The sequence below is a fragment of the Klebsiella sp. X1-16S-Nf21 genome (assembly GCF_002837615.1).
GTDB classification, from domain to species: Bacteria; Pseudomonadota; Gammaproteobacteria; order Enterobacterales; family Enterobacteriaceae; genus Klebsiella; species Klebsiella variicola.
The window spans coordinates 1-57344 of the sequence record NZ_PJDK01000006.1 but is presented as its reverse complement, the minus strand read 5'-3'; the positions used below and the strand labels follow the sequence as shown (position 1 = coordinate 57344).

Below are 57344 nucleotides of genomic sequence, written 5' to 3'. Positions count from 1 at the left end.
GCCGTCGCTCAGCAGCATCTGGTACTGCTTACGCACGCTGTTCAGGGCGATCCCCTCATCGCGTTTTTTGCCGTTCAGCCACGCATCCCGCAGCGAGAGAAAATAGATCAGCACGCCAAAGGCGACGATCAGCACACTGATAATCCCCTCCGCTAACAGGAAGATAGAGTTATCCCGCGGTACCTCTTCACCCAGGGTATATAACCCCCACAACCCCTCACGCAGGAAATCATAAAAAATCCCCAGAAAGCTGCTCAGCAGCACCAGGAAGACCAGCCCTTTCAGCCACTGGCGATGATAAAACTGACCGAAACCCGGCACGATTGCCAGCAGCAGGCCGCACCATGCATGGCGCCCGGGCCCGCGTGCGTCGCTAAAATTTTCGCTGGAATGGATGCTCACACTCGACTCCTTCTACAAACGGGAGGTCCCCCTCCCGCTCGGTGACTTCACGTGACGGTGAATTACTGATTGCTGGCCTGCATTGCTTCGATCTGCATCGTGATCTGTTTCACCGCGTTATCGAGCGCGGCCTGCGGCGCCTGCTTACCGGTGAGGCTCAGTTCAAGCGCGGCGTTGGCCGGCCCCCACACTTCCCCCATCTCCGGAATGCCCGGCATCGCCACCGCTCGCGCCGACTGGATGGCGACGGCACTGGCCTTTTGGTCGTTTTTAATCACCGGATCGTCAATCATCGCCTTCAGCGGCGGAATTTCGCCGGTGGCGACATAGCGGGCTTTCACATACTGCGGCTGGTTGATGAACTCGATAAACTGTTGCGCCAGCGCTTTGTCTTTACTCCAGGTCGATACCACATAGCCTTTGACGCCGAGGAAGGAGCTCATCGGCTTGCCGTCCGGCAGGGTCGGCAGGGGCGCCACGCCATAGTTAATGCCAGCGGCTTCATACGGCTGGAAGGCCCAGGGGCCGTTGATCACCGCCGCCGCTTTTTTCTCGGTAAACAGGGAATCGATGGCATTCAGCCCGTTATCGCCGAGGATCCCCGCTGGAAAGACCTTCTCGGCATAGAATTTTTTCAGGAAGGTGACGGCTTCGACGGCGCCGGGGGTATTGAGGCCCACTTGCTGCGGGTTAAAGCCACCGCTGTCGTTTTTAGCAAAGATATAGCCGCCCATCGGGCCAATCGCCCCCCAGCTGTAATAGATCTGGTCAAACTTGGCGAGCAGGCCGTATTTGTTCTGCTCGCGCTGGGTTTTCGAGTAGTCCAGCCAGGCCTGCAGGCTGTCCAGCGGCTTGTCGATCAGGTCCTTGTTATAGATAAGCACTAGGGTTTCCACTGCTTTCGGGATCCCGTACAGCGCGTTGTCCATGCGGAAGGCATTGATGGAGGCTGGCGTAAAGGCATCCTGTTTCGCCTGATCGACACTGAGCGGCGAGAGTAGTCCCTGAACCACGGCGCCGCCGAGCTGGTCATTCGGGATCACCAGCACGTCCGGCCCAATGCCCGCCGGGCCGTCGAGGCGCAGTTTTTCCAGCTGCTGGGCATAAGGCATCTCCTGGAGATTAACCTTCACGTTGTACTGCTTTTCAAAATCGCTAACCGCGGTTTTGATGCCGGCGGATTTTTTAATGTCTTCCCAGACGTTGAGCTGCCCGGCGGCGTGCGCCTGCAGGCTGGTGAGTTGCCCCGCCGCCAGGGTGGTAAGGATCAGTGCAGCAAGCGTGTTCTTTTTCATTATCAACCTCATGTGAAGGTATAACAATTTAATGGTTTTTATTGGGCTTATCTCTGCCAGTCAGAAAAATAAATCACTTCAACCTGGCGAGTTATATGAGAAAAAGGCTCCAGCTCTCTTTTGTTATACGCTACCCGTAGATCGCTGACAAAACTACCATAAGCTGCCAGTTGTGTGATCATCATTACAGAAATGAAACGCCGCTGTATGGCGCTAAAACTGCGGAAGTTATAGTCAGGGCATGATTTTACTGCTGTTGAACATCGCCACGCTGATTTGTTACACGTAATACAATTCATGCTACACACAGCGACAAAGCAACGGCAAACAACAGCTACTCACTTCGGGGAATGTGGATGTCCAATATACGACTGAGGAATGTCACCAAAAGGTTCGGCAGCACGGTGACGCTGCACCAGGTCAATCTCGATATTGAAGATGGCGAGTTTGCCGTTTTCGTCGGTCCTTCCGGCTGTGGAAAATCGACGCTGCTGCGCATGATTGCCGGTCTGGAAGAGGTCAGCGAGGGTGAAGTGCTGATCGGCGATGAGGTGATGAATGATGTCGTGCCCGCCCGCCGCGGCGTGGCGATGGTCTTCCAGTCCTATGCGCTCTACCCGCACATGACGGTGGCAGAGAACATGGGCTACGGGTTGAAGGTGAATAAAGTGCCGAAAACGGAGATCCGTCGCCAGGTGGAAATGGTGGCTAAAACGCTGCAGCTCTCGCACCTGCTGGATCGTAAACCGAAGCAGCTCTCTGGCGGCCAGCGGCAGCGCGTGGCCATTGGCCGGGCGATCGTGCGTAATCCCCGGGTGTTTATGTTCGATGAGCCGCTCTCTAACCTCGATGCGGAGCTGCGCGTCGATATGCGCCTGCATATTGCCCGTCTGCACCAGGAGCTGAAGACCACCATGGTGTATGTCACCCACGATCAGGTAGAGGCGATGACGCTGGCCGATAAAATCGTGGTCATGAACTACGGGAAAGTCGAACAAATGGGTTCGCCGATGGCGCTGTATTACAATCCGGTCAACAAATTCGTCGCCGGCTTTATCGGCTCGCCGAAGATGAATTTTTTGCCGGCCATCGTCAGCGACTGGCAGCCGGAACGCTTAACGGTCACCCTCGCGCAGGACCATCAGTTGGTCCTCAATATCGCTACCCAGCCGCTGAAGCCCGGCGCCGCGGTGACGCTGGGGATCCGGCCAGAGCATCTCACGCCCGACGTCACTACCGGTACCGTGGTGGAGTTTCAATGTGAAGTAGTGGAGCGTCTGGGTAACAATACCTATCTGTTCGGCCAGTGCTACGGCCACGATAACGTCAAGGTCCTGCTGCCCGGCGACGTCCATTTCCGCCCGTGGCAGAAAATAAATCTGGCCTTCGATGAGCGCTTCTGCATGGTATTTGATGAGAATGACCTGCGTATCAGCGCTGATATCCCGGCGCCGGATGCGCACTAGCTAACATATTGCTGTCATCTGCGCCGTGTATGCTGCGACTGAATGCCGGAATACACCCTGCCCGGCATTCACACCCTCATTTTTATTCTGCTGCATCGGAATCATCCTTCTCTCCCGGCATCGCAGCCTCTCGCGATGCCGGTTTTTTCGCGACCTCAGCTCACTTCTCTCGCTGCGCCTGATTTATCTTTCGCATATACTGATGACACCCGGCGAACGATAAGGACACAGGTATGAGGACCCGGCATCTGGTGGCGCTGTTTACAGGGGTGCTGATACTGGCCATCATCCTGCCCATCTCACTCAGCATCTGGCAGGCAGCGCGGCAGGCCAAGCTGCAGTTCTATCGTGAACTGGATGACTATTCCAACCGTATCGTCGTCCGCACGCTGCAGGTTGCCGATCAGGCCAGGGAAGCGCTACGTGAGGCCGACTCACACACCGCCGCCTCCTGTAGCCCTGAGCACCTGCTCACGCTCCGCCGCATCGCCTACACCCATCGCTACATTCAGGAAGTGCTCTGGCTGCGTGATTCCGTGCCGCAATGTTCCTCCCTGGAAGACCATAGCGTCGCGGTCACCTTTCCCCCGCCGGATCACATTGCCCCTGACGGCTATCGCACCTGGCTGACCTCAATAAACGATCTCGGCCTTAATCACCAGATGACGGCCATGGGCAGTCAACAGCATATGGTGATGATCGATCCCATCTCTTTTATCGATGTGGTTCCTGCCAGCGAGGAGAAGATCCATACCATGCTGTTTGGTTTGGATCACCTGAAAATGGTGATCAGCAGCCAACCGCTGCCGGATACGGTCTGGCAGCGTATTAAAGATCCACATGTTAATATGCTGACGCTGGATAACACGGTCTATCGGATCCAGCGCATTCCCGAGCTGGGCTCCGGCATCGTGACCTGGTCGTCGACGCTGCCGCTGCAGCAGCGTATTCGCCAGCAGCTAATCTTCTGGCTCCCTGTCGGCATCTTCACCAGCCTGCTTGCTACCTGGCTGCTGCTGCGCCTGCTGAGACACCTGCGATCACCACGCAACAGTATGCTGGACGCCCTCAACTCCGAAGCGATTCAGGTTTACTATCAGCCGATAATCTCGTTGCAGGATGGGAAAATCGCCGGGGCCGAGGCCCTGGCCCGCTGGCAGCAACCCGACGGCACCTTTTTATCGCCGGATATTTTTATTCCTCTGGCCGAGCAGACCGGGCTGATTACGCAGTTGACGGAAGATATCGTCAGGAAAATTTTTACCGATCTCGGTCCCTGGCTGCGGCAGCGGCCGGAAGTGCACATCTCCATCAACCTGTCGGTAGATGATTTACGCTCGCCCACCCTACCGACGTTGTTACACGATCAGCTGCAGCACTGGGGGATCGCCGCCGAACAGATCATCCTTGAAATCACCGAGCGCGGGTTTGTCGACCCGGAGACCACCATGCCGGTGATCGCTCACTACCGTCAGGACGGGCATCGTATCTCGATTGATGACTTTGGCACCGGCTACTCCAGCCTGAGCTATCTGCAGAAACTGGACGTCGATACGCTGAAAATCGATAAATCTTTTGTCGATACCCTCGAGTACCGGCCGCTGACGCCGCACATTATTGAAATGGCCAAGGCGCTCAATCTGGCCACCGTCGCCGAAGGGGTGGAAACCGAAAGCCAGCGCGACTGGCTACGACAGCATGGCGTCCAGTACGCCCAGGGATGGCTGTACAGCAAAGCGCTGCCAAAAGAGCAGTTTATTCTGTGGGCGGAAAATAACCTCCATGTGCATTAAGCAACAGGAGCAATAAGCAGAATGCCAGCGGGTGTGGCCACTTCGCCGCCCGCGCCTGGGCGCTACTTCAGATAAGATTTGATCACCTGCATCACCGTCTCCAGATCCGCTTCACGCTGTGTCTCTTCAGGCTCTTTCACCACATGGTCGGTCAGATGCCCCTGAATAACCTGCAGCATCATACCGTTGACCGCGCCGCGAATCGCCGCCAGCTGCTGTAGCACCTCAGCGCACTCATGCTCGCGATTGAGCATTTTCTCTAACGCGGAACTCTGCCCCTGAATTTTTTTCAGTCGGGTCAGTAACATTTTTTTGTGTCGAACTGTATGTGACATTGCACGATCCACCGTTTCATTCTGTCCGTGATTACCGACCTTCATCATCAGTAACGCCTGCCAGCATAGCATGATCCCTTTTGTCAGCCGCTTTTTCTACTGGGGGGTAGTATTTTACTACTGGGGGGGAGTAGGATAAACGCACTTTTGGCAAGGATCCCGATATGAACGATTTCACTTCCCTTCTGCAGCAAGGTAATGCCTGGCTGTTTATTCCCAGCGCGATACTGCTCGGTGCCCTGCACGGCCTTGAACCGGGCCATTCAAAAACCATGATGGCCGCCTTTATCGTAGCGGTACGGGGAACGTTAAAACAGGCGGTGCTGCTGGGGCTGGCGGCGACGGTTTCCCATACGGCAGTGGTCTGGCTGATCGCCATGGCCGGCCTGTGGTTTGGCCGCGGCTGGAACGCGCAGACCTCTGAACCCTGGTTTCAGCTGATCTCGGGGATAGCGATTGTACTGATTGCCTGCTGGATGCTCTGGCGCACCTGGCGCGAATCGCAGCCCCACACGCACCATGATCACCACCATGAACATGAGCACCATCACGAACATGATCATCACCACGAACATGATCACCACCATGAACATGATCACCACCATGACCATCACCATGCGTCCTCATCCGCCGTGCCGCTGGTGGCGGAGGAGTGGCAGGACGCGCATCAGCGGGCTCATGCTCAGGAGATCAACCGGCGCTTTGATGGCCGCCAGGTGACGACCGGGCAGATCGTACTGTTTGGCCTGACCGGCGGGCTGATCCCCTGTCCGGCGTCCATTACTGTGCTGCTTATCTGTTTACAGCTGAAGAAATTTTCGCTTGGCGCCACGCTGGTACTGGGCTTTAGCGTTGGTCTGGCGCTGACGCTGGTGGCTTCCGGGGCTATCGCCGCGCTGAGTCTTAAACAGGCCACCCGCCGCTGGCCCTGGCTTAATGATGTCTCGCGCAAGGCGCCCTGGTTCTCAGGTTTACTGATTATCGTGGTGGGGATCTACATGATGGTTCACGGCCTGAGCGGCCTGTAAGCGTCGGCTCGCCCTCTTGCGGATAGAGAGGGCGAGTCGTTAATTCAGGAGACTATCTCCTGCGGAGTGCTGACCGCTTTGCGGCTGACGGGCTGGCGAAACCACGGCAGGCACAGCTGGATCAGCGGCCCAATCGACAGCGCGTAAATCACGGTGCCGACGCCAAACTTACCGCCCAGCAGCCAGCCAATCACCAGCACGGTAAGCTCAATAGCCGTACGGATACCGCGTAATGACCAGCCGGTACGAGCGTGCAGACCAGTCATCAGGCCATCACGCGGCCCGGGGCCAAAGCCCGCGCCGATATACATCCCGGTGGCGATAGCATTCAGCACAATCGCCCCCACCAGCAGCACACTGCGAGCCACCAGCGACTCCAGCGGCGGCAGGACGGCCAGCGTGGCATCCGCCGCCAGCCCCAGCACGATGACGTTGCTCACCGTGCCGAGTCCCGGCATTTGCCGGATCGGGATCCACAGCAGCAGCACCGCCGCGCCGGTCAGGATAATCACCGTACCGAAACTGATACCCAGTTGTTTAGCCACCCCGAGATGGAAAACATCCCACGGATCGGCGCCAAGATTGGCATGCACGAAGAGCGCCGTGGACACGCCATAAAGTACCAGGCCGATATATAACTGCAGCAGGCGACGAAGCATATTTTTTCCTCTACATCATTGCGAATGCCCTTATCATCAGCAAAAATGGACTGATAATTAATGGCCAGTTTTGGAAAAGTGGATCGCTATGTCAACCCGACGCTTTGGAACACAATCGCTGGTACGCCTGCTCGGCAACTGGCAGGAGTCCACTTCACGCACGCCGCTATGGCGTCAGCTAGCGGAAGCGCTCCGCCTGCTGATCCTCGACGGTCGCCTGACGCTGCAAACGCGCCTGCCCGGCGAGCGTGAGCTGGCGGCGGCGCTGAACGTCAGCCGGACCACCATCGCCAGCGCGCTCGGCCAGTTGCGGGAGGAGGGCTTTCTCTACAGCCGCCAGGGAAGCGGTTCGCGCATTGTTTTACCAGAACGCCCCGCCGACCTGCCGCCCCCCTCAGACATCCCCTCCACGCTGAATCTCTCTACCGCCGCCCTCAGCGCCGGGCCGGAAGTCCATCAGGCCTTCCAGCATGCCATGACGCTGCTGCCGCCCTACCTGGGCCAGACCGGCTACGATCAACAAGGGCTGCCGGTACTGCGGGAGGCGATTGCCCGTCGCTACAGCGAACGCGGTCTGCCGACGCGGCCCGATGAAGTGATGGTGGTCAACGGCGCCCTCAGCGCCTTCGCATTGATCCTCCGCCTGTTTACCGGCCCGGGTGACCGGGTGGTCATCGACGCCCCCACCTATCCGATGGCGATTAGCGCCATTCAGGGCGCCTCCTGCCGCCCGGTCGGCGTCGCGCTTCCACAGCAGGGATGGGACTGTGATGGACTCGCGGCGACTATTGCGCAGACCGCGCCGCGTCTGGCGTGGCTGATGCCGGATTTTCACAATCCCACCGGGCGCTGTATGGATGCTCCCACCCGCCAGCGGGTCGCGGATATCGCCGCCAGAACGCGGACGACGCTGGTGATCGACGAGACCATGGTTGATCTGTGGTATAACGCGCCACCTCCTCTACCGCTGGCCTGCTTTAATCCCGATGCTGCGGTGATCACCATTGGCTCAGCCGGGAAAAGTTTCTGGGGGGGACTGCGCATCGGCTGGATCCGCGCCAGTGCGCGAACCATCGCCTCCCTTATTCAGGCCCGCGATTCCCTGGATTTGGGTACGCCGCTGCTGGAGCAACTGGCCTGCAGCTGGCTGCTGGCCAATGCCGCCACGCTGCTACCGCCGCGGCGGGAAATGCTGAAGGCGCGCCGGGACATGTGCGAAACGTTAATGGCGGAGTATTTTCCCCGCTGGCGATTTTCACCGCCGGAAGGTGGGCTCTCTTTTTGGGTGGAACTCCCTGACATGCTGGCCACGCTGTTCTCTGCGCGCGCGGAAAGTCAGGGGATCCATATCGGCACCGGCACGCGCTTTGGTCTTGAGGGAGCCTTTGATCGCTATTTGCGTCTGCCATTTACACTGCCAGACGAAGCATTGCGCCAGGCCTTCTCCACGCTACAACCGCTGTGGCAAAGCCTTGCAGAACAGAAGGAAAATACGCGTTTGCGGAAAATAATATAAGAAAATATCGACGGGCTGGCATCAGCCCGTCAAATGACCATCATCCATGAGGTATATGAGATGTTTTTATAAAATTGCCTGAGTATCCTGCCCTCTGGTTATGGCATCCCGGTGACAGAAATAAGGCAATTTCATTAATGCTGGCGCGGAATAGGAAACCCTTTCAGGGAAATAATAAAGCCATCTTCATCTTTTTTAATTTTAGCGCCGGTGTCACACCAGTCGGAGGCAATGCGAAAGAACTCATCACTACCGATATTCCAGTTCAGGCGCACGTGTTTTACGTATCCTGAGCGCAACATATCGCAGGCTTCGCTATAGTTGCTGGCTGTAGAGAATTGTTGTTTCATTTTTTCTTCTTCAGAAGTTTTCTTAATGCTTTGATTTCTTTAGGGGTTAATGGGGTTGCTTCCTCTTCGGTATGCTGGCTGTCAATGTCCTCTTCCGTCACCCCCGCCTCACCTGCTGACTCCTCCAGCTGAAAAGCCAGCTGCAGCAGCTTTTCCGTTGCCGTTCCCAGGTTCTCGTTATTCACTTCCGCATAATGACGCAGCTTCTCTTTTAACTCGGCGTCAATTTTTACATTCAAAACCACTGTGGTCATAGCTACGCTTCCCGTGCAATAAAATCATCATAATTAATACACGAAGTTAACATGCTGATCCAGAGATATATTTTATAGCATGGCTCTGGCAACAAATTCCCATCAATAAGATGCCTTTTATTTATGACATGCAAATGACATTAATATTTCAGTAGCATTTCAGATTTATGACAAGTAAATATTATGGAATAAAAACGGGTTATTTTAGCAACAAAAAATAATATGTGATCCGTATCAGATATTAATTATAGCAGGGATAAAGACCGGACAAATACAAGGGAGATATCAGGAGGGCGAAATGGGTGGGGGCCCTGCCAGCTACATCCCGGCACACACGTCGTCTGCTCTGGCTGCTTCCTTCCGGACCTGACCTGGTAAACAGAGTAGCGTTGCGGGAGAACCAACAGAGCCCCCATTGAGAGCGTTAGTTACCCAACGCGCTGGCGCATTATCCCTGCTGACCTGGTGAATTGCAAGCTCACCCCGATCGCCTGCTGGTTTATTGCACAATACGCCAATAAAACCAACAACTCACGGCCAGGCTGTGAGATTGGGAGCACGCGCTCAGCACATTGCCGGGTTATCCACCATACTTAGCCCTCTTGCGTCACCTTTAATCATCAGCACCTTGTCTCGACGGTAATCGAATGACTGACTCATCACCACAGACCATCACTCTGCCTTTACCCGCTATTGAAGGGATGACCATCGCCTTTCATGGCGTGAACTATCTGCGCCCGGAAAAAATGCTCGACTTCGCGACCATCAGCCAGACCCCCGTGCGGGCGGTCACGCCGCTGGCGCTGCTCTATTCCACCGTCGGCGTGCTGCGCCAGGTGGAACTGCGCAAACTGCCCGTCTACATCAGCGGCCGGGTGGTGTACCCCATTTCGTCGCTGACCATGCCGGGCCTGCGCGCGAAACTGATCATTAACGCCACTTCGCAGCGGTTGAAATTTCTCGAGAGCCTCATCGCCAGTTCACCGTCTGACAATGTCCATGGCATGCAGATCCTCGGCCTGGCCCTGACCTTCACTGTCGAACAACCCGCCTGAACCGAGGCAGGCTGTACAGCCTGCGCCTCAGCGCTTATGCTGGCGTTTTCCGGTTAACAGGGCTGAACATGGATCCGCACGACACATTCCCCCAACGCGTCTGGCATATCGTGGCGTCGATACCGGAAGGCTATGTCGCCACCTACGGCGATGTCGCCTGCCTGGCCGGTTCACCGCGCGCCGCGCGCCAGGTAGGTGGCGTACTGAAGCGCCTGCCGGAAGGGTCAACCCTGCCCTGGCATCGGGTGGTCAATCGCCATGGCGATATCTCCCTCACCGGGCCCGATCTTCAGCGACAGCGCCAGGCGTTGCTGGCCGAAGGGGTTCAGGTCTCCGGCAGCGGCCATATCGATCTCCAGCATTATCGCTGGGTTTACTGAAGACAAAAAAAAGCCCCCGTCAGGGGGCTCGGCGAGCTTATTGCGCAACGGGGACGGCGGTCTGCGTGACCGGAACCAGCGTCAGGTCGGCATGCGTCCCACCCTGGTTTATCACCGTCTGCACGGTATCGGTAATGAACATTAGCTGGCCGTTCACCGCGATCGCGGCACTCAGCAGAATACGGGCGTTCGGCTGAATGTCTGCCGGATTGTAAGGCAGGGCAAAGTTAAATGGCGCCTGTTTGCCTTCGGTACGCACCGCTTTTTGCGACAACACGCGGGCTGGCGCATCTGCCAGAGAAGCATCCGACAGGGTCACCGTCAGTACCGCATCCGGCGGTAAAGCGATTCTCTGGCGGATATTAATCGTCCCCGTAACGCTCGGCTGCTGCTGTGCCACGCTCAGCGTCGCGATGCCATAAGGGTCGGGCGCGGCTGCCTGAGTCGAAGAACTGGTAGAGTGGTGATTAGCACAGGCGGTTAGCGTCGCGGCGACGGCTAAGGCACTAAACATATAGGCAAATTTCATGATGTTCTCCTTATCATCCCTTAATACCCAGGAGGATGTTCCGCCGCTTCGCCGGCAGGAACTTTCGTGTCGTCAATAAGTGTGGCACAGATCTCAGATTTGTTCCTGTTGCCCCCTCGTTATTCAGATTATTACACCCATCGGACCACTTGCGATTCCAGGTTATACTTTGCCACATCACGCGCACCGCGCTGCGCCGCTATCATTAATTGAGGATAAGTATGAGTCAGGCACTCTCTAACCTGCTGGCATTATTAGATCTGGAAAAAATTGAGGAAGGGTTATTCCGCGGACAGAGCGAAGACCTGGGATTACGCCAGGTTTTTGGCGGCCAGGTGGTGGGCCAGGCGCTGTATGCGGCAAAAGAGACCGTGCCCGTTGAACGTCTGGTACATTCGTTTCACAGCTACTTTCTGCGCCCGGGCGACAGCCAGAAACCGATCGTCTACGATGTGGAAGTACTGCGCGACGGCAACAGCTTTAGCGCCCGGCGAGTGGCCGCCATTCAGAACGGGAAGCCGATCTTCTATATGACCGCCTCATTCCAGGCGCCAGAGCACGGCTATGAGCATCAGAAAGCGATGCCGCCGGCCCCCTCTCCTGACGGCCTGCACTCGGAAACCGATATCGCCCGCAAGCTGGCACACCTTCTGCCGCCGCAGGTAAAAGATAAATTCCTCTGTGATAAACCGCTGGAGATCCGCCCGGTCGAATTTCATAACCCGATGAAAGGCCATATTGCTGAACCGGTGCGCCAGGTGTGGCTGCGCGCCAATGGCGCCGTTCCCGACGATCTGCGCATTCATCAATATCTGCTGGGCTATGCCTCGGACTTTAATTTCCTGCCGGTGGCGCTGCAGCCGCACGGCGTCGGCTTCCTTGAGCCTGGCATGCAGGTCGCCACTATCGACCACTCAATGTGGTTCCATCGGCCGTTTAATATCAATGAATGGCTATTATACAGCGTTGAAAGCACCTCGGCCTCCAGCGCCCGTGGCTTCGTCCGCGGCGAGTTCTACACTCAGGATGGAACGCTGGTGGCTTCAACGGTCCAGGAAGGGGTGATGCGTAACCGCAACGCATAAAAAAAGCCTCCCGAACGGGAGGCTTTTTGCTACAGGGAGAAGGGTTTTCTATCAGGCGTTGTAGGCGTTTTCGCCATGGCTGTTGACGTCCAGTCCTTCGCGTTCCTGCTCTTCTGGTACGCGCAGCCCCACGGTCATGTCCGCCACTTTGTAGCCAATGAAAGCGACAACGCCCGACCAGACGATGGTAATCGCGATACTCTCGAGTTGCACCAGCAGCTGATGGCCCATGGTGACGCCTTCTGCATAACCCACGCCGCCCAGAGAGGTGGCCGCGAAGATACCGGTCAGGATACAGCCGACGATGCCGCAGACGCCGTGGACGCCGAAGACGTCGCAAGGGTCATCAACCCGCAGCCAGCGTTTCAGCGCCGTTACGCCCCAGATGCCCGCCAGACCAGATGCGATACCCACAATCAACGCCCCACCGACACCGATATACCCACAGGCTGGTGTGACGCCAACCAGACCGGCAATCGCCCCGGAGCAGGCGCCCAGCAGTGAAGGTTTGCCGCGCAGAGCCCATTCGCCAAAGGTCCAGGCCAGGATGGCTGCCGCTGTGGCGACGACGGTGTTGACGAAAGCCAGTGCGGCAATTTCGTTCGCTGCGCTGGCGGAGCCGGCGTTGAAGCCGAACCAGCCCACGTAGAGGATGGCGGTTCCGGTGAACACCATCGGCAGATTGTGTGGTTTGAACGCTTCTTTGCCGAAGCCCACACGTTTGCCCATCATGTACGCCCCCACCAGCCCGGCAACCGCGGCGTTGATGTGTACAACGGTGCCGCCCGCGAAGTCCAGCGCGCCGTGGGTCGCCAGCAGACCGCCGCCCCAGACCATGTGCGCAATCGGAACATAAGAGAGCGTCATCCACACCACCACGAAAATCAGCACGGCGGAGAAACGAATACGCTCAGCCAGCGCCCCCACGATCAGCCCGACGGTGATACAGGCGAACGAGCCCTGGAAGGCCACGTGGATGTACTGATAGAAGGTGCCCATCAGCGCTTTCAGTTCAATATTTTTCAGCATCACCCAGTCAAAGCTACCGAAGAAGCTGCCGCCGGTGCCGAATGCCAGGGTATAGCCATAAATCACCCACAGTACGCAGACCAGGCCAAAGGTCACAATCACCTGAGTCAGCATGGAAAGGACGTTTTTGCCGCGGATCAGGCCGCCGTAAAACAGCGCGATCCCCGGGATGGTCATAAACAGAACCAGCGCGGTGCAAATCATCATAAACGCGTTATCGGCTTTGTCCGCCACTGCGGGCGCGGCCATTGCCAGTCCCGGAAGAAGGGCTAATGCCCCCAGACCCGATTTCATTGTTGCCATTTTCATTGTTTCGTTCCCCATCACTGTGTGGTCTGGAAATTACAGTGCCGCTTCGTCAGCTTCGCCGGTACGGATGCGAATGACGCGCTGCAATTCAGCGACAAAAATTTTGCCGTCGCCAATTTTTCCGGTGTAAGCCGCTTTGCTGATCACATCGATGACTTCATCCAGCTGATCGTCGGCAATCGCCACATCAATCTTCACTTTTGGCAGAAAGTTGACGCTATACTCGGCGCCGCGGTAGAGCTCCGCATGACCTTTCTGACGGCCAAAGCCCTTGACTTCAGTGACCGTCAGGCCCTGAATGCCGATGGAAGACAAGGCTTCACGCACGTCTTCCAGTTTGAATGGTTTGATTACCACGGTAACCAGCTTCATAAGTCCCCTCCAGGCAGTATTCGGTAATGGCCGCAGCTAACACGATGGATATAAAGCAAGGGCTATGCCAGAAATGAAAAAAGGCCGCAGAGCGGCCCTTTGATGGTAAAAAACAGGGGACAGGTCAGACAATTGCCTGCTGAAACGCGTTTGCAGCGCAAAAATGCACCACAACAGTGCATTTGATGTAACGTTTTTGCACCACAGCAGGCCACGCTTTGTTCGCTGCCTGCTGGTGGTGCATCAGGCGCTGAGCGACTCTTCCCGGGCGCTGGCCGCCAGCTCTTCGCCAGCCAGCTGCAGCTGATACATCTGCCAGTAACGACCCTTCGCCGCCAGCAGCTGCTGATGGGTGCCCCGCTCGACAGCCTGACCGCGATGCAGCACCAGGATGGTATCGGCCTCAACGATGGTTGACAGTCGATGGGCGATAACCACGAGGGTGGTATGCTGGCGGACTTTCGCCAGCGCCTGCTGGATCGCCTGCTCGGTGCCGGAGTCGATGTTTGCCGTCGCCTCATCCAGAATCAATACCTGCGGGGTCTCCACCAGCACGCGCGCCAGCGCCAACAGCTGTTTCTGCCCAACGGAGAGGTTATTGCCCTGCTCGCCCAGCTGAGTGTACAGGCCATCGCTCATGCTGCGCGCCACCTCCGCCAGTTGCACCGCCTCCAGCGCTTCCCAGACCTGCGTCTCACTGATATCCCGACCCAGCGCGACGTTGGCGTAGAAGGTATCCGCCAGCACCACCGGATCCTGTTGCACCATCGCGATGCCCCGACGCAACGCGCTGTGGCTGAGGGAAGCAAGCGGCCGGCCATCGATGCGGATCTCCCCGTGGGTTAACGGGTAATAGCCCATCATCAGACTCGCGAGAGTACTCTTCCCGCTGCCGGTATGCCCGACCAGCGCCACGAAGCTGCGGGAGGGAATATCCAGACTGATATCCTGCAGGACCAGTCGATCCCCCCGGTAGGCAAAGGAGAGATGGTCAATTTCCACCCGGCCGCTGCTCAGCGGCGCGTCATCCGAGCCCCACGCCTGGCGCGGGCGATCCATCAGCTCAAAAACGCGTTCGCCGGCGACCACCGCCTGCTGCAGCATCGACTGCTGGGTGGTCAGCTCAATAAGCGGCTCGTTAAGGCGTCCGAGATAGCTGATAAACGCGTACAGGACCCCGACCTCGATCGTGCCCACCGCGCTAAAGCCAAACAGCATCAGCAGCCCGCACAGCACCAGCGAGGAAAAAAGGCTCAGCAGCGGGCGCAGCAGAAAACCGTCGAGGCGCAGCGTCTGCATCCGCGCCAGATAGTGGGCATAGCTGGCCTCGCGCATCCGTTCGCCAAAGCGCGCCTGCTGGCGGAACTGCTGGATCACCCCCATGCCGTTGATCACTTCGTTGAAACCATCGTTGATATCAGCAAGCCAGGCGCGCACCCGGCGCACGATCGGCGTGCTATAGCGCTGATAGATGATCATCACGATCAGCACCGCCGGGAAGATCGCGATCGCCACCAGCGCCATCCGCCAGTCGAGGCTAAACATCGCCACCAGCATCGCGCCGATCAGCGCCGCGCTGCGCAGCACCGTCGCCACCACCGTCACGTACAGATCGCGAATGACTTCCGTATCGTTGGTCACCCGCGAGATAAGCTGCCCAACCGGCTGGGTATCAAACTCGCTGAGCGGCTGATGCAGGGCGGCATCCATTACATCGCTACGCAACTGCTGGACGACGCCGACCGCGGCGCGGTTAAACAGCAGCGACTGGTTATAGTGCAGTAATGCCGCCAGCAGCTGCAGGCCGATATAGGCTACCGCCAGGCCTGCCACCAGCTTCAGCGGGAGCGTATGCTTCGCCACCATATTATCGATGAAATAGCTGATGAGCAGCGGGCCGCTCACTTCCGCCGCCGCCGCGATCCACATCATCCCCACCGCAATGGCCAGCGGCTTACGCCAGGGAGAACCATAGGCCAGCAGGCGTTTAAGCGTCGGCCAGAGTTCGGTAAAGCTACGCATCCAGGGCCTCCTCTTGCGCCTGCGGAACCTCGTCAAGCGCGGCTTCCAGCTGCTGGTAACGATACATGTCGCGGTACCAGCCTGGCTGCACGGCCAGCGCCTCATGGCGGCCACGCTGGGCAATATGCCCATGCTGTAACACCAGAATTTCACTGGCCTCGGTCAGCGCCGACAGCCGGTGGGCGCTGATAATCACCGTCCGCCCCTCCCCCCACTGGCGCAGGTTGTGCAGGATCTGGTGCTCCGTACGGCCATCTACCGCCGACAAAGCATCATCAAGGATCAAAATTTCAGCCTCCAGCAGCAGAGCGCGGGCAATCGAGATGCGTTGTTTCTGGCCGCCGGAGAGCATCACGCCGCGCTCGCCCACCTCGGTATCGTACCCCTGGGGCAGGCGCAGAATGTCGTCATGCACGCTGGCCAGCCGTGCCACGCGTTCAATCTGCGCCGGTGTCGCATCCGGTTTGCCCAGCGCGATATTATTGGCGACGGTGTCAGAGAATAAAAATGGCGTCTGATTGACCACCGCCAGCCGGGCGCGCCAGCTGTCGAGCTGCAGACGCGGCAGCGGCAGGTCGTGAAAGCGGATCTCGCCGCTGGTGACGTCAAAATGACGTTGCAGCAGCGCCAGAATGGTACTTTTACCGGCGCCCGTCGGCCCGCAGATACCCAGCATTTGCCCCGGCTGGAGGGTAAAATTAACCTGCTCCAGCGAAGGTTTACTCGCCTGCGGATAGATGAAGTTGCGGATGGCAACCTGCAGGACACCGCGGCCTGCCGGCACTGCTTCATTACCGTCGTCCACCGCTGGCGCCTCTTCGAGCATCGTGCGGATACGGCCATAGGCCGCGCTACCGCGCTCAACAATGTTAAACATCCACGCCAGCGCCAGCATCGGCCAGATCATCAGGCCAAGATACATCACAAAGCTGGTCAGCTGGCCCAGCGTCAGGCTGCCGTGGATCACCATCCAGCTGCCGCCGCCGATAGCCAGCAGGTTAGCGGCCCCAATGGCGATATAGATGGTGGGGTCGAAACGCGCGTCAATGCGTGCCACGCGCATATTTTTCGCGCCGGTATCGGCGGCATCGGCGGCAAACTGCGCCGACTGGCGATCCTCCAGCCCAAAAGCCTTAATCATGCGGATGCTGGTCAGGCTCTCCTGTGTGCGATCGTTAAGGCTGGAAAAGGCCGCCTGGGCCACGCGAAAACGTTCGTGAAGCGCATCGCCGTTGCGTTTAATCGCCAGCGCCATCAGCGGCATCGGCAACAGCGCCAGCAGGGTGAGCTGCCAGCTAATCTGCGTCGACATCACAATCAATACCGCACAGCCCATCACCATCGAATCCACCAGGGTTAAGACCCCTTCACCGGCGGCAAATACCACCCGGTCAACATCGTTGGTGGCGCGGGCGATCAGATCGCCAGTGCGATGGCGCAAATAGAATGCCGGATGCTGGCGGCTCAGTTGCCGGTAAAAATCTTCCCGCAGTTCGACCGCCAGCTGGTAAGAGGCGCCGAACAGCAGCACGCGCCAGACATAGCGCAGCAGGTAAACCATTACCGCGACCAGCACCAGCGCGCCGATCCACATCCACACCTTCTCTGCGGTGTAATGTTGTTGCGTCACGCCGTCCACCACAATGCCCACCACCTTCGGCGGAATAAGCTGCAGGACGGCAATAATGGCCAGCAGGGCAATCGCGCCAAGATAGCGGCGCCACTCCCGGCGGAAGTACCAGCTGAGTTGAGCAAATAATCGCAAGCAGTAAGATCCTGATTTGTAATGGGTTACGGCGCAATACCGTTATTCGACAGGCAAGGCGGTGGTATATTTTATCTGTTCCATGGCAAAACTCGAAGTGACATCCGACAGCCCCGGCACGCTGTTCACTAAACGTTTATAAAAATCGTCATAGCGTTTCATATCGGCCACCTGCACCCGCAGCAGGTAATCATACTCTCCTGCCATCCGCCAGAAGCCGAGCACCTCCGCCATCTGCGTCACTTCGCTCACAAAATGGCCATACCAGTCGCTGCTGTGATGCTGAGTCTTGATCAGGACAAACGCCGTCAGGCCCAGCCCCACCTTTTCGGCATCCAGTAAGGCGACGCGCCCGCGCAAAATACCTTCATCTTCGAGCCGTTTCAGGCGCTTCCAGCAGGGCGTGGTGGTCAGATTAACGGCATCGGCCAGCGCCTGCAAAGAGAGGGTGCAATCTTCCTGCAGCAGCGCCAGCAGCTTACGGTCAATTTTATCTAGCATAGGGCATCCGAAGAGAAAATTTTGCTCTCATAATGGTAATCCAAAGGCTAAATGGCAACAATTTTTCCTGCGCTTTCCGCTAAGCTAGGCACAAAATGACAAACAGGAAATCACGATGAATAGCGCCTGGGTTAAACATGCCATTAGCGAAATCAACGCCGACTATCAGCGCTCCGCCGACACGCACCTGATCCGTCTGGCGCTGCCCGCGTTTCCGGGCATCCACCTGTATCTGAAAGATGAAAGCACCCACCCTACCGGCAGCCTTAAACATCGCCTGGCGAGGTCGCTGTTTCTCTATGGCCTGTGCAACGGCTGGATCAAAGAAGGTACGCCGATTATTGAATCCTCCTCGGGTTCAACCGCCGTTTCGGAGGCCTACTTCGCCCGCCTGCTGGGGCTGCCGTTTATCGCCGTGATGCCTTCCTGCACCGCCAAACGTAAGATCGAACAGATCGAGTTTTACGGCGGACGCTGCCATTTTGTGCAGAGCGCCTGCGAAATCTACGATGCTTCCGAAACGCTGGCCCGCGAGCTGAACGGCCATTATATGGATCAATTCACCTTTGCCGAGCGGGCCACCGACTGGCGCGGCAATAACAATATCGCCGACAGTATTTTCCGTCAGATGAGCCATGAACCGCACCCGCAGCCGTCATGGATCGTCATGAGCGCCGGCACCGGCGGCACCTCGGCAACCATTGGCCGCTATATTCGCAGCCAGGGCCATGAGACGCAGCTGATGGTCGTTGATCCGCAGAATTCGGTCTTCCTCGAATACTGGCAGACCCGCGACGCCACCCTGCGCAGCCCGGTCGGCAGCAAAATTGAAGGCATCGGCCGCCCACGCGTCGAACCGTCATTTATTCCCGACGTCGTCGACGAGATGCTGCGCGTACCGGATGCGGCGAGCGTGGCCACCGCCCTGTGGCTGGAAACACAGCTTGGGCGCAAGGTCGGCGCTTCTACCGGCACCAATATGTGGGGCGTATTGCAGCTGGCCGCGCGGATGCGCGAGGAAGGGCGAACGGGTTCCATCGTCACGCTGTTGTGCGACAGCGGTGAGCGCTACCTGGAAACCTATTACAACCCGCAGTGGGTGGCCGCCAATATCGGCGATATCGCGCCCAGGCAGGCGGAGATCGCCGCGCTGGTCGGCAGGCGATAAAAAAAGCCAGATAGAAAACTATCTGGCTTGCCGGAAGGGTCTCTCTATTCGGGGGAATAAGGAAGATCAGGATTATCCAGCCAATGCGTTAAAAAGTGGGAGACCGCCTGATGCCGGCAGTCTCCGATAACCGGAAGATGCGGCAGCTCGGCTTTCAGCTGCGGCATCGCGTTGCCCATGATAAAACCCCGCCCAACGCTGCCCAGCATCTCGCGGTCATTCATCGCATCGCCAAACGCCATGCACTCCTGCAGGGTGAAGCCTAAGTGCTGGCTGAGCACCGCCAGCGCCGCACCTTTATTACACCCGACCGGCAGCACTTCCAGACAGTCCATCGCCGAGAAGCAGAGAAACGCGCGATCGCCCAGCGTCTCATTCAGTTGGATCCGCAGGCGGCGGAGATCGTCATGATCGCCGCAAAAACAGATCTTGGTGACATGCTGCGCCGACATGCGTTTCGGATCGCACAGTTGATAGTGAAAGCCGCTGAAGACATGCGCTTGCAACAATTCAGGCCTTGCCTGACCGGTGAACCAGCCGCCATCGTTAAACACATGCATGCTGGCCTGAGTATCCCATTTGCTGTGCAGCACCGCTTCCGCCGCCTCGGGAGCGAGATCCTGGCGATAAAGCTCCTCCCCTTCCAGCGAATGGATGCGCGTCCCGTTGCCGGTGATCAGAAATGCGTCCAGGGAAAATTCGCCAATCACATGGTGCATCTCCAGCACATGGCGACCGGTAGCGAACGTCAGGGTGATATTACGTTCCCGCAGCCGTTTCAGCGCGGTGAGCGTTTGCTCGCCGAGACGATGGTCCGGCATCAGCAGGGTGCCGTCCATATCAAATGCGGCCAGTTTTGCCATGGTGTATTCCCCGATGTGTGATGGGCTTCGCTTGTGTTGCAGTATCACCTGGGATATACGGAAGTAATAGTGAATAGATATTATTAATTGTTCCGGGTTTACAGCGGCCCGGTGGATGACGGCCCCCATGCGACTCTTACACCGTTTAAATCAATACCAGCGATTGTGGCAACCCTCAGCCGGGGCGCCGCAGCAGGTGACCGTCGGCGAACTGGCGGAGCGCTGTTTTTGTAGCGAACGCCACGTCCGCACTCTGCTGCGTCAGGCGCAGGAGGCGGGGTGGCTAAGCTGGCAGGCCAGCTCCGGGCGCGGCAAACGCGGACAGCTCTCATTTCACAAAACCCCGGAAAGTCTGCGCAACGAGATGATGGAGCAGGCGCTGAACAACGGTCAGCAGCAAAACGCGCTGGAGCTGGCGCAGCTGGCCCCGGTGGAGCTGAAAGCCCTGCTCCATCCCTTCCTCGGCGGTCAGTGGCAAAACAATACTCCGACGCTGCGTATTCCTTACTATCGCCCACTGGAGCCGCTGCGTCCTGGCTTTCTCCCCGGACGCGCCGAGCAGCATCTGGCCGGGCAGATCTATGGCGGGCTGACGCGCTTCGATGAAGGCGACAATATGCCGATCGGCGATCTGGCGCATCACTGGCAGGTCTCGCCGGACGGCCTGCGCTGGCATTTTTACATTCGCTCCACGCTGTACTGGCACAATGGCGATGCGGTGCAAACCGCACAGCTACGGCAGCGGTTACAGTTGCTGCTTGAGCTGCCCGCCTTACGGACCCTCTTCGCCAGCATCAGCCGTATCGATGTCACTCACGCCCAGTGTCTCACCATCACGCTGCATCGTCCTGACTACTGGCTACCGTTCCGTCTCGCCAGCTACTGCAGCGTGCTGGCGCATCCCGACGATCCGGCCATCGGCTGCGGGCCATTCCGCCTGAAGCGGTTTAGTCCGGAACTCGTCCGCCTGGAGAACCATCCCCGGTATCACCTGCAGCATCCGCTGATCCAGGCGGTGGAATACTGGATCACTCCTCAGCTCTTTGACCGCGATCTCGGCACCAGCTGCCGCCACCCGGTGCAGATCACCATCGGCGATCGCGAAGAGCTCCACAATCTGCGCCAGGTCAGCAACCGTATCAGCCTTGGCTTCTGCTATCTGACCCTGCGCCACAGCCCGCGTCTTAGTAAAACGCAGGCCCAGCGGCTGGTGTCGATAATCCATCACTCGTCGCTGCTGGAAACGCTGCCGCTGGAGGAGGATCTGATTACGCCAAGCCATGAGGTGCTGCCGGGATGGTCCATCCCGCAGGGACCGGAAAACAACGCGGTGCCGCTGCCGGCCAGGCTCACTCTGCTCTATCATCTGCCGGTCGAGCTTCATGCGATGGCCGAGCAACTGAGGCAACGGCTGGCTCTGCTGGGCTGCGAACTGACGATCATTTTTCATGACGCCAAAAACTGGGAAGGCTGTCAGCATCTGGGGCAGGCCGACCTGATGATGGGCGACCGACTGATCGGCGAAGCGCCGGAGTACGCCCTGGAGCAGTGGCTGCGCTGCGATATGCTGTGGCCTAATTTGCTGACCGGGGCGCAATATGCCCATCTGCAGGCGACATTAGACGCCGTGCAGTCTCAGCCCGACGCCCGCAGCCGCAACGATGCGCTGCGCAACGTCTTCAACAGTCTGATGGAAGACGCCATCATGACGCCGCTGTTCAAGTATAACTATCGGATCAGCGCGCCACCGGGGGTTAATGGCCTGCGCCTCAACGCCCGGGGCTGGTTTGACTTCGCCAGCGCCTGGCTGCCGGCCTCGTTGACGTGAGAGAGCTGGTCGCCGCGCGCGTCTGGCGCTACCATAGCGCCTTTACTCATTTAGTCAGGAATTGCCATGAAACGCGCCGTAGTTGTCTTCAGCGGAGGACAAGATTCAACCACCTGTCTGGTGCAGGCTCTGCAACAGTATGATGAAGTGCATTGCGTCACTTTTGATTATGGCCAACGCCACCGCGCGGAAATCGACGTTGCGCGCGAACTCGCCCTGAAACTGGGCGCCGTCGCGCATAAAGTGCTGGACGTCACTCTGCTCAACGAACTGGCAGTCAGCAGCCTGACCCGCGATAACATTCCGGTACCGGACTATCAGCCTGATGCCGAGGGCATTCCCAACACCTTTGTCCCCGGGCGCAATATTCTGTTTTTAACCCTGACGGCAATCTACGCCTATCAGGTGAAAGCCGAAGCCATCATCACCGGCGTGTGCGAGACCGACTTCTCCGGCTACCCGGACTGTCGCGATGAGTTTGTCAAAGCGCTGCACCACGCCGTCAGCCTTGGGATGGCGAAAGACATTCGCTTTGAGACGCCGCTGATGTGGCTGAATAAAGCCGAGACCTGGGCGCTTGCCGACTTCTGGGGTCAGCTGGATCTGGTGCGCCAGGAAACCCTCACCTGCTACAACGGCATTAAGGGCGATGGCTGCGGCCAGTGCGCCGCCTGTAACCTGCGCGCAAACGGACTCAACCAGTATCTGGGGGACAAGGTTGGCGTAATGGCGGTGATGAAGCAAAAAACCGGGCTGGCACAGGCATAGCCTCCGGGGCGCGATTTACCGGAGCTTTGACTCAAATTCCCCGGTAGCGCGACGCTTACCGGGGCTACGGGTTCATCACCTGCCGTGGGCCCGTCACTCGCACGTCGGTTGTCAGCGCAAGTTCATCTGGTCAAGTTTCTCACGCAACACCCCTTCCAGCGGCAGCGCCTTCTGGGTCTTTAAATCGATACAGACAAAGGTAATCAGCGCATCGGCTACCACTTCGCCATTGGGGTTGAGGGTGACCACCTGACTAAGGGTGCCGCTTTTGCCGTTGAGTTGCTCCAGTTTGCTGCTCACTGTCAGCACATCGCCCAGCACCGCCGGACGACGGTAGTTAATATTGATATTCACCACCACGAAGGCGATGTTTTTCTCCATCATCCACTGAAACGCGGGGCTGTTTTCCAGGCCGTCCCAGCGGGCTTCCTCAAGGAACTCCAGGTAACGTGCGTTGTTCACATGCTGGTAGACGTCCAGATGATAGCCGCGAACTTTAATTTGTGTCTGCATAGCACTAATGCCTTTCTGTTATTGTTGTTTATGAGGTAAGAGGTCACACCACTTGATGCAACCTCTTTATCCTGGCAAAAAATCACCGCTGTGCAAGGTCTGGCATAAAATTTACAGCGTCAGATGGGCTAAATTGCGCTCCACCAACGCGCTCCCCATTCCCGGGACCTGCTTCAGATCATCGAGGGTTTTGAACGGCCCGTACTCTTCGCGGTAGCTGACAATGGCCTGGGCTTTTTTCAACCCTACGCCATTCAACGCCTGCGCCAGCTGTTCGGCGCTGGCGTGGTTAATGCTGACTTTTGTCGCCCCGTTGTCGGTGTCGCCGGGCACCGCTTCCGCCTTCGCCGAAGCGGTCGCCTGCACATTTTCTTTATTCACTACCGCTTTACCGCTGGCGGGTGCCGCCTGCGCCCCCTGTACCCCTACCGCGAAAACCAGAACGCCCGCGGCCATCAGTGTTTTTATTCCATATTTCATGCTGATATCTCCTTGTGTGTAGACAGCAAGGTTACGATAGCGTCAGTGCGGATGGCCGACAAAAGGTAAATCACAGAAATGGAAAGGGCCGCGAAAGCGGCCCTTGAGGATTACATCATGTTGCTCATTTTTGCGAGACGACGCGAAATTACTGCTGCTGGTCGATGCTGTCACCCAGCTTAATTTTCGCCGCCTTGCGCAGGTTGCTCATCAGCGCTTCGAAAGCGATTTGGGCATTGTTCTGGGTAATCCCCTGAACCATGGCCTTCTTCTGCTCTTCCGGCATGTTGCCTGCTTTCACTTCATCCAGCGCCACCAGCACCACATCGCCTTGCATATTGCTGCCAACGCCGTAGACCGGTTTGCCCTGCTGCGGCAGCGGCAGAGTGAATGCCAGCTGGCTCAGCGGATCCTGGCCGGTACGGGAAAGCGTCTGCGGCGCGCCAAAGCTCAGGCCAGCCGCCTTCATCGCTTCATCGCCTTTGCCGTCTTTCAGCGCCGCCAGCAGCTTGTCGGCGTCCAGTTTCGCCTGCTGTTCCGCTTTATTGTGCTTAACGATATCGCTAACCTGCGCCTTCACTTCAGCCAGCGGCTTCACCGCCTCGGCTTTGTGCTCGCTGATGCGCAGAACAAATGCGCGATCGCCGTCAACGGTAATGATGTCGGAGTTGCTGCCCGGCGCGCCGTTCTCACCCACCAGACCGCCGTTGAAGATAGCGTCAGCGACCGGTTTAAAGTTCAGCTCTTCCGGCAGGTTATCGCGGCCAAACCAGCCGGTTTCCACCACCTTCAGTCCGGCGACCTGCGCCGCGCCCGCCAACGACTCATTATCGTTGCTGGCCGCATCGCTCACCTTCTGCTGCAGCGCGTAGTAAGCATCCAGCGCTTTTTCCTGCTTCACTTTCGCCGCAATGTCATTACGCACGTCAGCCAGCGGCTTCACCTGCGCCGGCTGGACGTCGTCCAGACGGGCCACCAGGAAGCCAACCGAGGATTTGATCACGCCAGACAGCTGGCCTTTCTCTTTCAGCCCGGCATCTTTCAGCTCTGGCACCGTAGAGGCCTCTTCCATCCACCCCATATCGCCGCCGTTGCGGGCAGAGATAATATCGGTCGATTTTTCTTTCGCCAGCGTGGCGAAATCTGCCCCTTTTTGCAGCTCGGCCAGCACCGCTTTCGCATCGGCTTCCGTTTTGGTCTGAATCACGCTGTAGCGGTTGCGCTGCGGCTGAGTGAACTGATCCTTATGCTGGTCGTACCATGACTGAATCTCTTCGTCAGAGGCGCTCTCCTGCATGCTGGCGGCATCCATTTTGATATAGCTGACGCGGAACTGCTCCGGCGCCATAAAACGGGCCTGATTCTGCTGCCAGAAAGCGTTGATTTCCTCATCGCTGGCCGTCTGTTTTGCCGCCAGGGCATTCACGTTGATGGTCGCTTCGCGGACGACACGCTGCTGAGACACCAGCGCCGCCAGCTGATCGGACTCACCCGGCAGCATGAAGTCGGTACCCGCAATGGCGTTAATCAGTTGCTGTGTGGTCAGCTGGTTACGCAGCGCCTGAGCGTACTGATCGGTGGTCATCCCCATCTGGGCGACAATACCACTGAAACGCTGGTTGTCGAACTTACCGTTCGTCTGGAAAGCCTGGGTCTGGAAGATCGCCTGCTTCACCTGCTCATCGCTGATGCTGAGGCCCAGCTCGCGGGCATACTGATCCAGAAGCGATTCATCGATCAGGCGGTTCAGCACCTGCTGGCGCATGGTTTTCATGTAGTTTTCGTTCGCCGCCAGCTCGGAGAACTGGTCGCCAAGCTGCTGCTGCATACGGTTACGTTCGCTGGCGACGGCATTTTCAAACTGCCCACGACCAATCTCCTGGCCATTCACTTTTGCGGCATAGTTTTTGCCACCGCCAATCAGGTAACCACTCACCCCGGTCAAAATGAACGAGACGATAATGATACCGAAAATAATCTTGAGCACGACGCTGTTGGCGGCCGTGCGTAGGTTGTCCATCATGGTGTAACAACGCTCCGCTGTAGATGACTTTAGCTCGCGCAGCATAGCACGTGATGGCCGCCGCGCGTGAGGACGTATTTTGACAAGAAAACAGGGTGATTGTCAGCCCACAAGTGGCGATAAACACACATAAAGTGGTCTGAAAAGGCAATAAAAAAGGCACATCTCACGATGCGCCCTTGTACTTCGTCACATTCCCTGACGGGAAAGCCGATCAGTTCACCGCGTCTTTCAGCGCTTTACCAGCACGGAAGCCCGGCACTTTTGCGGCAGCGATAGTAATTTCTTTACCTGTTTGTGGGTTGCGACCAGTACGGGCGGCACGTTCTTTAACAGCAAAGGTACCAAAACCTACCAGCGCAACGTCATCCCCAGCCTGCAGAGATTCAGTAACAGAAGCGATTAAAGCATCTAACGCACGTCCAGCTGCAGCTTTAGAAATGTCCGCACCCGCAGCAATTTTGTCAATCAGTTGAGATTTATTCACTGTTCTCTTCCTCTCTTTATAATTTATATCGCACCTGAGTCCTTCATAGTGCGACCGCGCAGCAGTTATATCAGGACTGTCATGCCCTTACAACAGCAGTTGTCAATGACCCCCCTGCCAGCGATCTAAGTTAGCTACACAAAAAAAGGCTGGCAAGTCCGAAATGACTTACCAGCCCTATTTTTATTAGCGCAATTTGCGCAGAATCACTATTTCGCGGTCACAACCTGCATGCCGAACGGTTCGTTCTGCAGCGCAAGTGTCAGAACTTCCTCGATTCGTTTCACCGGATGGATATCCAAATCGGCGATAACGTTATCTGGAATTTCTTCAAGGTCGCGTTTGTTCTCATCAGGAATCAGAACAGTCTTAATGCCGCCGCGATGCGCCGCCAGCAGTTTTTCCTTCAGACCGCCGATCGGCAGCACCTGACCACGCAGAGTGATTTCACCGGTCATCGCCACATCAGCGCGTACCGGGTTACCGGTCAGGCAGGAGACCAGCGCCGTGCACATGGCGATACCCGCGCTAGGACCATCCTTCGGCGTCGCCCCTTCCGGAACGTGGACGTGAATATCACGCTTCTCGTAGAAGTCGGCGTTAATGCCCAGTTTGTCCGCCCGCGAACGCACCACGGTCAGCGCAGCCTGAATCGATTCCTGCATGACCTCACCCAGCGAACCGGTGTAGGTCAGCTTGCCTTTGCCTGGTACGCAGGCGGTTTCGATGGTCAGCAGATCGCCCCCCACCTCCGTCCACGCCAGACCGGTCACCTGACCTACACGGTTCTCGCTATCGGCACGGCCATAGTCAAAGCGCTGTACGCCGAGATAATCATGCAGATTCTCACCGTTAATCTCGATGTGTTTCAGCGACTTATCCAGCAGCAGCTGTTTAACGGCTTTACGGCACAGCTTGGAGATTTCACGCTCCAGGCTACGAACCCCCGCTTCACGCGTGTAGTAACGAATAATGCCGATAATGGCGCTATCGTCGACGGTCAGCTCGCCTTTCTTCAGCGCGTTACGTTCGATCTGCTTCGGCAGCAGGTGACGCTTGGCGATGTTAAGCTTTTCATCTTCGGTGTAACCGGAGAGGCGAATCACTTCCATACGATCCAGCAGCGGCGCCGGAATGTTCATGGAGTTAGACGTCGCCACGAACATCACATCGCTGAGATCGTAATCCACTTCCAGATAGTGGTCGTTAAAGGCCACGTTCTGTTCCGGATCCAGCACCTCAAGCAACGCAGAAGCCGGGTCGCCGCGCATGTCGGAAGACATTTTGTCGATCTCATCCAGCAGGAACAGCGGGTTTTTCACCCCCACTTTCGCCATTTTCTGGATCAGTTTGCCCGGCATCGAGCCAATATAGGTCCGACGATGACCGCGAATTTCCGCTTCATCGCGCACGCCACCTAACGCCATACGTACGTATTTACGTCCGGTCGCTTTGGCGATGGATTGACCTAACGAGGTTTTACCTACCCCCGGCGGTCCCACCAGACAGAGGATTGGCCCCTTGATTTTGTTCACCCGGCTCTGCACCGCGAGATATTCAAGGATGCGATCCTTCACGCGCTCCAGGCCATAGTGATCGGTATCGAGGATCTCCTGGGCCTGACGCAGGTCTTTTTTGACCTTACTGCGCGCGTTCCACGGCACCTGCACCATCCAGTCGATGTAGCCACGCACGACGGTCGCTTCCGCCGACATCGGCGACATCATCTTCAGCTTCTGCAGTTCCGCTTCGGTTTTTTCTTTCGCCTCTTTTGGCATTTTCGCCGCGTCGATCTTACGCTTCAGCGCTTCGTTTTCGTCCGGGGCGTCGTCCATCTCGCCGAGTTCTTTCTGAATCGCTTTCATTTGCTCGTTCAGATAGTACTCGCGCTGGGATTTCTCCATCTGCTTTTTGACGCGGTTGCGAATGCGCTTCTCAACCTGCAGCAGATCGATTTCCGATTCCATCATCGCCATCAGATATTCCAGACGTTCGTTGACGTCGGACATCTCAAGCACAGACTGCTTGTCAGCCAGCTTCAGCGGCATGTGCGCCGCGATGGTATCCGCCAGGCGCGCCGGATCGTCGATGCTGTTCAGCGACGTCAGCACTTCCGGTGGGATCTTTTTGTTCAGCTTGATATAGCCTTCAAACTGGCTGATAGCGGTGCGAACCAGCACTTCCTGCTCGCGTTCGTCAATCGCCGGCGAGTCGAGATACTCCGCTTTCGCCGAGAAATGTTCGCCATTATCAGACAGCGCAGAAATACGTGCACGCTGCAGCCCTTCGACCAGCACCTTCACGGTGCCGTCCGGCAGCTTCAGCATCTGCAAAATAGACGCCACGGTTCCAACGGTGAAAAGATCGTTTACACCCGGCTCATCCGTCGACGCTTCTTTCTGCGCAACCAGCATGATTTTTTTATCATGGTCCATGGCCGCTTCGAGGCAACGAATAGATTTTTCCCGCCCTACGAACAGGGGTATGACCATGTGCGGATAAACCACCACATCGCGCAATGGCAATACGGGGATTTCAATGCGTTCAGAACGCTCAGGATTCATAGAGCTCTCTCTTAGTTTAAAGTCCGCCAGGTAGCCGACGACGCCATACTCCACTGCATCGTCGTTAATATGTAATCCAGTATATGGGGATGTATTCCACACATTCAACGGCGGGAATGCAGGAAAAATAAAAGGGGAGATAAAATCCCCCCTTTTTGTTAACTGCTTGAGTGAAATGGTTAATTATTCACCAGATGCCTGTTGGGCTTCCGGTTTGCCGTAGATCAGCAGCGGTTTGCTCTGACCCTCGATAACCGACTCATCAATGACCACTTTTTCGACATCATCCATCGAAGGCAGGTCATACATGGTATCCAGCAGCGCCGCTTCCACAATCGAGCGCAGACCGCGGGCGCCGGTTTTACGCGCCATCGCTTTCTTGGCGATGGCGTCCAGCGCTTCGTCGCGGAATTCAAGCTCTGCGCCCTCAAGGCTAAACAGCGCCTGATACTGCTTGGTCAGGGCATTTTTCGGCTCTTTCAGGATCTGGATCAGGGCTTCTTCGCTCAGCTCATTCAGGGTCGCCACCACCGGCAGACGGCCAATGAATTCCGGGATCAGACCAAACTTGATCAGATCTTCCGGCTCGACCTGGGCCAGCAGCTCGCCTTCGCTCGCTTTGTCGGACTTCGCTTTTACCGTCGCGCCAAAACCAATGCCGGAGCCGGTTTCAACACGGTGGGAAATCACTTTGTCCAGGCCGGCGAACGCGCCGCCGCAGATAAACAGGATCTTGGAGGTATCAACCTGCAGGAACTCTTGCTGCGGATGTTTACGCCCGCCCTGCGGTGGAACGGCGGCGACGGTGCCTTCGATAAGCTTCAGCAACGCCTGCTGTACGCCTTCGCCGGAGACGTCGCGGGTAATCGACGGGTTATCGGATTTACGCGAAATTTTGTCGATTTCGTCGATATAAACGATGCCGCGCTGCGCTTTCTGCACGTCGTAGTCGCACTTCTGCAGCAGTTTCTGAATGATATTTTCGACGTCCTCACCCACATAACCCGCTTCGGTTAGGGTGGTGGCGTCTGCCATGGTAAACGGCACATCCAGCAGGCGCGCCAGCGTTTCCGCCAACAGCGTTTTACCGGAACCGGTCGGCCCGATCAGCAGAATGTTACTTTTACCCAGCTCTACGCCATTGCTGGTATCGCCATTGCGCAGACGTTTGTAGTGGTTGTATACCGCGACCGCCAACACTTTCTTCGCCTGTTCCTGACCGATGACATAGTCATCAAGGTGGTGGCGAATCTCGTGCGGCGTCGGCAACGCGCTGCGCTCGCGGTGCGGCGCAACTTCTTTAATCTCTTCGCGAATGATGTCGTTACATAAATCAACGCATTCGTCGCAGATATACACGGATGGCCCGGCGATCAGCTTACGCACTTCATGCTGGCTTTTGCCGCAAAAAGAGCAATACAACAATTTGCCCGATCCATCTTTGCGTTTATCTGTCATGAGTCCAAACCTCTTTTTAAGTTCTTTGTGCCGCACACGACGACGCAAATGCCATTCTCAGGCGCAAGCCGCCATATAGCGTTGTGCCGCCCTTCATTAGTATATACACAAAATCCTTCGCGCTACATCGAGGCGGTGGCAAAGCCTCCGGCCGCAAGCCTGCCCGGCAAGCGTCCGAAAAAATGCCAACCACCCGAAAAATCGCGGCGAGAAGGATGAAGCGTAAAGCGGCACCCTTGCGCCTCGGGCATCAATTACGATGGGTCAAAATAGAGTCGACCAGCCCGTACTCCACGGCTTCCGCAGCGGAGAGGAAGCGGTCACGCTCGGTGTCACGCTCAATCTGCTCAAGAGACTGGCCGGTATGATGCGCCATCAGCTCATTCATGCGTCCTTTCACCTTCAGGATTTCACGGGCGTGGATCTCAATATCCGTCGCCTGTCCCTGATAGCCGCCCAGCGGCTGGTGGATCATCACGCGGGAGTTCGGCAGGCAGAAGCGCTTGCCTTTCGCCCCGGCGGTCAGCAGAAACGCGCCCATAGAAGCGGCCTGCCCCATACAAATGGTGCTGACATCCGGCTTGATGAACTGCATGGTGTCATAAATCGACATCCCGGCGGTGATCACCCCGCCCGGAGAGTTAATGTACAGGTAAATGTCTTTTTCCGGGTTTTCTGCTTCCAGAAACAGCATCTGCGCCACGATCAGGTTTGCCATGTGGTCTTCGACCTGGCCGGTCAGAAAAATGACGCGTTCCTTAAGCAGACGGGAGTAGATATCAAAAGAACGTTCACCGCGTGAGGTCTGTTCAATGACCATCGGCACCAGGGCCATATGGGGTGCAAAGTTGTCTCGTTCGCCACTGTATGACATTTCCGTCTCCTGGAGTAATTTTAAAATACCTGCTGCACTGATTGTAACCTTACGGACGGATTATCAGCCACAGTTTCTATCCGCTGAACGCGTCACCGCCTCTTCAACACGCGTGCGATAGCGTATGCAGTTGCCTCCCCCGGTAATGGGGATGGTGTTGCCATATTTCAAGCATAACAAGCTTTTGCTGTAACGCTATCATGGTAAATGCGTTTTAGCACCGTGCCTGAGGCTATCATTATCTTAAAAAAAAACCCGCCGCCTTTCGGCAACGGGTTTTTGCTCGAACCTTAAACAATCGCGGCGAAATTACGCCTGCTGGTTCATCAGTTCGTTGAAGGAAGTGGCTTTTTCAGACACTTTGGCTTTCGCCAGCACAGCTTCAACAGCCTGCTCTTCCAGCGCCACGTTGCGCATGTTGTCCATCAGCTCTTTGTTCTTGCTGTAGAACTCAACCACTTCTGACGGATCTTCGTACGCAGAAGCCATCTCTTCGATCAGGCCTTTCACGCGCTCTTCGTCAGCTTTCAGCTCATTGGTGCGAATCACTTCGCCCAGCAGCAGACCGACAACAACGCGGCGTTTAGCCTGCTCTTCGAACAGCTCGCGCGGCAGTTCCAGAGCCTGTTTCTCGTTGCCACCGAAACGCTGAGCAGCCTGACGACGCAGCACGTCGATTTCGCTGTCAATCAGGGCAGCCGGAACGTCGATCTCGTTGGCTTTAACCAGACCTTCGATAGCCTGAGACTTCACGCGGTTACGCACAGCGCCTTTCAGCTCGCGCTCCATGTTTTTACGCACTTCAGCGCGCAGGCCAGCGACGGAACCATCTTCAACGCCGAAACGTTTGATGAATTCTTCAGTCAGCTCCGGCAGTTCACGCTCTTCAACTTTTTTCAGGTTGATAACGAACTTAGCCGCTTTACCTTTCAGGTTTTCTGCGTGGTATTCTTCCGGGAAGGTCACGTCGATGGTGAACTCTTCGCCCGCTTTGTGGCCTTTGATACCATCTTCGAAGCCCGGGATCATGCGACCCTGGCCCATCGCCAGTACGAAGTCAGAGGCTTTGCCGCCTTCGAACTCTTCGCCGTCTACGGAACCGGTGAAGTCGATAGTGACGCGATCTTCAGCGTCAACGGCGCCGTCTTTGTCTTTCCAGGTCGCCTGCTGTTTGCGCAGGGTTTCCAGCATGGTGTCAACGTCAGCGTCGGTCACTTCAACAACCGGTTTTTCAACTTCGATCGCGTCCAGACCCTGCAGTTCAACTTCCGGATACACTTCGAACTCTACCGCGTAGGTGAAGTCTTCGCCCAGTTTGTATTCGCCCGGAACGTAGTTCGGCGCACCGGCCGGATTGATTTTCTCTTTGATGATCGCGTCAACGAAATGACGGCTCATCAGGTCGCCCAGCACGTCCTGGCGAACGGATGCGCCATAACGCTGAGCAACAACATTCATCGGCACTTTGCCTTTACGGAAGCCGTCAATGCGAACTTTTTTCGCTACGTTGACCAGCTCGCTTTTGACAGCATTCTCGATGCTGTCAGCGGCGATAGTAATCGTTACACGGCGCCCAAGGCCCTGAGTGGTTTCAACTGAAACTTGCATCTTGTTACCTCAAAAAAATCACAGTGCTCGGTCAACTCTGGAAGCGCGTGTAGGTGGCTTCGCAGAACCGGGATGCCCTCTTCAAATCAGAAACACATTCCCTGTCGTCAGAATCATCCCGAAGACATTCATATATAAGACGCGGCATTATAGCGGCATCACTTTTGTGAGTCGAGAACGGTTGTCGCCCACTGCTGCGGCATTTTTCACATTTCCCGCTCAAATTTGTCCGCAAAAGCGCTCACTTTGCGCATTTTCCAGGCAAAACAAAACGGCCCGTAGGCCGTTTTTGCTAAATCTGCAAGCAACATACTGGAAAAGCGCCAGCGGTTGCAAATGGGATTTCTAGGCGATACTCCCCGCACCGCGGCAAGGCGGCGAGGCGAAAACCGTATCCTGTAATGCTTCCCACTCTTTTATCGTATAGGTGTGCAGCGCCAGGGCATGCACCGTATTCGACAGCTCCTCGGTTAGCGTGCCGTAGATCATACGGTGGCGATTGAGGAAACGCTCGCCAGTGAAGCGATCGCTCACTAACACCACTTTAAAATGACTTTCAGAGCCCGCTGGGACGTTGTGACGATAACTTTCATCCACGACTTCGAGATACATCGGGTCGAACGCTGCTCTAAGTTTTGCTTCGATCTGTTCACGTATCATCATGAATTTTCTCCTCCGACAACGCTGAGATGCCGCCACTCCATTTAAATGTTAGCCGCTTTTACCGCTTCCATTAGGAGAAAACAACAAAAAATTAGCATTGTTCTGATATTTTCATTCAAAAGTATCACGTTTACTGGCTCTGGTCGCCAGATCCGCCGGGGAAAGAGCGATTAACCATGGCGGGACGCTCAGAAAACCGCCAGGGCGATGGATTTACACGCGTTGCCACTTCCCCTTGCCGTTGGCAATGCTATGATGGCGGTAATTTTCCTTATAACAACACCATGCGTTGAGACCTGAACATGCTTAAGAAGATCCTTTTCCCGTTGGTCGCCATGTTTATGCTGGCAGGATGCGCCACGCCGCCGACCACCATTGAAGTATCGCCGAAAATCACGCTGCCGCAGCAGGATCCGAGCCTGATGGGCGTGACCGTCAGCATCAACGGCGCCGATCAGCGTCCGGACCAGGCGCTGGCGAAAGTCACGCGCGACAATCAGCAGGTCACCCTCACCGCCTCGCGCGATCTGCGCTTCCTGCTGCAGGAAGTGCTGGAGAAACAGATGACCGCTCGCGGCTACATGATTGGCCCGAACGGTGCGGTCGATCTGCAGATTATTGTCAATAAACTCTACGCTGACGTCTCCCAGGGCAACGTGCGCTACAACATCGCCACGAAAGCCGATATCGCCATCATCGCCACCGCGGCAAACGGCACGAAGATGACCAAAAACTACCGCGCCAGCTATTCCGTTGAAGGCGCCTTCCAGGCCTCGAACAAGAACATCGCTGATGCCGTCAACAGCGTCCTGACCGATACCATCGCCGATATGGCGCAGGACACCAGCATCCACGATTTCATCAAGCAAAACGCGCGTTAATGCCACCACGAACCCGGCCGCGGCCGGGTTCGTGCTTTATGCTATGTCCAGTCACTACTTACGCATTTTTCAACAGCCGAAATCAGCGATTTTGCTGATCCTCGGTTTCGCCTCAGGCCTGCCGCTGGCCCTCACCTCCGGTACCCTGCAGGCCTGGATGACAGTGGAAAATATCGATCTGAAAACGATCGGTTTTTTCTCACTCGTCGGCCAGGCCTATGTCTTTAAATTTCTCTGGTCCCCGCTAATGGACCGCTATACGCCGCCGTTTCTTGGGCGTCGTCGCGGTTGGCTGCTGACTACCCAGGTCCTGCTCCTGCTGGCCATCGCGGCGATGGGCTTTCTTGAGCCTGTCTCCCAGCTCCGCTGGATGGCGGCGCTGGCGGTGGTGATCGCCTTCTGCTCGGCGTCACAGGATATTGTGTTCGACGCCTGGAAAACCGACGTTCTGCCAGCGGAAGAGCGCGGCGCTGGCGCCGCGATCAGCGTGCTGGGTTATCGCCTCGGGATGCTGGTATCCGGGGGGCTGGCACTGTGGCTTGCCGACCGCTATCTCGGCTGGCAGGGGATGTACTGGCTGATGGCGGCGCTACTGGTGCCCTGCATCATCGCCACACTGCTGGCGCCCGAGCCGAGCGACGTTATCCCGGTTCCCAGATCGCTGGAGCAGGCGGTCGCCGAACCGCTGCGCGATTTTTTCGGTCGCAATAACGCCTGGCTGATTCTGCTGCTCATCGTCCTTTATAAGCTTGGCGATGCGTTTGCCATGAGCCTGACCACCACCTTCCTCATCCGCGGCGTCGGTTTTGACGCCGGCGAAGTGGGGATGGTGAACAAAACCTTAGGCCTGTTTGCCACCATTCTCGGCGCCCTGTATGGCGGGGTCCTGATGCAGCGGCTGACGCTGTTTCGGGCGCTGCTGATCTTCGGTGTGCTGCAGGGGGTCTCCAACGCTGGCTACTGGCTGCTGTCGATTACCGATAAGCACCTCTATTCCATGGCAACCGCCGTGTTCTTTGAAAACCTGTGCGGGGGAATGGGGACGGCGGCGTTTGTCGCGCTGCTGATGACGCTGTGCAATAAATCCTTTTCCGCTACCCAGTTCGCGCTGCTCTCTGCGCTGTCCGCGGTCGGCCGCGTGTACGTTGGGCCGATCGCCGGCTGGTTTGTCGAGGCACACGGCTGGTCGACGTTCTATCTCTTCTCGGTCGTTGCGGCGGTACCGGGGATCGTGCTGCTGCTATTGTGCCGGCAAACGCTTGAGCATACCCAACGCACAGCAAGCTTTATGCCGCGAAGCGAATACCCGCAAGCCTATGCGCTGGCGTTAAGGATCCTGGCGCTGGGCTGCCTGCTGCTGGCGGTATGGCTGGTACTGCTGATCATGAACGCCCTGGATTACACCGCCTTCTCTTTCCTGTCCGGTCTGCTGGAGGTTGCGGCGCTGACTGCGGTGGGCGGTATTTTGTTCGGCGGTCTGCTCGACTACCTGGCGCTGCGTAAAACTCGCCTGATTTAAGGAAGCTGCATCATTATTAGCCGTTGTAATTACGAAACGTAATTATAACGGCTTATTAACGCTTTTATATTGCCCGCCGCGCTATTTGTTGTTTTGTGCGTTTTTGATTTCTGGAAATTATTGACAGTTTTCATTCGATTCTTTAAATAATTTAACCGATTCAGCTACGGCGATTTTATTTTAGGTTTTCACAATGTCTTTTATTTGATAATTAAATGTTAAACAATTGTTCTAATTTTTGGGTGGTTATGCCCATTCGCCGCTAAGCACTCCTTTTCTTATCCCTTTCGTTATCAATCCCACGAAAATCAGGCTTTGCAAGCGATTACGTAACACTACGTAACATATGTGACAAACCAAGCAGAAGCCGCTAACACAGAACTGACAGAGATCCAATCATGTTTACAGTAATGCAACCTTACCGTAAAATGCCCGTACACTTTAAACGCCACCAGATCCCGTGGAATTGAGGTCGTTCAATGAGACTCAGGAAATACAATAAAAGTTTGGGATGGATGTCATTAATCGCAAGTACTGTATTACTCAGTGGTTGTGATTCTGCACTCCTTGACCCAAAAGGACAGATTGGACTGGAGCAACGCTCTTTGATTCTGACGGCCTTCGGCCTGATGATGATTGTCGTTATTCCCGCCGTCTTGATGGCAGTAGGATTTGCCTGGAAGTATCGCGCGAGCAATAAAGATGCGAAGTATAGCCCGAACTGGTCACACTCCAACAAAGTGGAAGCTGTGGTCTGGACGGTACCTATTCTGATCATCCTGTTCCTGGCCGTTCTGACCTGGAAAACCACTCACGCACTGGAGCCAAGCAAACCGCTTGCCCACGACGAGAAACCAATCACCATCGAAGTCGTTTCGATGGACTGGAAATGGTTCTTTATCTATCCGGAACAGGGTATTGCTACCGTTAACGAAATCGCCTTCCCGGCGAACGTACCGGTACACTTCAAAGTGACCTCTAACTCGGTGATGAACTCGTTCTTCATTCCGCGCTTAGGTAGCCAGATTTACGCAATGGCCGGGATGCAGACTCAACTGCACCTCATTGCTGACGAAGCTGGTACTTATGACGGTATCTCCGCTAGCTACAGTGGCCCGGGCTTCTCAGGTATGAAGTTCAAAGCGATTGCTACTCCGGATCGTGCAACCTTCGATCAGTGGGTTGAAAAAGCCAAACAGTCGCCGAACTCCATGGACTCCATGGCCGCGTTCGATAAAGTGGCTGTGCCTAGCGAATACAACAAAGTGGAATACTTCTCTAACGTGAAGCCGGATCTGTTCAAAGATGTTGTGAACAAATTCATGTCTCACGAGAGCATGAACATGTCCAAACCTGAAGGCGAGCACGCTGCTCACGACGGGATGGAAGGCATGGACATGAGCCACGCGGAAACCGCTCACTAAGGGGCCGAGGAAGAAAACGATGTTCGGAAAACTTACACTGGATGCAGTGCCCTACCACGAACCCATTATCGTGGTTACGGTGGCTGCGATTATCATTGGGGGACTGGCGCTTCTGGCTGCCATCACTTACTTCGGTAAGTGGTCCTACCTGTGGAACGAGTGGCTGACTTCTGTCGACCACAAACGTCTCGGTATCATGTACGTTATCGTGGCAATCGTCATGCTGCTGCGTGGCTTTGCTGATGCCGTTATGATGCGTAGCCAGCAGGTGCTGGCCTCGGCCGGGGAAGCAGGCTTCCTGCCGCCTCATCACTACGATCAGATCTTTACCGCCCACGGCGTTATCATGATCTTCTTCGTGGCGATGCCGTTCGTTATCGGTCTGATGAACCTGGTGGTTCCGCTTCAGCTCGGCGCGCGCGACGTGGCCTTCCCGTTCCTCAACAACCTGAGCTTCTGGTTCACCGTTGTGGGCGTGATTCTGGTTAACCTGTCTCTGGGCGTCGGTGAGTTCGCGCAGACCGGTTGGCTGGCCTATCCGCCGCTGTCGGGAATTGAATACAGTCCTGGCGTAGGGGTCGATTACTGGATTTGGGCGCTGCAGCTCTCCGGTATCGGTACTACCCTGACCGGTATTAACTTCTTCGTGACCATTATCAAGATGCGCGCCCCGGGCATGACCATGTTCAAGATGCCGGTATTCTCCTGGGCATCTCTGTGCGCTAACATCCTGATTATCGCCTCTTTCCCAATTCTGACCGTCACCATCGCGCTGCTGACCCTGGATCGTTACCTGGGCACCCATTTCTTTACCAACGATATGGGTGGCAACATGATGATGTACATCAACCTGATTTGGGCCTGGGGTCACCCGGAAGTGTACATCCTGGTTCTGCCGGTGTTCGGGGTCTTCTCCGAAATCGCCGCGACCTTCTCGCGTAAGCGTCTGTTCGGTTACACCTCTCTGGTGTGGGCAACCGTCTGTATTACCGTTCTGTCGTTCATCGTTTGGCTGCACCACTTCTTCACCATGGGTGCTGGCGCGAACGTAAACGCCTTCTTCGGTATTACTACCATGATTATCGCGATCCCGACCGGGGTTAAGATCTTCAACTGGCTGTTCACCATGTATCAGGGTCGCATCGTCTTCAACTCAGCGATGATGTGGACTATCGGCTTTATCGTGACCTTCTCCGTCGGTGGGATGACTGGCGTGCTGCTGGCGGTACCGGGCGCGGACTTCGTTCTGCATAACAGCCTGTTCCTGATCGCGCACTTCCATAACGTTATCATCGGCGGCGTAGTATTCGGTTGCTTCGCAGGTCTGACCTACTGGTGGCCGAAAGCCTTTGGCTTCACCCTGAACGAAACCTGGGGCAAACGCGCTTTCTGGTTCTGGATCATCGGCTTCTTCGTGGCGTTTATGCCGCTGTACGTGCTGGGCTTCATGGGTATGACCCGTCGTCTGAGCCAGCAGATCGATCCGCAGTTCCACCCGATGCTGGTTGTTGCAGCTTGCGGTGCAGCGCTGATCGCCTGCGGTATCCTGTGCCAGCTGATTCAGTTCTACGTGTCTATTCGCGACCGCGATCAGAACCGTGACCTGACCGGTGACCCATGGGGTGGTCGTACGCTGGAGTGGGCAACCTCTTCTCCACCGCCGTTCTATAACTTCGCTATCGTTCCTCAGGTTCACGAGCGTGATGCCTTCTGGGAAATGAAAGAGAAAGGTGAAGCGTACAAACAGCCTGCTCACTATGAAGAAATTCATATGCCGAAAAACAGCGGCGCCGGCATCGTCATTGCCGCCTTCGCTACGGTATTTGGTTTCGCCATGATCTGGCATATCTGGTGGATGGCGATTGCCAGCTTCATCGGCATCGTAGCGACCTGGATTATTAAGAGCTTTGACGAGGACGTGGATTACTACGTACCGGTTGCAGAAGTCGAAAAACTGGAAAAACAGCATTTCGATGAGATTAACAAAGCAGGGCTGAAAAATGGCAACTGATACTCTTGCGCATACTGCCCACGCGCATGAACACGGGCACCATGATACAGGACCGATGAAGGTATTCGGTTTCTGGATCTACCTGATGAGCGACTGCATCATCTTCGCTACGCTGTTTGCTACCTATGCCGTTCTGGTGAACGGCACAGCCGGCGGACCGACGGGCAAAGATATTTTCGAACTGCCGTTCGTTCTGGTTGAAACCGCACTGCTGCTGTTCAGCTCCATCACCTACGGCATGGCGGCTATCGCCATGTACAAAAACAACAAGAGCCAGGTGGTTTCCTGGCTGGCGTTGACCTGGTTGTTTGGCGCTGGCTTTATCGGGATGGAAATCTATGAATTCCATCACCTGATCATGGAAGGCTTCGGTCCGGATCGTAGCGGTTTCCTGTCGGCGTTCTTCGCGCTGGTCGGCACCCACGGTCTGCACGTGACCTCTGGCCTTATCTGGATGGCGGTGCTGATGTTCCAGGTTTCACGTCGTGGCCTGACCAGCACTAACCGCACGCGTATCCTGTGCCTGAGCCTGTTCTGGCACTTCCTGGACGTCGTGTGGATCTGCGTGTTCTCGGTTGTCTATCTGATGGGGGCGATGTAATGAGTCATTCTACCGATCATAGCGGCGCTTCTCACGGCAGCGTGAAGAGCTACATGACAGGATTTATCCTGTCCATCATACTGACGGTCATTCCGTTCGCCATGGTGATGAGTGGCTCCGCCTCGCATGCGGTTATCCTTGGCACCATTCTGGTGACCGCTGTGGTGCAGATCGTGGTACACCTCGTGTACTTCCTGCATATGAACAGCAAGTCCGATGAAGGCTGGAACCTGACCGCATTTATCTTCACCGTAATCATCATTGCGATCGTGGTTGTCGGCTCCATCTGGATTATGTGGAACCTGAACTACAACATGATGATGCACTAAGAGCGGCGAGTATGTTTAAGCAATACCTGCAAGTAACGAAACCAGGCATTATTTTTGGCAACCTGATCTCCGTGATCGGCGGTTTCCTGTTGGCCTCCAAAGGCCACATCGACTATCCGCTGTTCGTCTGGACGCTCCTTGGAGTATCCCTGGTGGTCGCCTCGGGTTGTGTATTCAACAACTACATCGACCGGGACATCGATCGTAAGATGGAACGGACGAAAAACCGGGTGCTGGTCAAAGGGCTGATCTCGCCAGAAGCTTCGCTGGTGTACGCCACCTTGCTGGGTATTGCTGGCTTCATGCTGCTGTGGTTCGGCGCAAATCCGCTGGCCTGCTGGCTGGGGGTGATGGGGTTCGTGGTTTATGTCGGCGTCTACAGCCTGTACATGAAACGCCACTCCGTCTATGGCACGCTGATTGGCTCACTCTCCGGCGCCGCGCCGCCGGTGATTGGCTACTGCGCGGTCACCGGTGATTTCGACAGCGGTGCGGCGATCCTGCTGGCTATCTTTAGCCTGTGGCAGATGCCTCACTCCTACGCCATCGCGATTTTCCGCTTTAAGGATTATCAGGCGGCGAACATTCCGGTGCTGCCGGTGGTGAAAGGCATTTCGGTCGCCAAAAACCATATTACGCTGTACATCGTTGCCTTTGCCGTGGCGACCCTGATGCTCTCGCTGGGCGGCTACGCCGGGTATAAATACCTGGTCGTGGCGGCAGCGGTCAGCGTCTGGTGGCTGGGCATGGCGCTGCGTGGCTATAAAGTGGCCGATGATAAAGTCTGGGCGCGTAAGCTGTTCGTCTTTTCCATCGTCGCCATCACCGCGCTGTCCGTGATGATGTCCGTTGACTTTATGGTGCCGGATTCACATAGCCTGCTGGCTTACGTGAGATAATCTCCCACTCCAGTGCGATATAAAGCCCCGTTTTTACGGGGCTTTTTCTTTTCTGCTTCCTCACCGCTTTCTTTCTCATTTCATACTCCCCTCCCCTCTTCCGGCCGTTTACGCTGCTCTCCTGCCAAAAAATGAGGAAAAAATGAGCTAATACACAGCGGACCTGACTCGCGCTGTGTACGACAGCAGTGCTACCTTTTGCACCGGGTTTACCCACCCATTTGGAAAATCATTACTACAAGGAATTGCAATGAAAGAGTTAACACTAAACGAAATGGAGTACATCTCCGGTGGCTTTAACCTGTTCGGCGCGGCCAGCGGCTTCGCCAGCTTTGTTGCCCACTCGGGCGTCGGCTTCACCTCTTTTGTTCTCACCTCCGGCAGCGCGTTTGCCTCCTTCGTCGGCGACAGCGCGATGGCGTTTGGTTCCTTCCTGACCGGGCAGTCAAACTGGGAAACCTTTGTGACCACTGGTAGCGAAAACTGGGGAAACTTTGTCCTCACCGCTGGCAAAAACTGGAACATCTTCGTAGATAACGCCGCCAGCAACTGGAACAGCTTCCTGAACAACGCGTCGGCGTAAGCAACATCTTTGAGGGCAGCGCATCTGCTGCCCTGTTTAGCTCACCAGCATCGCCTGCGCGCTGTAGAGCAGATCGAGATGGTCGTGACATAACGCTTCCAGCGATGTGCGCGATTGATGGCTGGTCAGACTCAGCGCGCCCCACCAGGTTCCTTCCCTGTCAGTTAACGGCACCGCCAGCACCAGCATGCCAATCTCAAACTCCTGTTCAATGGTGGCATAACCCTGGCGCCGCACCTGGGCGATTTTCTCCATCAGCAACGCGACGTCGGTCACCGTATAGGGCGTGCGTTGTTCCCGGGTAATACGCTGCAGAACTGCCTCGCACTCAGCTTCCGGCAGCGAAGCCAGCCATAACCGTCCCCCGGCGGTACAGAAGATGGGCACCCGCTCCCCAAGCCGAACCGACGTGGAGTTAAATGGCGTATGCCGGCTGCGGGCGATATAGACCAGCTCATCTTCATCCACCACCCCTACCGAGGCGTGCTCCTCGGTCCGGCTGGCGATGTATTCGACAATTGGCCGCACCATGCGGGGAAACTGCGCCGAATCGACGTAGGCCTGACCAAGCCGCAGCGTCTTCGGGGTAAGCCAGTAATAACGCCCATCGGTTTGCAGATAGCGCTCATGCAGCAACGTCAACAGAAAACGCCGCGCGGCGCTTTGCGTCAGGCCGCTCATTTTCGCCGCCTGGGCGACGGTGAGTTTTGGGCAGGTTTTGGAAAAAAGCTGGATTAACGCCAGCCCTTTTTGTAAACCGACGATCAGATCGCGTGGATGAATGGTGTTTTGCATATTCGCTCACATTTTTGCAACATCATTATCGATTTCCTGCGATTATCGCAGCGATCGTGCGATTAACAACCGACATGTCCGAATTCTGCGTTGTCGCTCCCAGCTTCCACTGAAATACTTTCACAACATTCATTTAACAAATGAGGTTTGAAATGGTCAGTGGAACTACCCAGGTTGTTGCCGTGATTGGTCATCCGATCGCCCAGGTCAAATCACCGGATAACTTCAACCGCTACTTTGCTGAACAGCACATGGACAGCGTCATGATCCCGGTGGATATCGCCCCGGACGCGGTAGTCGACTACCTCAACGCTCTGCGTGGCTGGCAGAACATGACCGGCGTGCTGGTGACGGTGCCGCATAAGCAGCGCGCCGCCGCGCTGGTCGACGAGCTCACCCCCCGCGCCCGCCGACTCAACGCCATCAATGTGATCCGCAAATTGGCGGATGGCCGTTTGCAGGGCGATATGCTGGACGGCGTCGGCTTTCAGCTCGCCGCCGAGGCGCAGGGTTTTCAGCCGGCAGGTAAGCAGGCGCTGCTCTCCGGCTGCGGCGGCGTCGGCAGCGCCATCGCCTGGGGACTGTGCGAGGCGGGGATCCGTCAGCTGGCCCTGCACGATCAAAACCCGACCACCCGGCAACGCCTGCATGACCTTCTGGCTGAGGCCTTCCCGGCGGTACAACTGAACGCGCTGCCGGACACCCTTCACGGCGTCGATCTATTGGTTAATGGCTCGCCGGCCGGCATGGCCGGATTTGATGAGCTGCCCCTGCCGCAGGCGCTGCTGGATACGCTCGACAGCGCCACCCACGTGGCTGATGTTGTCACCGCCCCGGTGATGACGCCGTTGCTCACTTTCGCCGCCGCCCGCGGCTGCCGGGTGCAGACCGGGCCGGAAATGGCGCTGGCGCAGATGACGCTGATGGGCCAGTTTATCGGCGCCATCCCGCCGGCGCAGGGAGCGGCAGCATGAAGAGCTGGGATGTGATCGTCATCGGCAGCGGCGCCGCTGGCTTTGCCGCCGCGGTCACCGCCAGCTGCAAAGGGCTGTCGGTGCTGATGCTGGAGAAAGCCGGCCAGTTCGGCGGCACCTCGGCTATCTCCGGTGGCGCCGTGTGGCTGCACGATACCGATCAGGCGCGTGCGGCGGGTAAAAGCGGCAGCGCCGAGGCGATGAAAACCTACCTGCGGACCATTATCGGCGAGAGCCAGTACCGTGAAGATCTCGCCGAAGCGTTTGTTAGCGCCGGGCGTGAGGCGCTGGCCTTTCTCGAGCGCGAGGGGGCGGTGAAATATAGCCTGCGCCCGCTCTCCCCTGATTACTATCCGGATGAACCCGGCGCGGTCGACGTCGGTCGTGCGCTGGAGGTGGTGGAGTATGACGGTCGTGAACTGGGGGACGCGTTTCGCGACCTGCGTTCACCGCCGCCGGGGATGTTGCTGTTTGGCGGGATGATGGTCAACCGCGTCGACATTCAACATTTTCTCGACATGCGGCGCTCGCTACGCTCCCTGGCCCATTGCACCCGGCTGCTGCTGCGCTACGCCCGCGACCGGGTGAAGTACCCTCGCGGCACCCGCCTAGCGATGGGCAATGCGCTGATTGCCCGCATGGCGACAACGGCGCTGCGTAAAGGCATGAACCTGCGGCTGAATGTCAATGTTCTGGCGCTGTGCGAAGCGCAAGGCGCGGTCCACGGGGTGGAGATTGAGTATCAGGGGCAAAGAGAGACGCTGCACGCCCGCCGCGGGGTGGTGCTGGCCGCAGGCGGCTTTGCCGCGGGCGCGCTGGCGGCGCGCTATCGGCCACACACCCGCGAACACTTCACCATGTCGCCGCCGGCCAACGATGGCGCCGCGCTGCATCTCGCGGCGGCGCTTAACGCTCGCGAGGGAGCCGATCAGGCCTCCAACTTTTTCTGGGCGCCAGTATCGGTGCTGACCCGGGCCGACGGCAGCGAGGAGCGCTTCCCCCATCTGGTAACCGACCGGGCCAAACCGGGCGTGATTGCCGTCAATCTGCGGGCGGTACGCTTCGTCAACGAGTCTAACTCCTATCACCATTTCGCCAGCGCGATGCAGGATGCAGCGGAAAATGCCCCCTGCTTTTTACTCTGCGACGCCCAGGCGATGAAGCGTTACGGCCTCGGGCTGGCACGCCCGGCGCCGGTCAATAATGACGCCCTGATCGCCGCCGGCTATCTGTACAAAGCCGACACCCTGGAGACGCTGGCGCAACAGCTTGGTCTGGATGCCCAAACGCTGAGCGAGACGGTTGCCCGCTACAACCGCGACGCCGCGCAGGGCGTGGATCGGGAATTTGCTAAAGGCGGCAACAGCTATAACCGGGCGATGGGCGATCCGGGTCATCAGCCTGACGCCTGTAACGCCCCCCTGCTCAGCGCGCCGTTCTATGCCATCAAACTCTATACCGGCGATCTGGGAACGTCGCGGGGCCTGGTCACCACCGCCGATGCACAGGTCGTCAACGTGGAAGGAAAACCCATCGCGGGGCTGTACGCGGTGGGAAATGACATGGATTCGCTGATGGCCGGCACCTACCCGGGTCCCGGCATCACCCTCGGCCCGGGGCTGACGTTTGGCTACCTCGCCGCCTGCCATCTGGCACAACACTCCCCCCACTAATCAGGAAAACATCATGATCTACGAAAAACGCACGTACACCATCAATCCGTTGAAAATGGCCGACTGGCTGGCGCTGTACCAAAGCGATGCCCTGGCGGTGCAGACCGACCATCTCGGCAAACTGATCGGTTTCTTTTTTACCGAGATCGGCGTGGTCAATCAGGTGGTGCACATCTGGGCTTATGAAAGCCTGGACGATCGCCTGGTGCGCCGCGCGCGAATGGCGCAGGACGAACGCTGGCAGACCTTTTCGCGGAAAAATCGCGAACTGGCCGCCGTTGAACGCCTGGAGTCGGTGCTGATGCGCCCCACCGCTTTTTCACCATTGCAGTAAGGAGTCCATCATGAGCAGGCCTGTGAAGGTGGATGTGCTGGTGGTCGGCTCCGGCGCGGCGGGACTCTCTGCCGCGGTCACCGCGGCCATGCACGGCGCCAGCGTCATGGTGGCGGAGAAAGCGTCAGTACTCGGCGGGACCAGCGCCTGGTCCGGCGGCTGGCTGTGGATCCCCCGCAACCCGCTGGCGCGGGCGGAGGGCATCGACGAAGCGGCTGACGCCCCGCTGACCTATCTGCAGCATGAGATGGGGGGCGAAGCCGCCGACGTTCGCCTGCAGACCTTCCTGCGCCACGGGCCGGAGATGGTGGATTTTTTTCATCACAGGACGGCAGTGCAGTTTCTCTCAGGCAGTGCCATGCCGGACTTTCACGCGTCGCCGGGCGCGGCGAGCGGTGGGCGGTCGGTCACCGCTCAGCCCTACGATGGCCGTCAGCTCGGCGACTGGCTCCACCGACTGCGTCCGCCGCTGGAGACCATCAGCCTTGCCGGGATGGGCATCGCCGGCGGCGCGGATATGGCGCATTTTTTCAATGCCACCCGCTCGCCGCGCTCCGCGCTGTATGCCGTCCGCCGCCTGCTGCGCCACGGCTGGCAGCGGCTGCGCGCCGGACGAGGGCAGCATCTGGTCAATGGCAATGCGCTGGTCGCCCGTCTGCTGCGATCCGCCCTCGACGCCGGAGTGCACTTTCAGCTCAATGCCCCGGTGGTCCGGCTGCTGCAGGGTCCGCAGGGTGTGTCCGGCGCGGTGCTGCGCAGCGACAGCGGGGAAATTCACGTCGAAGCAGGGGCCGTGGTGCTGGCCTGCGGCGGTTTTCCCCACGATCGGCAGCGGCTGGCGCAGGTGGTGCCCCACGCGGCGGAGGGTTACGGCCATTTTTCCGCCGCACCGCCGGACAATCAGGGCGAGGGGATCAGGCTTGGCGAATCCGTCGGCGGCCAGTTCGACACCCGCCTGCGCCACCCGCTGGCCTGGGCGCCGGTGTCCCGCGTCACCCTGGCCAGCGGTCAGCAGCTGATGTTTCCCCACCTGGTGGAACGCGCCAAGCCCGGGGTGATCGCTGTCCTGCCCAACGGCAAACGCTTTGTTAACGAGGCAGACTCTTATCATGACTTTATCGCCGCCCTGCTGGCGGCCACACCCGCGGGCGACACGCCGCAGGCCTGGCTGCTGGCCGATCGTCGCGCGCTGCGTCGCTACGGTCTGGGTCATGCCAGACCGTTCCCGTTCACCCCCACCGCCTGGCTGCGTACCGGTTACCTGCTGCGGGGAAACACGCTGGGAGAGCTGGCGAAGCAGTGCGCCATCGACGCCAATGCGCTGGCGGAAACCGTTGAACGCTTTAACCACTTCGCCAGCACTGGCGAAGACGTCGATTTTCACCGCGGGGCATCAGCCTATAACCGCGCTCAGGGTGACCATCAGGTGACGCTCGGACCGCTGCGCGAAGGGCCGTTTTACGCGGTGCGCATTCTACCCGGCTCGCTGGGCACCTTCAGCGGACTGCAAACCGACGAACACGCCCGGGTGCTGGATGGACAGCAGCAGCCGATACCGGGCCTGTTCGCCATCGGCAACGACATGTCGAGCGTGATGCGCGGCTATTACCCCAGCGGAGGGATAACCCTCGGACCCGCCATGACCTTCGGCTATCTGGTGGGTAAAAATCTGGCGGAAAACACAATAAAAACAAAGCAATAAACGACCAGGGACGGCAATACCCATAACTATCTTCACCTGCAACTGTACCGGAGCCCTTTATGAACATGCGTACCCTATCGCTCGCCGCGCTGACCCTGCTCGATGTCCCTCCTCCCGAACAGGTGCGGATAGCGGCCAAAACCGGTTTTACCCACGTTGGTCTGCGGCTGCTTCCCGCCACACCGGCCGACCCGGACTACGACATGCTGGGCGATACCCCCGCCGTCCGCGCGACGCTGTCTGCGCTGATGGAAACCGGCATCCGCGTCTCAGACGTGGAGATCGTCCGCCTGACCCCCGGGTTTACTCTCGACGATCGGCTGCAGCGGTTTATGGAGACTGCGGCGCGTCTTGGCGCCGGACAGGTGTTAGTCGCCGGCAATGATGACAACCTTCAGCGCAGCGCCGACAACCTGGCTATCCTCGCCGCGGCCGGTCGCCCCTATGGGCTGACCATGAACCTTGAGCCGATGCCCTGGACCCAACTGCGCACTATCGCCGATGCGCAGGCGATGATCGCCGCCAGCGGGCGGGAGGATATCGGCATCCTGGTGGACGCCCTTCATTTCTGGCGCGCGGGAGAATCGCTCGCCGCCCTCTCCAGCCTGCCCGCGCATCATCTCAACTATATGCAGCTCTGCGATGGCGCGGCGCAGAGGCCGGAGAGCGAACAGGAACTCATCCGCCAGGCCCGCTCGGCGCGCAACGTGCCAGGGGAAGGCGGTCTGGATCTGCACGGTCTAATGTCGGCCCTGCCGGCAACGCTGCCGGTCTCCCTCGAAGTGCCGCTCGACGGCGAGCAGGGCGCCTTGCCGCCGCTCCAGCGGGCGCAATTACTGTTCAATGCCGCGCAGCCCTACCTGCGCTCCTGCGCATAAGGAATACGCTATGACACAGACTCAACGCCTGGATGTCAGAGAGTTAATAAACCGTAACCCGCTGAGCCGCTTTCAAAAGCAGATCATTTTTCTCGGTTTTTGCGTTATCGCTCTCGATGGTTTTGATATCGCGATCATGGGGTTTATCGCCCCGACGCTAAAGCTGGAATGGGGGGTAAGCAACCACCAGCTAGGCGTGGTGATCAGCGCCGCGCTGATCGGCCTCGCGCTGGGCGCGATTTTCTCTGGCCCGCTCGCCGACTGGCTGGGGCGCAAGAAAATCATTATCAATAGCGTCTTTTTCTTCGGCTTCTGGACCATCGCCACCGCCTTCTCGCACAACATTGAACAGATGATGTTTTTCCGCTTTATGACCGGCCTGGGGTTGGGCGCCGCGATGCCGAACATCGGGACGCTGGTGTCGGAGTACGCTCCGGAACGCCAGCGTTCATTTATTATTACCGTCATCTTTTGCGGCTTCACCTTCGGCGCGGCGGCAGGAGGATTCTCAGCATCGTGGCTGATCCCGCAGTTTGGCTGGCACTCGCTGATGGCGCTCGGCGGCATTCTGCCGCTGCTGTTTGCCCCGCTGCTTATCTGGCTGCTGCCGGAGTCGGTTCGTTTTCTGGTGATCAAACAAGCGCCCGCCGCACGCATTCGCGCCATTCTTAACCGTCTCTATCCCGGACAAATCAGCGACAACGTGACGTTTACCCTGCCGGCGCAGCCGGCGGCCGGCAACGCGATGCGCATTGTGCTCTCCCGCCAGTACGGCTTCGGCTCACTGATGCTATGGCTGGTCTACTTTATGGGGCTGTTCCTGGTCTATATCCTCGGTAGCTGGCTGCCAACGCTGGTTAAAGCGGTGGGAATGACCGTTAGCCAGGCGGCCATCATGACAGCGATCTACCAGGCGGGCGGCACCCTCGGCTCGCTGTTTGCCGGCTGGCTGATGGACAGGATCAACCCTCATCGCGCGCTGGGGATGATCTACGCCGTTGGCGGCCTGTTCACCATGGCGATGGGCTACGCCGCGGGCAGCTTTGCCTTGCTCTGTATGCTGGCGTTTATCAGCGGCGCCTGTCTGAACGGCGCTAATACCGGTATGAACGCCCTCTCCGCCCGCTACTATCCTACGCAGGCGCGGGCGACGGGATCCAGCTGGATGCATGGCGTCGGGCGCATCGGCGCCATTCTCAGCGCCTTTGCCGGTGCCGAGATGATGGCGCTCAACCTGCCCTTTGAAAGCGTCTTTTTGATCCTCGGTATCCCGGCAGCCCTCACCGTCGCAGGTCTGGCGGCGAAAGGCATCTTTGCGGCCGGTAATCCTCCCGCCGCTTCACCTTCCCCCGCGTCTGTGCGCGGAGCGTCATAGCGGCATCGGCTCCCCGGTGCAATCGGCGGATTGCACCGGCTCAGCGGCTAAAAAGAAAATTTATTTCATATTTGGTCGCAACGAAAAACACCCGCAAGAATCTGCTCTGCTCCGGGAGGCGATAAGCCCTCGCTCATCTTTTCAACGCAGCCCAAAAGAAACTTTCGCTAATTCGATCCCCCTCGCATATATGGAAAATAAATTCCACAATGCAATTGAAACAGAACAAACATTTCCTTAAGTTAAGGTCAGTCTATCCGGATGCGCGTTGCCGCAGGCGTCGGCATTGAGCGCCTCAGAGTGCGAATGATTTCAAAAAGGAGAGCACCATGTTAAACGGCCTGAAACCCTTATCCCGCTCCCTGCGTTGGGGCATGGTCGGCGGCGGGGGAACCAGTCAAATCGGCTACAGCCACCGCTGTGCGGCGCTGCGTGACAATGTTTATACCCTGCTGGCCGGCGCGCTTGACGTCGATGCCGAGCGCGGACGCGCGTTCGGCGAGCAACTGGGCATCGCGCCGGAGCGCTGCTACGCCGACTACCAGACCCTGTTTCGTGAAGAGGCGCAGCGCCCTGACGGCATCGAGGTCGTCTCGGTCACCACCCCGAACAATACCCATTTCGCCATCACCAAAGCGGCGCTGGAAGCGGGCCTCCACGTCATCTGTGAAAAGCCCCTCTGCTTTAGCGCCGAAGAAGCACGCGAGCTGGTGGACCTGAGCAAAAAACAGAACAAAATCGTCGGCGTCACCTACGGCTATGCCGGCTATCAGATGATCCAGCAGGCGCGGCAGATGATTGCCGATGGACTGCTCGGCGAGATCCGCATCGTCAATATGCAGTTCGCCCACGGCTTTCATAACCAGGCCGTCGAGCTGCAGGCTGAATCCACCCGCTGGCGCGTGACGCCGAAGTTTGCCGGGCCCAGCTATGTGTTGGGCGATCTGGCCACCCATCCGCTGTTTGTCGCCGAAACCATGGCGCCGCAGCTCAATATCAAACGGCTGATGTGCTCCCGCCAGAGCTTTGTCCCCTCCCGCGCGCCGCTGGAAGATAACGCCTTTGTCCTGATGGAATATGACAACGGCGCGGTTGGCTCGATGTGGACCAGCGCGGTCAACAGCGGCGCCATGCACTCGCAAAAAGTGCGTATCGTCGGTGAAAAAGCGAGTATCGAATGGTGGGATGAGCATCCTAACCAGCTCAGCTATGAGGTGCAGGGCGAGCCGGCGCGGATTCTTGAGCGCGGGATGCCCTACCTGTCGCCGAACGCGCTGGCGGATGACCGCATCGGCGGCGGCCATCCGGAAGGGCTATTCGAAGCCTGGGCCAACCTCTATCGCCGCTATGCGCAGGCGATTGACGCCACGGACCGTGACGATCGCGCTTTCCTGCAAGACTTCTGGTATCCGGACGTTGAAGCCGGGCTGCACGGCGTCTATTGGGTCGAACAGTGCGTCAAATCGGCTGACGCTGGCAGCCAGTGGGTTGACTTTACTTTACCTTAATTTTTCCCCTCGCCAGTGGAGTCCCCCTCCACTGGTTTATTGATTTTTACCAACTTGTCTCATCGCGCAACAGCCCCGTAATATCTGTTAAACAAACATTTATTTACGCTTCTTACCCCCCGCCGCTACACTAGGCGCAGTTTTTATATTGAGGTGGTAATGAACGATAACAAAATGACGCCAGGGGAACTGCGCGCGACCTGGGGTTTGGGGACGGTATTCTCCCTGCGCATGCTTGGCATGTTTATGGTCCTGCCGGTTCTGACCACGTATGGCATGGCGTTGCAGGGCGCCAGTGAAGCGCTGATTGGCCTGGCGATCGGTATCTACGGCCTGGCGCAGGCGATTTTCCAAATCCCCTTCGGACTGTTATCTGACCGTATTGGCCGTAAGCCGCTGATCGTCGGCGGCCTGCTCATCTTTGTACTCGGCAGCGTCATCGCCGCGCTCACCGACTCTATCTGGGGCATCATTCTTGGCCGCGCCCTGCAGGGCTCCGGCGCTATCGCCGCCGCGGTCATGGCTTTGCTATCCGATCTCACTCGCGAACAGAACCGCACCAAAGCGATGGCCTTTATCGGCGTCAGCTTTGGCGTCACCTTCGCCATCGCCATGGTGCTGGGGCCGATTGTCACCCACCAGCTGGGTCTGCACGCGCTGTTCTGGATGATCGCCATTCTGGCGACCATCGGCATCCTGCTCACCCTGTGGGTGGTGCCCAACAGCCATAACCACGTGCTCAACCGCGAATCCGGGATGGTGAAGGGCTGCTTTAGCAAAGTACTGGTGGAACCACGCCTGCTGAAGCTCAACTTTGGCATCATGTGCCTGCACATCATGCTGATGTCGACCTTTGTCGCGCTGCCCGGCCAACTGGAGGCTGCTGGCTTTCCGGCCGCCGAGCACTGGAAGATTTACCTGGTCACCATGGTTATCTCGTTCATCTCGGTGGTGCCGTTTATCATCTATGCCGAAGTGAAGCGCAAAATGAAGCGCGTCTTCCTGCTCTGCGTCGCCATCCTGCTGATTGCGGAAATTGTCCTCTGGGGCGCTGGAGGCTACTTCTGGGAACTGGTGGCGGGCGTCCAGCTCTTCTTCCTGGCGTTTAACCTGCTGGAAGCGCTGCTGCCATCGTTAATTAGCAAGGAGTCGCCGGCGGGCTATAAAGGCACCGCAATGGGCGTCTACTCCACCAGCCAGTTCCTCGGCGTGGCGATTGGCGGCGCGCTTGGCGGCTGGGTCGATGGTTTCTTTGATTCGCAAACCGTGTTCTTGCTGGGCGCCCTGCTGGCAATGCTGTGGCTGCTGGTGGCCAGTACCATGAGCGAGCCGCCGTACGTCAGCAGCCTGCGGGTGGAGGTGCCGGATGGCGTGGTGGTCGACAGCGCGCTACAGACGCGTCTGCTGAACGCCAACGGGGTTCATCAGGCGCTGGTGGTACCTGAGGAGCGCTCGGTGTATATCAAAATCGACAGCAAGGTCACCAACCGCTTCGAGATCGAGCAGCTCATCAAAGGGGTATAAAAAAAGCGGGGAATTCCCCGCTTTTTGCTGTCTGCCGCCGCGTTAGTCGCGGAAGTTTTTGAACTGGAACGGCTGCCCCAGATCGCCGCCGCGCACCAGCGCCATCACCGACTGCAGATCGTCGCGGGACTTACCGGTCACGCGGATCTCTTCGCCCTGAATCTGCGCCTGCACTTTCAGCTTGCTGTCTTTGATCAGTTTGACGATCTTCTTCTGCACAGCGCTTTCAATGCCCTGCTTCAGCTTCGCTTCAACAAACCAGGTTTTACCGCTGTGCACGATATCTTCCGGCACGTCGAGGGAGGTACCTTCAATGCCGCGCTTAAGCAGCTTAGCGCGCAGGATATCCAGCAGCTGGTTCACCTGGAAGTCAGACTCACTCAGCACCTTAATGGTTTTGTTGGCGTCGTTTAATTCAAAAGTGGCTTCAACGCCACGAAAATCAAAACGCGACTCGACTTCGCGGCTCGCGTTGTCCACCGCGTTACGGGCTTCCTGAAGATCAACTTCAGAGACAATATCGAAAGATGGCATCTTTTCCTCTCCTTCCGTTTCTTTTGCGTTGCATAATACCTGCAACGCGGCATAACTCAACTTGTTATCCCGGAAGCTTAGCTGATTACGCAACGCTCGCGCTATTTCCCCGTGCTGCCCGACGACGCCGAATCCCCCTTTCCGTCCGACAATGCGAAAAGCGACGAGATAGACTTTAGCCATCAGCGCCTGGGGTAGCGGCAGATGAGGAGGAACAATGAAAGTAACCGTACTGGGATGCGGTGCACTGGGACAACTATGGCTGACCGCGTTGTGCAAACAGGGACATGAAGTCCAGGGCTGGCTACGCGTACCGCAGCCATTCTGTAGCGTCAATGTCATTGAAACCGACGGCTCGGTGTTCAACGAATCACTGACGGCCAACGACCCCGATTTTCTCGCCAGCAGCGAGCTGCTGATCGTCACCTTAAAGGCCTGGCAGGTGTCGAATGCGGTGAAGCACCTGGCCGGGATCCTGCCGGTCACTACGCCAATTGTGCTGGTGCATAACGGCATGGGCACCGTCGAGGAGCTGCGCGGCGTGAAACAGCCTTTACTGCTGGCCTCCACCACCCAGGCAGCGCGTCGCGACGGGAATGTGATCATCCACGTCGCCCAGGGCACCACCCATATCGGTCCGGCGAAAAGCTACGAGGAGGACTACAGCTATCTCGCGGAAGTCCTGCAAAGCGTACTGCCGGATGTCGCCTGGCACAACCATATCTACTCGGCCACCTGGCGCAAGCTGGCGGTAAACTGCGTCATTAATCCTCTGACCGCCCTCAAAGGATGTAAAAACGGCGATCTGCGCCACTATCCGCAGGAGGTTGCCGCCATTTGCCAGGAAGTGGCGGCGGTGATGGAGCGCGAAGGTATTCATACCTCGGCGGAAAACCTGCTATTTTATGTCGAACAGGTGATTGAAAGTACGGCAGAAAATATCTCATCCATGCTGCAGGACATCCGCGCCCAGCGGCACACGGAGATCGACTATATCACCGGTTTTCTGCTCAACCGCGCCCGCGCCCACGGCGTTGCCGTACCGGAAAACGCCCGCTTATTTGAATTGATCAAGCGTAAGGAGAATGAATATGAGCGCGTCGGCACTGATTTGCCTCGCCCCTGGTAGCGAAGAGACCGAAGCGGTCACCACTATCGATCTGCTGGTCCGCGGCGGAGTGAAGGTAACCACCGCCAGCGTCGCCAGCGACGGCGGCCTGACCATCGTCTGCTCGCGCGGCGTCAAACTGCTGGCGGATGCGCCGCTGGTCGAGGTGGCCGATGGTGATTTCGATATCATCGTCCTCCCTGGCGGCATCAAGGGCGCAGAGTGCTTCCGCGACAGCCCGCTGTTGGTGGAAACCGTCCGACAGTTCCACCTCTCAGGCCGCATTGTGGCCGCCATCTGCGCCGCCCCGGCGACCGTGCTGGTGCCCCATCAGCTGTTCCCGATCGGTAACATGACCGGTTTTCCGGCGCTGAAGGAACATATCCCCGCCGATCAGTGGCAGGATAAACGGGTGGTCTGGGATCCACGGGTGAATCTGTTAACCAGCCAGGGACCGGGGACATCGATTGATTTCGCCCTGAAAATGATTGACCTGTTGGTGGGTCGCGAGAAAGCGTATGAGGTCGCCTCGCAGCTGGTAATGGCCGCCGGCATCTATAATTACTACGAAGCCTGATAGCCGGTCCGCGCCGCGGACTGGCTCCCCTTTTCCTGAGGAGTCGTAGCATGTCCCGTAGCGCAACCGATTCTCGCGATCTTGTCATCAGCCGCCTGCTCAGCGCGCCAGCCTCTGCCCTGTGGCGCGCGTGGGCCGACCCGGCATTACTCAAAACCTGGTGGTGCCCGAAGCCCTGGTCTACTGAGGTGCTGGCCTTTGATTTTCGCTCTGGCGGGGCTTTTCATACCGTGATGCACGGCCCTGACGGTGAACGCAGCGATAATCCCGGCTGTTTTGTTGCGGTCATCCCGCAACAAAAAATCGTCATGACCTCGATGCTGACGGCGGATTATCGCCCTGCGGTTTCTCCCTTCGCCATGACGGCCATCATCACCTTTGCCGACGAAAAAGACGGATGTCGCTATACGGCCACGGTGCTGCATGCGGATGATGAAACTCGCGAGCAGCATGAGCAGATGGGATTTTTTGAGGGCTGGAATATCGTCATCGATCAGCTGAATGACCTGGCGATGACCCTGCGCTAATGCGCTGGCCCGGGGATGACAAAAAGGCCTTCCATCGGGGAAGGCCTTTTTCAATATGGATGGCAACCCGTTACGGGCGATACACTTTCACGTTGCTGAAGCCCTGCTCGCGCAGATAGAGCGCCTGCAGACGGCTCATCACCCCGCGCTCGCACCACAGCAGCCAGGTTTTGCTCTGATCAAGATCGCCAAATTTGGTGCTCAGCTTGTAGAACGGCAGCGAAACGACCTCAACGCCCTCGACCTTCAGCGGCTTGTCTTCCTGCTCGTCAATGGAGCGGATGTCGAGGATCGCGTCGTTAGCGCCAAAGCCGGTCACGGTTTCCACTTCAACCACGGCGGCTTCCGTCTGCTGGGCAATATCGCGAATGTCGATATTGCTCGCCTCTTCCACCACTTTATCGAGGATGCTGAAATCGAAGTGTTCTTCCTCCGCTTCAATCTTCGCCTTCACCGCCTTCACGGTCGGGCTCTTCGAGATCACGCCGCAGTATTCCGGCATGGTGCGGGCGAAATCTTCCGTGCCGATCTCACGCGCCAGGTCGATGATGTGCTCTTTATCGTGCGAAATCAGCGGACGCAGGATCAGAGTATCGGAAACGTTGTCGATCAGGCGCAGGTTAGTGAGGGTCTGACTGGAAACCTGGCCCAGCGCTTCGCCGGTGACCAGCGCCTGCACGCCGTAGCGTTCCGCGACTTTTGACGCAGCGCGGACCATCATGCGCTTGAGCACGACACCCATCTGACCATCGTCCACTTTTTCAAGGATTTCGCCGACCACGGGCTCAAAGTTAATCGCCACAAAGCGAACGCGGTGCGAACTGCCGAAGCGGTTCCACAGGTAATGTGCGACCTGGCGAACGCCAATCTCGTGGGCGGCGCCGCCAAGGTTAAAGAAGCAGTAGTGCACGCGGCAGCCGCGGCGCATCAGCATATAGCTGGAAACGCCGGAGTCAAAGCCGCCGGAGATCAGCGACAGCACATCTTCCTGGGTGCCGATCGGGAAGCCGCCGATGCCTTCATAGCGGCCTTTCACCAGCAGCAGGCGATCGTTTTCAATCTCGAGATTGACGGTGACGTCCGGGTCGGTCAGCTTCACGCGCGCCGTTTCAATATGCTGATTCAGACCGCCGCCGACGTAGCGTTCCACCTCAATGGAGGTGAATTCATGTTTGCCGCGACGCTTCACACGCACGCAGAAGGTCTTGCCTTCCAGCGCCTCGCGCCACAGCGGCAGCGTCTTTTCAAAAATATCGTGCAGCGAGGTGAACGGTACGTCTTCGACTTCCAGAATATGGTGGATGCCGGGGATACGGGTCAGCGCATCGCGAATAGCCGGGCGCTGATTTTCATCTTTCGCGCGAACTTCGATATGATCCCAATGACGGACGACGGCCAGCGTCTCGTCATAGTTTTTGAGAACGTTACGAATGTTCCCGGTTAAGATTTTAATGAAGCGCAACCGCACAGATTGGCTTTTGATGGTGATTTCCGGGAACAATTTAATGATAAACTTCATGGCGACAATAGTTCGTTGGCAAGCCCGACGGGGCTATAAGCAAAAGTTGTAAAGCAGCGCACACCGGTGCCTGCATCCTGGGCGCGGAGTATATCACCATTGCGCGTTATTTGCTTACACGCGTGACTTCGTTACCATACCCGGTATTGCCGTCGCGACATAACAAGAGTCTACATTCACTATGCCAAAGAAAAATGAGGCCCCGGCCAGCTTTGAAACTGCTCTGGGCGAACTGGAGCAGATCGTTAACCGTCTGGAAAGCGGCGATTTGCCGTTAGAGGAAGCGCTAAGCGAATTTGAGCGCGGCGTACAGCTGGCGCGCCAGGGGCAAAGTCAGCTGCAGAAGGCCGAACAGCGCGTGCAGATCCTGCTGGCGGATAGTGAAGATTCCCCGACCACGCCTTTTACGCCGGACGCTGAATAAAATGGATTTCCCGCAACAATTGCAGGCCTGTGTGGAACAGGCTAATGGGGCATTGCGCCGTTTTATCGCGCCGCAGCCCTTTCAGAACACTCCGCTGGTGGAAGCGATGCATTATGGCGCACTCTTAGGCGGTAAACGCCTGCGCCCCTTCCTTGTCTATGCCACCGGCGCGATGTTCGGCGTCAGCCGCACCACGCTCGATG

At 57.4% G+C, this 57344-nt stretch carries 55 protein-coding genes, 1 other RNA gene and 1 pseudogene (1 of these 57 running past the window's edge); 31 read left to right on the top strand and 26 right to left on the bottom strand.

Features of this window, described 5'->3' with window-relative positions; translation table 11 throughout:
* On the bottom strand, window positions 1–402 hold the beginning of the coding sequence (locus tag CW267_RS04790) for a carbohydrate ABC transporter permease (protein WP_008805425.1). It extends 906 nt beyond the left edge of the window; the window shows 402 of its 1308 coding nt (coding positions 1–402); its start codon is at window positions 400–402; its stop codon lies beyond the left edge, outside the window.
* Between the two features lie 62 nt (window positions 403–464).
* On the bottom strand, window positions 465–1697 hold the full coding sequence (locus CW267_RS04785) for a maltodextrin ABC transporter substrate-binding protein (protein ID WP_012542673.1): 1233 nt from the start codon (window positions 1695–1697) through the stop codon (window positions 465–467).
* A gap of 356 nt (window positions 1698–2053) precedes the next feature.
* On the opposite strand from CW267_RS04785, the gene CW267_RS04780 reads away from it, so the two are divergent.
* Window positions 2054–3163, top strand: coding sequence for an ABC transporter ATP-binding protein (locus CW267_RS04780; protein WP_008805423.1), 1110 nt, complete (start codon window positions 2054–2056; stop codon window positions 3161–3163).
* A 233-nt stretch (window positions 3164–3396) separates the two neighbouring features.
* A complete protein-coding gene (locus CW267_RS04775; protein WP_100781117.1) occupies window positions 3397–4956 on the top strand; it encodes an EAL domain-containing protein in 1560 nt (519 codons plus the stop codon).
* Window positions 4957–5018: 62 nt separating this feature from the next.
* Here the strand turns inward: CW267_RS04775 and CW267_RS04770 are convergent, their stop codons facing one another.
* Window positions 5019–5291: a metal/formaldehyde-sensitive transcriptional repressor gene (locus CW267_RS04770; protein WP_012542675.1), complete on the bottom strand. Its 273-nt coding sequence runs from the start codon at window positions 5289–5291 to the stop codon at window positions 5019–5021.
* A gap of 164 nt (window positions 5292–5455) precedes the next feature.
* Between CW267_RS04770 and CW267_RS04765 the strand changes: the two genes are divergently transcribed.
* Window positions 5456–6319, top strand: coding sequence for a nickel/cobalt efflux protein RcnA (locus CW267_RS04765; protein ID WP_012968820.1), 864 nt, complete (start codon window positions 5456–5458; stop codon window positions 6317–6319).
* Between the two features lie 44 nt (window positions 6320–6363).
* On the opposite strand, the gene CW267_RS04760 is transcribed toward CW267_RS04765, so the two are convergent.
* Complete coding sequence (locus CW267_RS04760; protein ID WP_008805419.1) at window positions 6364–6978, bottom strand: YczE/YyaS/YitT family protein; 615 nt, start codon at window positions 6976–6978, stop codon at window positions 6364–6366.
* Between the two features lie 88 nt (window positions 6979–7066).
* Between CW267_RS04760 and CW267_RS04755 the strand changes: the two genes are divergently transcribed.
* The gene (locus CW267_RS04755) at window positions 7067–8494 is read left to right on the top strand and encodes a PLP-dependent aminotransferase family protein (RefSeq protein WP_012968821.1); all 1428 of its coding nucleotides are present in this window, start codon (window positions 7067–7069) and stop codon (window positions 8492–8494) included.
* A 134-nt stretch (window positions 8495–8628) separates the two neighbouring features.
* Here CW267_RS04755 and CW267_RS04750 read toward each other — a convergent pair whose 3' ends face one another.
* From CW267_RS04750 to ffs, 3 genes are all read right to left on the bottom strand, one after another.
* A complete protein-coding gene (locus tag CW267_RS04750; RefSeq protein WP_004142688.1) occupies window positions 8629–8844 on the bottom strand; it encodes a hypothetical protein in 216 nt (71 codons plus the stop codon).
* On the bottom strand, window positions 8841–9098 hold the full coding sequence (locus tag CW267_RS04745; RefSeq protein ID WP_002891977.1) for a hypothetical protein: 258 nt from the start codon (window positions 9096–9098) through the stop codon (window positions 8841–8843). The genes CW267_RS04750 and CW267_RS04745 overlap by 4 nt, the downstream gene beginning before the upstream one ends.
* A 309-nt stretch (window positions 9099–9407) precedes the next feature.
* Window positions 9408–9504: signal recognition particle sRNA small type (ffs, locus tag CW267_RS04740), an RNA gene on the bottom strand.
* Between the two features lie 241 nt (window positions 9505–9745).
* On the opposite strand from ffs, the gene CW267_RS04735 reads away from it, so the two are divergent.
* Together CW267_RS04735 and CW267_RS04730 are read left to right on the top strand one after the other, a co-directional pair.
* Window positions 9746–10153: a hypothetical protein gene (locus CW267_RS04735; protein WP_008805417.1), complete on the top strand. Its 408-nt coding sequence runs from the start codon at window positions 9746–9748 to the stop codon at window positions 10151–10153.
* Window positions 10154–10221: 68 nt separating this feature from the next.
* Entirely contained in the window at window positions 10222–10533 is a 312-nt protein-coding gene (locus CW267_RS04730; RefSeq protein WP_100781118.1) for an MGMT family protein, read from the top strand.
* Window positions 10534–10570: 37 nt separating this feature from the next.
* On the opposite strand, the gene CW267_RS04725 is transcribed toward CW267_RS04730, so the two are convergent.
* Window positions 10571–11062 carry a YbaY family lipoprotein gene (locus CW267_RS04725; RefSeq protein WP_008805415.1) on the bottom strand — a complete coding sequence of 164 codons (492 nt, stop codon included), beginning with the start codon at window positions 11060–11062 and terminating at the stop codon, window positions 10571–10573.
* A 221-nt stretch (window positions 11063–11283) separates the two neighbouring features.
* Between CW267_RS04725 and tesB the strand changes: the two genes are divergently transcribed.
* Window positions 11284–12147: an acyl-CoA thioesterase II gene (tesB, locus tag CW267_RS04720; RefSeq protein WP_008805414.1), complete on the top strand. Its 864-nt coding sequence runs from the start codon at window positions 11284–11286 to the stop codon at window positions 12145–12147.
* 51 nt (window positions 12148–12198) lie between these two features.
* Here tesB and amtB read toward each other — a convergent pair whose 3' ends face one another.
* From amtB to CW267_RS04695, 5 genes are all read right to left on the bottom strand, one after another.
* On the bottom strand, window positions 12199–13485 hold the full coding sequence (gene amtB / locus CW267_RS04715) for an ammonium transporter AmtB (protein ID WP_012542680.1): 1287 nt from the start codon (window positions 13483–13485) through the stop codon (window positions 12199–12201).
* Window positions 13486–13518: 33 nt separating this feature from the next.
* Complete coding sequence (glnK, locus tag CW267_RS04710) at window positions 13519–13857, bottom strand: P-II family nitrogen regulator (protein WP_002891893.1); 339 nt, start codon at window positions 13855–13857, stop codon at window positions 13519–13521.
* 243 nt (window positions 13858–14100) lie between these two features.
* Window positions 14101–15879 (bottom strand): SmdB family multidrug efflux ABC transporter permease/ATP-binding protein, encoded by a 1779-nt coding sequence (locus CW267_RS04705; protein WP_008805412.1) that lies wholly within the window; start codon window positions 15877–15879, stop codon window positions 14101–14103.
* Entirely contained in the window at window positions 15872–17644 is a 1773-nt protein-coding gene (locus CW267_RS04700) for a SmdA family multidrug ABC transporter permease/ATP-binding protein (protein WP_064323871.1), read from the bottom strand. Before CW267_RS04700 ends, CW267_RS04705 begins: the two co-directional genes overlap by 8 nt.
* A gap of 42 nt (window positions 17645–17686) precedes the next feature.
* A complete protein-coding gene (locus tag CW267_RS04695; RefSeq protein WP_008805409.1) occupies window positions 17687–18145 on the bottom strand; it encodes an Lrp/AsnC family transcriptional regulator in 459 nt (152 codons plus the stop codon).
* A gap of 115 nt (window positions 18146–18260) precedes the next feature.
* Here CW267_RS04695 and CW267_RS04690 point away from each other — a divergent pair, with 115 nt between their 5' ends.
* Window positions 18261–19313: a PLP-dependent cysteine synthase family protein gene (locus tag CW267_RS04690; RefSeq protein ID WP_032729445.1), complete on the top strand. Its 1053-nt coding sequence runs from the start codon at window positions 18261–18263 to the stop codon at window positions 19311–19313.
* Between the two features lie 44 nt (window positions 19314–19357).
* Here CW267_RS04690 and cof read toward each other — a convergent pair whose 3' ends face one another.
* Window positions 19358–20176 carry an HMP-PP phosphatase gene (gene cof / locus CW267_RS04685; protein ID WP_016160381.1) on the bottom strand — a complete coding sequence of 273 codons (819 nt, stop codon included), beginning with the start codon at window positions 20174–20176 and terminating at the stop codon, window positions 19358–19360.
* Between the two features lie 127 nt (window positions 20177–20303).
* Here cof and CW267_RS04680 point away from each other — a divergent pair, with 127 nt between their 5' ends.
* Together CW267_RS04680 and queC are read left to right on the top strand one after the other, a co-directional pair.
* Window positions 20304–22004: an SgrR family transcriptional regulator gene (locus tag CW267_RS04680; RefSeq protein WP_100781119.1), complete on the top strand. Its 1701-nt coding sequence runs from the start codon at window positions 20304–20306 to the stop codon at window positions 22002–22004.
* A 66-nt stretch (window positions 22005–22070) separates the two neighbouring features.
* On the top strand, window positions 22071–22772 hold the full coding sequence (queC, locus tag CW267_RS04675; protein WP_008805406.1) for a 7-cyano-7-deazaguanine synthase QueC: 702 nt from the start codon (window positions 22071–22073) through the stop codon (window positions 22770–22772).
* 111 nt (window positions 22773–22883) lie between these two features.
* On the opposite strand, the gene CW267_RS04670 is transcribed toward queC, so the two are convergent.
* The 9 genes from CW267_RS04670 to bolA all read right to left on the bottom strand — a co-directional run bounded on the left by CW267_RS04670 (window position 22884) and on the right by bolA (window position 33442).
* A complete protein-coding gene (locus tag CW267_RS04670) occupies window positions 22884–23285 on the bottom strand; it encodes a YbgC/FadM family acyl-CoA thioesterase (protein ID WP_016160380.1) in 402 nt (133 codons plus the stop codon).
* Between the two features lie 111 nt (window positions 23286–23396).
* On the bottom strand, window positions 23397–23765 hold the full coding sequence (locus tag CW267_RS04665; protein WP_016160379.1) for a helix-hairpin-helix domain-containing protein: 369 nt from the start codon (window positions 23763–23765) through the stop codon (window positions 23397–23399).
* A gap of 148 nt (window positions 23766–23913) precedes the next feature.
* Window positions 23914–25788 (bottom strand): peptidylprolyl isomerase, encoded by a 1875-nt coding sequence (ppiD, locus tag CW267_RS04660; RefSeq protein ID WP_012968827.1) that lies wholly within the window; start codon window positions 25786–25788, stop codon window positions 23914–23916.
* A gap of 214 nt (window positions 25789–26002) precedes the next feature.
* Complete coding sequence (hupB, locus tag CW267_RS04655) at window positions 26003–26275, bottom strand: nucleoid-associated protein HU-beta (RefSeq protein ID WP_002444653.1); 273 nt, start codon at window positions 26273–26275, stop codon at window positions 26003–26005.
* Between the two features lie 209 nt (window positions 26276–26484).
* A complete protein-coding gene (gene lon / locus CW267_RS04650) occupies window positions 26485–28839 on the bottom strand; it encodes an endopeptidase La (RefSeq protein WP_004151336.1) in 2355 nt (784 codons plus the stop codon).
* A 183-nt stretch (window positions 28840–29022) separates the two neighbouring features.
* Window positions 29023–30297: an ATP-dependent protease ATP-binding subunit ClpX gene (clpX, locus tag CW267_RS04645; RefSeq protein WP_008805402.1), complete on the bottom strand. Its 1275-nt coding sequence runs from the start codon at window positions 30295–30297 to the stop codon at window positions 29023–29025.
* A 250-nt stretch (window positions 30298–30547) separates the two neighbouring features.
* Window positions 30548–31171 carry an ATP-dependent Clp endopeptidase proteolytic subunit ClpP gene (clpP, locus tag CW267_RS04640; RefSeq protein WP_002891804.1) on the bottom strand — a complete coding sequence of 208 codons (624 nt, stop codon included), beginning with the start codon at window positions 31169–31171 and terminating at the stop codon, window positions 30548–30550.
* A 309-nt stretch (window positions 31172–31480) separates the two neighbouring features.
* Entirely contained in the window at window positions 31481–32779 is a 1299-nt protein-coding gene (gene tig / locus CW267_RS04635) for a trigger factor (protein WP_008805401.1), read from the bottom strand.
* A gap of 345 nt (window positions 32780–33124) precedes the next feature.
* Window positions 33125–33442 carry a transcriptional regulator BolA gene (gene bolA / locus CW267_RS04620; protein WP_002891649.1) on the bottom strand — a complete coding sequence of 106 codons (318 nt, stop codon included), beginning with the start codon at window positions 33440–33442 and terminating at the stop codon, window positions 33125–33127.
* 302 nt (window positions 33443–33744) lie between these two features.
* Between bolA and CW267_RS04615 the strand changes: the two genes are divergently transcribed.
* The 8 genes from CW267_RS04615 to CW267_RS04580 all read left to right on the top strand — a co-directional run bounded on the left by CW267_RS04615 (window position 33745) and on the right by CW267_RS04580 (window position 41689).
* Window positions 33745–34323, top strand: coding sequence for a lipoprotein (locus CW267_RS04615; RefSeq protein ID WP_004204800.1), 579 nt, complete (start codon window positions 33745–33747; stop codon window positions 34321–34323).
* Window positions 34324–34366: 43 nt separating this feature from the next.
* A complete protein-coding gene (ampG, locus tag CW267_RS04610) occupies window positions 34367–35842 on the top strand; it encodes a muropeptide MFS transporter AmpG (RefSeq protein ID WP_008805399.1) in 1476 nt (491 codons plus the stop codon).
* A gap of 479 nt (window positions 35843–36321) precedes the next feature.
* Window positions 36322–37266: a cytochrome o ubiquinol oxidase subunit II gene (gene cyoA / locus CW267_RS04605; RefSeq protein WP_008805398.1), complete on the top strand. Its 945-nt coding sequence runs from the start codon at window positions 36322–36324 to the stop codon at window positions 37264–37266.
* Between the two features lie 19 nt (window positions 37267–37285).
* On the top strand, window positions 37286–39277 hold the full coding sequence (gene cyoB, locus CW267_RS04600) for a cytochrome o ubiquinol oxidase subunit I (RefSeq protein WP_012542690.1): 1992 nt from the start codon (window positions 37286–37288) through the stop codon (window positions 39275–39277).
* A complete protein-coding gene (locus CW267_RS04595; protein ID WP_002891635.1) occupies window positions 39267–39878 on the top strand; it encodes a cytochrome o ubiquinol oxidase subunit III in 612 nt (203 codons plus the stop codon). The genes cyoB and CW267_RS04595 overlap by 11 nt, the downstream gene beginning before the upstream one ends.
* On the top strand, window positions 39878–40207 hold the full coding sequence (locus tag CW267_RS04590) for a cytochrome o ubiquinol oxidase subunit IV (protein WP_002891634.1): 330 nt from the start codon (window positions 39878–39880) through the stop codon (window positions 40205–40207). The genes CW267_RS04595 and CW267_RS04590 overlap by 1 nt, the downstream gene beginning before the upstream one ends.
* 11 nt (window positions 40208–40218) lie before the next feature.
* Window positions 40219–41106, top strand: a complete 888-nt coding sequence (gene cyoE / locus CW267_RS04585) for a heme o synthase (protein WP_002891629.1) — start codon at window positions 40219–40221, stop codon at window positions 41104–41106.
* Between the two features lie 250 nt (window positions 41107–41356).
* Window positions 41357–41689 (top strand): hypothetical protein, encoded by a 333-nt coding sequence (locus tag CW267_RS04580; RefSeq protein ID WP_032732607.1) that lies wholly within the window; start codon window positions 41357–41359, stop codon window positions 41687–41689.
* Window positions 41690–41725: 36 nt separating this feature from the next.
* On the opposite strand, the gene CW267_RS04575 is transcribed toward CW267_RS04580, so the two are convergent.
* Window positions 41726–42484: an IclR family transcriptional regulator C-terminal domain-containing protein gene (locus CW267_RS04575; RefSeq protein ID WP_004177256.1), complete on the bottom strand. Its 759-nt coding sequence runs from the start codon at window positions 42482–42484 to the stop codon at window positions 41726–41728.
* A gap of 152 nt (window positions 42485–42636) precedes the next feature.
* Between CW267_RS04575 and CW267_RS04570 the strand changes: the two genes are divergently transcribed.
* The 8 genes from CW267_RS04570 to CW267_RS04535 all read left to right on the top strand — a co-directional run bounded on the left by CW267_RS04570 (window position 42637) and on the right by CW267_RS04535 (window position 52452).
* Window positions 42637–43458 carry a shikimate dehydrogenase family protein gene (locus tag CW267_RS04570; RefSeq protein WP_039102904.1) on the top strand — a complete coding sequence of 274 codons (822 nt, stop codon included), beginning with the start codon at window positions 42637–42639 and terminating at the stop codon, window positions 43456–43458.
* Window positions 43455–45131, top strand: a complete 1677-nt coding sequence (locus tag CW267_RS04565) for an FAD-dependent oxidoreductase (protein WP_100781120.1) — start codon at window positions 43455–43457, stop codon at window positions 45129–45131. The genes CW267_RS04570 and CW267_RS04565 overlap by 4 nt, the downstream gene beginning before the upstream one ends.
* Before the next feature lie 13 nt (window positions 45132–45144).
* Window positions 45145–45465 carry an NIPSNAP family protein gene (locus tag CW267_RS04560; protein ID WP_004204812.1) on the top strand — a complete coding sequence of 107 codons (321 nt, stop codon included), beginning with the start codon at window positions 45145–45147 and terminating at the stop codon, window positions 45463–45465.
* 10 nt (window positions 45466–45475) lie between these two features.
* A complete protein-coding gene (locus CW267_RS04555) occupies window positions 45476–47167 on the top strand; it encodes an FAD-dependent oxidoreductase (RefSeq protein ID WP_100781121.1) in 1692 nt (563 codons plus the stop codon).
* 59 nt (window positions 47168–47226) lie between these two features.
* Window positions 47227–48045 (top strand): sugar phosphate isomerase/epimerase family protein, encoded by an 819-nt coding sequence (locus CW267_RS04550; RefSeq protein ID WP_032729438.1) that lies wholly within the window; start codon window positions 47227–47229, stop codon window positions 48043–48045.
* A 10-nt stretch (window positions 48046–48055) separates the two neighbouring features.
* Window positions 48056–49420, top strand: coding sequence for an MFS transporter (locus CW267_RS04545; protein WP_012542695.1), 1365 nt, complete (start codon window positions 48056–48058; stop codon window positions 49418–49420).
* Window positions 49421–49749: 329 nt separating this feature from the next.
* Window positions 49750–50928, top strand: coding sequence for a Gfo/Idh/MocA family protein (locus CW267_RS04540; RefSeq protein ID WP_008805388.1), 1179 nt, complete (start codon window positions 49750–49752; stop codon window positions 50926–50928).
* Window positions 50929–51087: 159 nt separating this feature from the next.
* Entirely contained in the window at window positions 51088–52452 is a 1365-nt protein-coding gene (locus CW267_RS04535; RefSeq protein WP_012542696.1) for an MFS transporter, read from the top strand.
* 42 nt (window positions 52453–52494) lie between these two features.
* Here CW267_RS04535 and CW267_RS04530 read toward each other — a convergent pair whose 3' ends face one another.
* Complete coding sequence (locus CW267_RS04530; RefSeq protein ID WP_002891465.1) at window positions 52495–52986, bottom strand: YajQ family cyclic di-GMP-binding protein; 492 nt, start codon at window positions 52984–52986, stop codon at window positions 52495–52497.
* Window positions 52987–53203: 217 nt separating this feature from the next.
* Here CW267_RS04530 and panE point away from each other — a divergent pair, with 217 nt between their 5' ends.
* Genes panE through CW267_RS04515 form a run of 3 tightly spaced genes read left to right on the top strand, consistent with a single transcriptional unit; the run spans window position 53204 to window position 55198 of the window.
* The gene (gene panE, locus CW267_RS04525; protein WP_008805385.1) at window positions 53204–54115 is read left to right on the top strand and encodes a 2-dehydropantoate 2-reductase; all 912 of its coding nucleotides are present in this window, start codon (window positions 53204–53206) and stop codon (window positions 54113–54115) included.
* On the top strand, window positions 54078–54671 hold the full coding sequence (gene yajL / locus CW267_RS04520; protein ID WP_008805384.1) for a protein deglycase YajL: 594 nt from the start codon (window positions 54078–54080) through the stop codon (window positions 54669–54671). The genes panE and yajL overlap by 38 nt, the downstream gene beginning before the upstream one ends.
* 50 nt (window positions 54672–54721) lie before the next feature.
* Window positions 54722–55198, top strand: a complete 477-nt coding sequence (locus CW267_RS04515) for an SRPBCC family protein (RefSeq protein ID WP_100781122.1) — start codon at window positions 54722–54724, stop codon at window positions 55196–55198.
* A gap of 70 nt (window positions 55199–55268) precedes the next feature.
* Here the strand turns inward: CW267_RS04515 and thiI are convergent, their stop codons facing one another.
* Complete coding sequence (gene thiI, locus CW267_RS04510) at window positions 55269–56717, bottom strand: tRNA uracil 4-sulfurtransferase ThiI (RefSeq protein WP_008805382.1); 1449 nt, start codon at window positions 56715–56717, stop codon at window positions 55269–55271.
* A 181-nt stretch (window positions 56718–56898) separates the two neighbouring features.
* On the opposite strand from thiI, the gene xseB reads away from it, so the two are divergent.
* A complete protein-coding gene (gene xseB, locus CW267_RS04505; protein WP_002891398.1) occupies window positions 56899–57141 on the top strand; it encodes an exodeoxyribonuclease VII small subunit in 243 nt (80 codons plus the stop codon).
* A gap of 1 nt (window position 57142) precedes the next feature.
* Window positions 57143–57344 (top strand): annotated as a pseudogene (locus tag CW267_RS04500) ((2E,6E)-farnesyl diphosphate synthase); the annotation flags it as partial.

Coding starts and splice junctions, on each gene's coding strand:
- CW267_RS04785 (WP_012542673.1), bottom strand. CDS start 1,697: ATGAAAAAGAACACGCTTGCTGCACTGATCCTTACCACCCTGGCGGCG.
- CW267_RS04780 (WP_008805423.1), top strand. CDS start 2,054: ATGTCCAATATACGACTGAGGAATGTCACCAAAAGGTTCGGCAGCACG.
- CW267_RS04775 (WP_100781117.1), top strand. CDS start 3,397: ATGAGGACCCGGCATCTGGTGGCGCTGTTTACAGGGGTGCTGATACTG.
- CW267_RS04770 (WP_012542675.1), bottom strand. CDS start 5,291: ATGTCACATACAGTTCGACACAAAAAAATGTTACTGACCCGACTGAAA.
- CW267_RS04765 (WP_012968820.1), top strand. CDS start 5,456: ATGAACGATTTCACTTCCCTTCTGCAGCAAGGTAATGCCTGGCTGTTT.
- CW267_RS04760 (WP_008805419.1), bottom strand. CDS start 6,978: ATGCTTCGTCGCCTGCTGCAGTTATATATCGGCCTGGTACTTTATGGC.
- CW267_RS04755 (WP_012968821.1), top strand. CDS start 7,067: ATGTCAACCCGACGCTTTGGAACACAATCGCTGGTACGCCTGCTCGGC.
- CW267_RS04750 (WP_004142688.1), bottom strand. CDS start 8,844: ATGAAACAACAATTCTCTACAGCCAGCAACTATAGCGAAGCCTGCGAT.
- CW267_RS04745 (WP_002891977.1), bottom strand. CDS start 9,098: ATGACCACAGTGGTTTTGAATGTAAAAATTGACGCCGAGTTAAAAGAG.
- CW267_RS04735 (WP_008805417.1), top strand. CDS start 9,746: ATGACTGACTCATCACCACAGACCATCACTCTGCCTTTACCCGCTATT.
- CW267_RS04730 (WP_100781118.1), top strand. CDS start 10,222: ATGGATCCGCACGACACATTCCCCCAACGCGTCTGGCATATCGTGGCG.
- CW267_RS04725 (WP_008805415.1), bottom strand. CDS start 11,062: ATGAAATTTGCCTATATGTTTAGTGCCTTAGCCGTCGCCGCGACGCTA.
- tesB (WP_008805414.1), top strand. CDS start 11,284: ATGAGTCAGGCACTCTCTAACCTGCTGGCATTATTAGATCTGGAAAAA.
- amtB (WP_012542680.1), bottom strand. CDS start 13,485: ATGAAAATGGCAACAATGAAATCGGGTCTGGGGGCATTAGCCCTTCTT.
- glnK (WP_002891893.1), bottom strand. CDS start 13,857: ATGAAGCTGGTTACCGTGGTAATCAAACCATTCAAACTGGAAGACGTG.
- CW267_RS04705 (WP_008805412.1), bottom strand. CDS start 15,879: ATGCGTAGCTTTACCGAACTCTGGCCGACGCTTAAACGCCTGCTGGCC.
- CW267_RS04695 (WP_008805409.1), bottom strand. CDS start 18,145: ATGCTAGATAAAATTGACCGTAAGCTGCTGGCGCTGCTGCAGGAAGAT.
- CW267_RS04690 (WP_032729445.1), top strand. CDS start 18,261: ATGAATAGCGCCTGGGTTAAACATGCCATTAGCGAAATCAACGCCGAC.
- cof (WP_016160381.1), bottom strand. CDS start 20,176: ATGGCAAAACTGGCCGCATTTGATATGGACGGCACCCTGCTGATGCCG.
- CW267_RS04680 (WP_100781119.1), top strand. CDS start 20,304: ATGCGACTCTTACACCGTTTAAATCAATACCAGCGATTGTGGCAACCC.
- queC (WP_008805406.1), top strand. CDS start 22,071: ATGAAACGCGCCGTAGTTGTCTTCAGCGGAGGACAAGATTCAACCACC.
- CW267_RS04670 (WP_016160380.1), bottom strand. CDS start 23,285: ATGCAGACACAAATTAAAGTTCGCGGCTATCATCTGGACGTCTACCAG.
- CW267_RS04665 (WP_016160379.1), bottom strand. CDS start 23,765: ATGAAATATGGAATAAAAACACTGATGGCCGCGGGCGTTCTGGTTTTC.
- ppiD (WP_012968827.1), bottom strand. CDS start 25,788: ATGATGGACAACCTACGCACGGCCGCCAACAGCGTCGTGCTCAAGATT.
- lon (WP_004151336.1), bottom strand. CDS start 28,839: ATGAATCCTGAGCGTTCTGAACGCATTGAAATCCCCGTATTGCCATTG.
- clpX (WP_008805402.1), bottom strand. CDS start 30,297: ATGACAGATAAACGCAAAGATGGATCGGGCAAATTGTTGTATTGCTCT.
- clpP (WP_002891804.1), bottom strand. CDS start 31,171: ATGTCATACAGTGGCGAACGAGACAACTTTGCACCCCATATGGCCCTG.
- tig (WP_008805401.1), bottom strand. CDS start 32,779: ATGCAAGTTTCAGTTGAAACCACTCAGGGCCTTGGGCGCCGTGTAACG.
- bolA (WP_002891649.1), bottom strand. CDS start 33,442: ATGATGATACGTGAACAGATCGAAGCAAAACTTAGAGCAGCGTTCGAC.
- CW267_RS04615 (WP_004204800.1), top strand. CDS start 33,745: ATGCTTAAGAAGATCCTTTTCCCGTTGGTCGCCATGTTTATGCTGGCA.
- ampG (WP_008805399.1), top strand. CDS start 34,367: ATGTCCAGTCACTACTTACGCATTTTTCAACAGCCGAAATCAGCGATT.
- cyoA (WP_008805398.1), top strand. CDS start 36,322: ATGAGACTCAGGAAATACAATAAAAGTTTGGGATGGATGTCATTAATC.
- cyoB (WP_012542690.1), top strand. CDS start 37,286: ATGTTCGGAAAACTTACACTGGATGCAGTGCCCTACCACGAACCCATT.
- CW267_RS04595 (WP_002891635.1), top strand. CDS start 39,267: ATGGCAACTGATACTCTTGCGCATACTGCCCACGCGCATGAACACGGG.
- CW267_RS04590 (WP_002891634.1), top strand. CDS start 39,878: ATGAGTCATTCTACCGATCATAGCGGCGCTTCTCACGGCAGCGTGAAG.
- cyoE (WP_002891629.1), top strand. CDS start 40,219: ATGTTTAAGCAATACCTGCAAGTAACGAAACCAGGCATTATTTTTGGC.
- CW267_RS04580 (WP_032732607.1), top strand. CDS start 41,357: ATGAAAGAGTTAACACTAAACGAAATGGAGTACATCTCCGGTGGCTTT.
- CW267_RS04575 (WP_004177256.1), bottom strand. CDS start 42,484: ATGCAAAACACCATTCATCCACGCGATCTGATCGTCGGTTTACAAAAA.
- CW267_RS04570 (WP_039102904.1), top strand. CDS start 42,637: ATGGTCAGTGGAACTACCCAGGTTGTTGCCGTGATTGGTCATCCGATC.
- CW267_RS04565 (WP_100781120.1), top strand. CDS start 43,455: ATGAAGAGCTGGGATGTGATCGTCATCGGCAGCGGCGCCGCTGGCTTT.
- CW267_RS04560 (WP_004204812.1), top strand. CDS start 45,145: ATGATCTACGAAAAACGCACGTACACCATCAATCCGTTGAAAATGGCC.
- CW267_RS04555 (WP_100781121.1), top strand. CDS start 45,476: ATGAGCAGGCCTGTGAAGGTGGATGTGCTGGTGGTCGGCTCCGGCGCG.
- CW267_RS04550 (WP_032729438.1), top strand. CDS start 47,227: ATGAACATGCGTACCCTATCGCTCGCCGCGCTGACCCTGCTCGATGTC.
- CW267_RS04545 (WP_012542695.1), top strand. CDS start 48,056: ATGACACAGACTCAACGCCTGGATGTCAGAGAGTTAATAAACCGTAAC.
- CW267_RS04540 (WP_008805388.1), top strand. CDS start 49,750: ATGTTAAACGGCCTGAAACCCTTATCCCGCTCCCTGCGTTGGGGCATG.
- CW267_RS04535 (WP_012542696.1), top strand. CDS start 51,088: ATGAACGATAACAAAATGACGCCAGGGGAACTGCGCGCGACCTGGGGT.
- CW267_RS04530 (WP_002891465.1), bottom strand. CDS start 52,986: ATGCCATCTTTCGATATTGTCTCTGAAGTTGATCTTCAGGAAGCCCGT.
- panE (WP_008805385.1), top strand. CDS start 53,204: ATGAAAGTAACCGTACTGGGATGCGGTGCACTGGGACAACTATGGCTG.
- yajL (WP_008805384.1), top strand. CDS start 54,078: ATGAGCGCGTCGGCACTGATTTGCCTCGCCCCTGGTAGCGAAGAGACC.
- CW267_RS04515 (WP_100781122.1), top strand. CDS start 54,722: ATGTCCCGTAGCGCAACCGATTCTCGCGATCTTGTCATCAGCCGCCTG.
- thiI (WP_008805382.1), bottom strand. CDS start 56,717: ATGAAGTTTATCATTAAATTGTTCCCGGAAATCACCATCAAAAGCCAA.
- xseB (WP_002891398.1), top strand. CDS start 56,899: ATGCCAAAGAAAAATGAGGCCCCGGCCAGCTTTGAAACTGCTCTGGGC.